Below are 57671 nucleotides of genomic sequence, written 5' to 3'. Positions count from 1 at the left end.
ATGCCGAGCAATCCGCTCAGAGAAGACCAGGTCCGAGCGACCCTCTTCCAGCCGGATCATGCCTTGCGCAGGCGTGTGCCTGTGCGAGGCGCGGAATCACTCGCCAGGGAGTACACGAGGACACGCGACGTCACCCGGGCTCTGCAGGAAGGCATGCGCCTCCTGGCGTTGGGCGTGGACTTCCACCAGTACCAGCGCTTCACCCGACTTACCCCGGAGGTGGTCCGCTACATCAATTCGACGACACCCAGCTTCCGCGCAGAGCCCGGATACGCCCCCAACCAGGAAGAATTCGACTTCTGCCGCCAGTTCGTCATCACCGTGGCACTCCGCATCACCGAGATCAACGCACGTGTTGTCCCGCCGTCTTGGACTTGACAGGGACGGCCGGGAAGGCGCCAATACCCCGCGGCACTGAACCCCCGGTGCTCCCGCTGCTCCGGCCCACCACCCAGCCCCTTGCCAATAGCCACTCCCACCGCGACCGAGGACACCCCCTACACCCCCACAGGCCGCGCCCGACCAGACCAGCAGCGAGCCCTGCCACCCGGCACCCGGCACGCAGTACCCATTCAGCATCTCCGACATCGTCCACGCCACTGCCGTCTCCTCGGGGACGGCTGGAGCGCCGAATCCGGTCCCTGGGGCACCACCGGCGTCGTCTACGGCCCGTACGTCTCGTCGTTCGACTTCTGCACGGACGACGAGGGCGACCTGATCATCCAGTACCAAGCGATACGTCTGCGACGCCTTCCCCGACAAGTCCCACTTGCCCAAGGACATCCGCACCTGCTCCGATGGCGTCTACCTGTTCCTGGCCTGCCCCGCTGACGGCCTCGAGGTCCTGGCAGAGCGCTCCGCAGCGGCGATCCACGCGATCACCGGCCACTGACCGACCCCACCCCCGGCCCCGGCGCCCATCCTCGTGAACGGGCGCCGAGGGGCGCCCCATACCTCCGGCTCCGTTCGGCGGCAGACGGTTGCCAGGCTTGGCCGGCGCCGACGGCCCCCTTCCGCTCAGTAGGTGTTTTTGGTCCCCGGAGAGGTGAAGAAGTCGAACTCGCTGCCGTAGTCCGGGCAGGAAACTCCGTCGAGATCCCCTCGGGGCTCCACGAATATGTACGCATGCTGAGGGTCGAACGGGTGGTTACTGAGGACGACGGTTTGATGTCGTCTCGTGACAGGCGTGCCAGCCGCAGAGAGATCTGTCATCTCAGGGCCGTACCAGTATTCGTGCGACCCCAGCGACCAGCGTCGTGGCCAGCGTCCAGCCACTGATGATCAGCGCATAGGCCAGCATCTGACTGGACCCGCTCGGATTCCACGCGCCCGATTGACCGAGGTTCACTACGGGCACCAGCAGGTCGAGGGTGTAGGCGACGGGGTTGAAGTGCGGGCCGCCCGTGCCCAGCGGTGCGGGGTGGTGGGACGCGAAGTATATCGATCCGGCGGTGAGCAGGCCCAACAACCACAGCCCGGCCAGCCACGGCCGATACCCATATCCGACCGTTGCGTCCTGGAGAAGGCCCCATGCTTTCGCCGGCATGCCCGCCGCCTCACGTCGCCGCCGCTGCTGAGCCAGCAGCACCCGCCGAGACTCGTCGTCGCGCCCCACCGCGCGGCCAGCTGCTCATAAGGCTGGGGCTGAAACGCGTCGCGAGCCAGCCACGGCAGTCGCGCCTCCGCCATCGGTAATGGCATCAGTTCGTCATAGACGAAGCCATCCAAGCGCAGGTTGACGGGCCAGGATGCGGCGTCGTCCTCGAACGTCGCAGTCCGTGCCCGCCGCAGATCCAGGCTGTGCGCGGTGAATCCCTCATTGCAGAACATTGCGCCCTCGACGCGCGCGCCGGAGGCGTCGAGAGTGTCCAGTCGCGCGCCGCTGAGCGTCAACGGGCCGACGACACGGGCCGAGTTGAGCCGGACCGCGCCCGAGGCCGTGACGCCCGACAGGTTGACCCCGCCCTCGACCGAGATGTGGTCTGCGTGCAGCGCCGTTTTGCCGCGGTCGTCCACCAGGTCGGCGTCGGGCAGCATGAACCCTCCCTTGATCGTGGCGCCACTGAGGTCGACACCGCCGATGACGGTGAAGGGGTTCTTCGCTCGGGTGTTGCCACGGCGGGCGAAAATGCCGGTGTCGACGCGCAACCCCTGCGCCAGCAAGGCGGGCGTGGGCGGGCGGTTGGGCTCCTCGTGGGTGATCCGGGCGCCATCCAGATGCAGGTAGCCCCCGATGCGCGCGCCGGGGAGCCGGAACTGTCCGTCGACGACAACGTCGTGGCAGTACATCGCGGTGTCGACGACGAGCAGGTCGCCGTTGATGGCAGTGCGCGGCGGTATCCAGTCGGCGTCGGCATCCGGTGGTTCGGGCGGGGGCGCGGTGATCGTGGTCCCGATGATTTCGATCTCGAAGACGCGTGCCGCGTAGAGGCTGAGCCGGTTGAGGCGGCAGCCCTCCATTTGAAGCTCGCCGCGGATCTCGGCGCGGTTGGCTTCCAAGACAGTGAGGGAGCAGCCACGCAGGCGCACGCTGCGAGTCTCGGCTTCGGTGAGGTCCAGGCCGTCGTCGAAGCAGCAGTGCTCGAAGTCGAGTGCGTAGGGGACTTTTGTGTAGGCGAGCGTGAGTCGGCCGACGACACGGACGCCGGCCAGTTTGATGCCCGCGCCGCCGTTCGCATCGGGCCCGCTGCCGGTCAGCAGCGCGGCGATCACCTCGGCGCGGATGTCGCGGGTGCACGGCCACGACGTCGCTTGGCCGGGGCCGTCGTCGGGTCCGGAGCGCAGGTCGACCAGGGCGCCGGTGGGGTAAGCGTGCCAGAGCCGCTCCTCGGTGGGCGTCAGGGTGCTGATCTGGAAGCCGCTCATGGCGTTCGAGCATCGCTGGGCGAGGTCGGCGGCGCAAGGGGATTGCCAGCTGCGGCGGAAGACCGCGGCTGGCGAGTTTTTGACGACGGCGTTTCGCTACGTCATGGCGGTAGCGGGTGGAAGGTCAGGCCGGTCTCCGCGACGAAGCCGTCGAGGATGGCGGGCCGGTACTGAAGGCGCTTGAGTCGGTTACGGATCAGCGTCTCCAGCACGTCGATACGGTATGCGCGGCCAGGTTGGCCAGGCTGCGTTTGACGTGGGACCACACGTCTTCGACCGGGTTCAGGTCTGGGGCGTAGGCCGGGAGCAGCACGACGGTCAGCCTGGCCCTTTGGGCGATCATCTGTTTCATGGTTGCCGAGACGTGGGTGTTCAGCCGGTCCCAGATCAAGATGATCGGGGCTCTGAGCTGCTGGTGGGCGGCGTCGACCACCCCGATGTAGTCGCGTTCGGACAAGGAACGTCGCTCGTTCTTGCGGCCGCAGTGGATGCGCAGCCGGTAGAGCAGTCTCGTGCGCGCCCCGGGACGGACCGCGATCAGCCCGGCGATCGACGCCCGCCCGGAGCTGCGCCCGGCCACTTTCACGATCGGGGTCTGGCCCCGACGTCCCCAAGTTCGGCCGCGCGGCGGCGTCAGATGCTGGCCTGCCTCGTCCTCGAAACAAACGAAGGCGCCGAGCGCGGCCTGTGTCCTTTTATCGCAGGCCACGTTGTCTCCTTCCAGGCGCCGATCGCGAGCTCGTCGCGCTGGGCGGCCCGTCGCGCTGGCATCTGCGGGGTGAAGCCGAGCTGACGGATCAACCGGGCTGCCGCGTCGGCGCTGTAGGAGATATGGAACTTGCGGCCGATCAGCTTGGCGACCCGAGCCCCGGTCCACACCTGGTCCTCGTCCCAGCCGAACGCCGCCGGGCCCTCATCCAGCATCGCGGCCAGCTTGGCCTGCGACTTCGTACTGAGCTTGCACCGCTGCCCCAGCGGGCCCCGGCTTGCCAACGCCGCCGTCCCGCCGCGCTCGAAATCCGCCCTCCACCGGTACACCGACCGCACCGTCACCCGCAGCCGCTTGGCGATCTCCGAAGGCGTGACGCTCTCGACGAACATCGCGGCAGCCTGCATCCGCAACGCCTCGCGGCGTGCCCGCCCCGCCCCGCGGCGTCCAGCCCGCCGCCTTGCGCATATCTCACATCAACTACATATCGCCGCCAGGGCCGTTCGTCAGCACAGCGAACCTCGGCGAGACGGTATCAAAGCGCCGTCCTCAGTAACGGCCCTGCGGCCGATGGCATGTGTCCACCGTGGAGGAGAGACGACTCATCCACGGTCTGCCTGCAGGATGACCGAACGCCCCACTGCCTGAGACGTCGCGACTTCAACTGCTTGTGTGTCGTACGCATGTATCACACGATCTTCACCAGGGGCTACTGGGTGATGCCGCCGCATGCGCGCACGTCCCCACAGGACAGGTCGGTAATGCCGCACTCTCCGCGAGCGGCCTGCCTCACCGCGCGGGAGCCCCGTTCGACGATGGCGCGCATGCCGCCGGGCGGACTGGCGGCCCATTCGTAGCAGGCGTACACGGCGGCCGATCGGCAACGCCTGGGGGTGCCTCTGGTGCTGGTTGGGTGTCAGGTATGTGGGCGATGTCTGGGGTTGGTGATCTGTTTCCCGAGCTCGCGCTAGTTCAGTCCAGGTCGTTCCACGTCCACGAAGAGGCGGCACTCCCATCAGGCTCGCGTCCGAGTCGGAACCGCTCCCGATTTCCACCGAGCTCGATGAACCGATGGAAGTGTCCTGCGGCAGGAAGCCGCTCGTTCAGTGCGGTGATCTGCTCCTGTGCCTCGGCCTCCCGCAGCTCCTTCAGCAGCTCGGCGAGCTCGGCGACGGCGTCCGGGTCGTCGAGGGTGGCGTGTGCGGCGGGGTCGCGGGTCAGCAGTGCGGTGATCTGCTCGTGCGCCCCCGTCTCCCGCAGCTCCTTCAGTAGCTCGGCGACGGCGTGCGGGTTGTCGAGGGTGGCGTGTGCGGCCGCCCGCTCGGCCAGGGCGGTGATCTGCTCGTGCGCCTCGGCCTCCCGCAGCTCCTTCAGCAGCTCGGCGACGGCGGCCGGGTTGTCGAGGGTGGCGTGTGCGGCCGCCCGCTCGGCCAGGGCGGTGACCTGCTCGTGCGCCCCCGTCTCCCGTAGCTCCTTCAGCAGCTCGGCGACGGCGTGCGGGTTGTCGAGGGTGGCGTGTGCGGCGGGGTCGCGGGCCAGCAGTGCGGTGATCTGCTCGTGCGCCCCCGTCTCCCGCAGCTCCTTCAGTAGCTCGGCGACGGCGTGCGGGTTGTCGAGGGTGGCGTGTGCGGCGGGGTCGCGGGCCAGCAGTGCGGTGATCTGCTCGTGCGCCTCGGCCTTCCGTAGCCCCTTCAGTAGCTCGGCGACGGCGTGCGGGTTGTCGAGGGTGGCGTGTGCGGCCGCCCGCTCGGCCAGGGCGGTGACCTGCTCGTGCGCCTCGGCCTTCCGTAGCCCCTTCAGCAGCTCGGCGACGGCGCCCAGGTCGTCGAGGGCGGCGTGTGCGGCCGCCCGCTCGGCCAGGGCGGTGACCTGCTCGTGCGCCTCGGCCGTCCGCATCACCTGCGACAGCCAGGCGACGGCGCCCAGGTCGTCGAGCGCGGCGTGTGCGGCCGCCCGCTCGGCCAGGGCGGTGACCTGCTCGTGCGCCTCGGCCCTCCGCATCACCTGCGACAGCCAGGCGACGGCGCTCAGGCGGTCGAGGGCGACGTGTGCGGCCGCCCGCTCGGCCAGGGCGGTGACCTGCTCGTGTGCCCCGACCCAACCCAGCACATACAGCAGGAAGGCGACGGCGCCCGGGTTGTCGAGGGGGGCGTGTGCGGCGGGGTCGCGGGCCAGCAGTGCGGTGATCTGCTCGTGCGCCCCCGTCTCCCGCAGCACCCTCAGCAGCTCGGCGACGGCGGCCGGGTTGTCGAGGGGGGCGTGTGCGGCGGGGTCGCGGGCCAGCAATGCGGTGACCTGCTCGTGCGCCCCCGTCTCCCGCAGCTCCTTCAGCAGCTTGGCCACGTCGTGCGGGTTGTCGAGGGCGGCGTGTGCGGCCGCCCGCTCGGCCAGGGCGGTGACCTGCTCGTGTGCCCCGACCTCTCGCAGCTCCCTCAGCAGCCAGACGGCGGCGTCCGGGTTGTCGACGGCGGCGTGCGCAGCGGCCCATTGGGCAGGTTCGTGGTCGGTTGGGTGTAGGGCGTGGAGTAGGTGGATGAGGGCAGCCGCGGCGCGGGAGTTGCCATGGGGGGTCGCGTGTTTGTGAAGTTGGGCGGCGTCGCGGTAGAGGCCGCGGCTCCAGGCGGCGTCGCCGAGTGCGGTCAGGTCGGTGGGGTGGGCGTGGTGGGCGGCCGCGGTCCAGAAGTCGATGGGCGGAATGGTCTCGGCGCGGTGGTGGCGGCCGTGTTGGTCGAGGTAGTCGGCCAGTAGGTAGCGCGGCCCCTGCAAACTAGGGGCGGGTCGGCCGGCGGGGCTGCCGCTCGCGTCGGCTCGACGGCGGGTGCGCTGGTTGCGGGGGCCACTGGGGGGAGCAGGGGTGAGGATGCCGGGGATGCCGTTGCAGGGCGTGGTGACGTAGGCGAGGGCCTTGCTCAGCCAGTCGCTGTCGAGAGGGTATTCGTCGTCGAGGTAGCCGGGGGCGGCGTCGGCGAGCCAGTTCAGCGGGAGGTAAAGGCCGGCGCCCATGCGACGCGCGTCCATCGCGGCGTGGATGAGGGCCAGGGTGGTTCTCCGGGCCGCGTTGTAGCGCTCCATCAGGTAGGGAACGCCGGCCAGGTACTGGGTGACCTGAGCATTCTTTGCGTGCTGGGCGGCCTGCGCGAGCCGGGGGTCGGCATCGTCGGTGGCGTCGAGTGCGGCCAGGTCGGCCGGGGTGAAGGCATCCGGCACGTCGATCTTGTGCCCGCTGAGTAGTTCGCGGGCGCCGACGTGCCGGTCGGGGGTGGTACGGGTGGTCAGGGTGTCCCAGTGTCCGGGCCACAGGGTGCCCAACACCAGTACGGGGGCCCGTGACGGATCGTGCAGCAGCTCCCGCAGGCCCGCTGCGACCTGCTCACCGAGCGGGTCCGGTTCCAGGTAGAACTGGGCCTCGTTCAGCCACACCACCGTCTTCGGAGCGATGTCCGCCAGTGCGTCCAGGGCCGCATCAGGGGCGGTGGGGCTGAGGGGATGCCACAGCCGCCAGCCGTCCGATAGCTCTCTGACCGCCTCCCACAAAGCGCGGGTCTTGCCCGTGGAGGACCCCCCGACGAGCACTGCGATCCCGCTGCGCCCGGCTTTCGCCGCGTCGACCACCGACTTCAGGCGGGCGTCGTGGTCCCTCCGGATATAGGCGGGCAGAGCCCCACACCGGTCGCTAGCGCCGCCGATGTCCAACACCGGGTGCACCCCCAGCCCTCCGTCAAGGACGAGCCGGACGTCGCCGCGGAGTTCCCCGATCGGGCGTCCCGCGCCCCGCGCCATGAAGGACTGCATCCACAGGCCGCGCACCCGCCCCGCCAGATCCAGCACATCCCAGAAGGCACGGCGGGCCAGCACCGTGGCCACGGCCACCACATCGGCCTGCTGCCCGGGCCGTTCGCCGTCGGTGATGATGCGGTGGACCGTGTCCCGGCTCGGCGACCCCACCAGGCCGTCGTCGTCGACGATGTCCTCGGTGATCTCGTCCAGGCTGGGGGCACCCGCTGCCAGGTACACCTCGTACAGCAGCTCCTTGAGCTCGCGCAGCGCCGGCGGCCACCCGACGCGCGCCCGCTTCACCGGCCGCACGGACGGTCCCTCGGGCCCTGCCGGCCGCCCCCGCTGTCGCAACTCATCGCACCATCGTCTCTCACCCCGCCCCCGCTAGGGCCTGAACAGCGGGAATCTACACGCCCGTTGACGGCACGTCGCAACTCAGAGTCGATCTTCCAGCAGGGCTCAGCGTGGAGAGCAAGCCGGCCGGCTGCCCCATCCGCCTACCACGCTTCCTGTGGAGGACTTCATGTCCCGCACGCGTTTGACACACCACGAACGCTTCGCCCTGGCTGAGGCAGCCCTGCGCGGTGCCGTCGCCGGCATCCTCCGCGCCATCATCACCTGGCTCCTGGACCACCTCACCTGAGCCCACACCCCTGCCGGTGGCGCGTCAGGCGGGGCCGTCCTGCCGTCACCGGCCGGGCGGGCCCACCGCGTTGAAGACCCCGGCCCCGCCCGTGCGCGGGGCCGAGGGCCTCCCCGCCGCCGCGCCGCTGCCATCGCTCGCCGCCTGCCTACCCGCATGCCTACCCGCGCGCGCCCTGGAGGGTCGCGCCCGTTGCCCGCCCGCGCTCCAGGTCCGGAGCTCGCGTCGTCCGGGCCGTGCATCGGCGCCGCTTGTCCGTCGACCGCGGCGTCGCCTCCGCGGCCCGGCTGCCTGCCGGTGCCCGGCCGGGGGCCCCGTACGGCTGCTGCCGGGGGTTGGGGGGTCGATCCCGCCTGGGGCAGCGTCGGTGTGGCCGCAGCCGAACCGCACGCCGCACCCCCGCCGGGGTGCAGGTCGAGCCACCGGCCACCGGCCGCCAGCTACCCGCCCCTGGGTGCGCGGGTCCGGCCCCTCGAACCCGCACTCACCCCACACAGAAGGGGACCCCGGCTGTGATGTCTCACCGCCGCAACCGCGCCCAGCGCACCGTCGGGCGCCTCAAGGCCGCCACCGTGCTGGCCGTGCTGATCACCCTGACCAGCCTCGCGCTCACCGTCGCCACTCACACCGCCGCGCTACCGCCCCCGGCAACTTCGACGGCTACCGGCCCCGTCACCCGCTCGCCGAGGTCACCCACCCCGACGGCCGCCCCCTGCGCCTGACCTTCCACGCCAACCCGCGCATCCACACACACGAGGACGCCGCTGACGCCGCGTTCACCGTCGGCAACCACCAGGGGGCCGACGACCGTGGTCAGAGCTGGCCCGCCGATGTCCGCTCCGTCTCCACCGGCGACGTCATCAAGGTCACCGGCCCCGACCACTGGATCATCTACCTCAGCGTCGAACCCGCCGGATTCTCCCCGGTCCCGGAGCCCACCACCCCGGTCGGCCTCGCCGGAACCCGGCCACACCAGCCGCCGCTGACCCGCCTCGCGCCCGACCGCGCATCTGGGCCCCGTCCTGCACCGCACAGGCGGGGCCGTCCCGCTGCCGACACGCCGGCCGGCACCTTCCCGGCCGCCGCGCGGCTGCCCCGCGCGCCGTCCGCGTACCCACCCCAGGGGGCTGCGCGCGTCGTCCGCCCCCTGCCGCGACGCCTGTGATCCGTCGACGGCGGCGTCACCCCCCGGGCCGTTGCTGCGCCGGCGTTGCTGCGGCGCCCGGCCGGGGCGGTACCGCGGGGCTTGCCCGGCTTGGTCGCCCCCGGGCCAACGTGGGGGATATCGAGGACGCGGCTCCCGCCCCCGGCACATCGGCCCGGTGGTGGTCGAGCCCCGACCGGCGCAACGCCGGACCGGACGCGCTCTCGCACTCTTCCGCCACCCTGCACAGGAGTTGCCATGCCCGCGCCCGCCCACTCCAAGGCCGCCACCCCGCACACCACCCCGGCAGCCCCCGCCTACCCGGCCCCCTACCGCGGTCCGCGCATTGCCGCCGCCGACTTCTTCACCCTGGCTCGCCATGGCCGGGCGCTCACCACCCTGCCGCCCTTGCGTGACGGCGACTGCGTGTCCTGCCCGCACGGCACCGAGTGGATGCGCGCTCTCGGCCAGTGGATCACCCCCGGAAAGCCTCACGGCCTGGCCCTTGCGGACCGAGTGATCACCCGGTGGTGGCAGACCCGGGCACTGCCCAGCAGCCAGTTCGCGCTGGTCCACCGGCTCGCCACCGAAGAGATAGCCCTGATCACCGGCGACCGGTACATCAGCAGCACCCGGTGCCTGAGCCTGCGCGAAGGCGCCTTCACCTACGACGAGCCGGTCTCCGGGCCGTGGCTGCGCCAGCTGGCCTGGCAGGCCACCCAGAGCCGCACCGTGAGCGTCCACCTGGAACTGCCCACCGGCATCGTCACCCTCCACTCCCGTCTGGTCGGTGACGTGTTCTTCCACCCCGTCGCCTCGGCAACCCCGGCCCTGTGCGCCTGACAACCGCACCCCGGGCCGCCGCCCCCCGGCCCCTGTTCCGACGCTGCGGACACCGGCCCGGGGGGCGGGATGACCACCGCCCCGCCCCCGGGCCGCCGCGCACCTGTCGCGCACGCCGGGGCCTGGCCCGTCGCCCGCTGCTTTCTCAACGTGCCGCGCCGCTGCCCCCACACCCACACCCGGCCCAGCGGCCAGTGGGCCCGCGCAGGGCAGACCCGCCCCCCGGTGCGGGCCCGGGCCTCCCGCGGTCGCTGTGCCGCCTGCCGACCCGGATACACCGCGCCCCGACACCCCCAGACCCGCTCTTGCGGGGCTTGCCCCCGGCTGGGGGAGTGTCGGTGATACCGGAAGACGCTCCCGCACCACCCCCTCACCGGGTGCGTTCGAGCTCCCGGCCAGCCGGACCGCCCCTTCACCCCCCCCGGGGGGCGATCCGGCACCCGCCAACGGCCCGCTGAAGGGAACCCCCGCTCATGCGCACCTACGCCATCGCCCAGCACACCGGAACCGACCCCGGCCAGTGCGACGCCACCGCCGTCCGCAGCGCCCCGCACGGCGCCCGCGCATACGTTCTCCTGGAAGGCATCGGCCGACGCGAGACAACCCACCGGTGGGCCCTCGGCGCCGCCCGGCAGATCGCCCGAACCGCCGCCCGCCGGGGAGACGCTGAGGCCGGACTGCGGCACGTGTACAACCTGTGCCGGCAAGACGCCATCCGCTACGGATTCAGCGACAAGGCGGCCGCCGTGGTCGCAGTCAAGGCCCCCGGCAAGCCCCTGACGGTCGCCTGGTGCGGCGACTGCCGCGCGTACCTGATGGAGCACGGGATCGCGGTGCGCCTCACCGAGGACCACAACAAGCGCCGCGTCTACCCTCCCACCGCCACCTATCCCTACGGCGGCAACCGCAACCACATCACCTCGTTCCTCGGCTCCCACGCCACCGACGAGGACAGCCAGCGCCGCTACGGCCACCCCGCGATCGAGACCACCACCCGAAAGATCACCGGCCCCTGCCGCCTACTGCTCGCCTCGGACGGCACCTACCAACCCCACGAGGACGCCCGGCACTGCCTGTTCACCGAGTGCGACGGCGACGATCTGATTCCCACCGTCCGGGACCTGGTGAACCTGGCCGTGGACACCGCCGTGAAGACCAGCCGCTCCCTCGACCCGAACCAGGTCTACGCGGACAACGCCACTGCCCTCCTGGCCGACCTGACCCCCTGACCCACCCGGCCGACCCCAGACCGCAAACCCGGCCTGGCCCGCCAGGCCGACACCGCCGAACCGGCCCAGCCCCCCGGCTGACCACCTCTTTCCCACCCCCGCGCCCTTTCTGGGGCCGCCTGCCGTCATTCGGCCGGGCGGACACACCGCCTTCCAGCACCCCGGCCTCGTCCGCCCGCGCCCCGGCGCCTCTGGCCAGTCGACCGCGGCGTCGCCCCTCCGCCCCCGGCTGCCTGCCGCTACCCGGCGGCCGCCCCGTGCGGCTACTGCCCGGGGATTGTGGGGCTTGACCCCGCCCGGGGCAGCGTCAGTGATGCCGCAGCCGAACCGCTCCCACACCCCGCCAGGGTGCAGGTCGAGCCACCGGCCACCGGCCGCCGGCCGGCCCCGCCACCGGGTCCGGCCCCTCGAACCGCACCCCCCAGAAGGGACTCCGGCCGCCGTGATGTCTCACCACCCCAACCGCACCCAGCGCACCGTCCAGCGCCTCACCACCGCCACCGTCCTGGCCGTGCTGACCGCCCTGACCGTCCTCGCGCTCACCGTTTCCACGCACACCGCCCCCCTGCCGCACTGACCCCGACCGAAGCAGAAGGAGACCGTGATGACCGCCCCCGCCCCCACCCCCACTCCCGCCCCCGCTCCCGCCGCCGTGTACGCACGCTCCCACCTGGACGACCTCACCCTGCGCCAGGCCCGCCGCGCCCTGCACACCGCCCGCTACTGGTGGCAGGAAGCCTCCGCACCCCTGACCTACTACCGGCCCCACCAGTGCCGGCAGTGGGCCCGCCAAGCCCTGACCGACGCCGCCCGCCTACGCCGTCAACTCACCGCGCCCCGCGCCCTGCCCGTCCACCACGTCAGCCGCGAGCAGTGGGCGCACATCACCACCCGCGCCGCCGACCCCCACCACCAGACCTGACCCCCACCGTGTCGACCGTGCCCCTCCCGGGGGATCGCCCGGCTTCACCCGCCGCCCGCCATCCTCCGGAACGCCGGAAGGCGCCCTGCACGGACCCCCCTCCCTCATCCCATGCCGAGGGCGACCGGCACCGGCCGGGCCACGCCACGCGGCACCCCCCAACCGCAAGCCCGGCCCGGCCCCCCCTTTGCACTCACCAGCCCCCGCCACCGGCAGCCCGCCGCGCCCGTCCCCCCACACAGACCAGAAAGACCCCTTCGCATGACCAAGCCGCCGACCCCGACGAGGTCCTCGCCTCTCTCAAGACCATGCTGAACGAACGCAACGAGTGGGACGAACTGCCCGAGTGGGGAGTCCTCTACGCCGACTCGGAAGGCCGCGTCCGCAACCGCCCGCTCCCCGTCCCGCCGCAGATGTGGATGCAAGCAGGCGACCCCAAGCGCCCGCTGCACCGGCGTCTTGCGCCGCTAGCCCTCCGCTCCCGCACGGTGAACCCGACGCCACTGACCCGCACGAGGAGATGCACATGCCACAACCCGAACAAGCGCCCGCCACCGACTACGACGCCGCGGCCGGCACCGTCGCGCAGGCCCTCGCCCTCATCGACGACAACCACGACTTCGACACCGCGCGCGACGAAGACGACCGTTGGCCCACCGCAGCGGAACGCACCGCCGTCCTCGCCCTCCGACACCTGCGCGACACCCTCGCCCCAACCTCACGCGACGAGGCCACCACCCTTCACTCCCCACTCCTCGACGTCACCGATCCCGGCACCCGAGCACTGCTCATCTACCTGCTCGAAAACGCGGTCTGGGCCGGTGCGCTGCCCGAGCAACGGCACGAGCGTGCCAAGGAGCTCTTGCGCACCCTGAACGCTCTGGGTGCCTGATGAACGGGTGACCATCGCGTCCGGCGCGGCCCCGCCCTCGTGCAGGCCGGGCGCGCCGCTGCCCGAGCTGGGGAAGCGGCCTTGCGCCGCTCGCACCGCTACCGGACGCAAGGAACCGCATGGACCGTCGCAACGTCACCGACCTCAACGGCCCTCGTCCACGAGGGCTTGTTCAACTCTCACACCGGCTTGGTGATCGACCTCGCGTGTGACGCCAGCCGCTACGCGGTCGTGGAGCCGTACACCCAGTTCGACCCCGCGCTCCTCACAAAGGGCCCGGCGACCTGCACCGGCTGCCGCGCGGTCCTCGCCGGCGCACAAGATGCGCCCCGCGACCCGGCCGACGTCGCCCGCGAGTGCGCGGACGCCGTACTCGCTGCCGAGGGCCGGGCGGTGCACGCGTCTGATGCGCGCGGTATACCGGCGTTCCCATGATGCAGATGCGTCAGGATTCGTCAGTGGACTGGTTGGCAGGTGTCGTTTGTTCCGCTCCGGCCAGCTCGACGAGCGGGTCGAACAGCCGGTGCACGAGTTTGGCCGCGGCATCCAACCCCTGATCAGCACATACGGCCCCGACGACTGCTTCCAGGATGTCGGCGAGGATAGACGCTCTTTCTCTCCCACCAGCTGCTTCCTCTTCCGCGCTGATGCGAACGTAGCGGCCCAGCCCAATGCCTCTGGCGATCCGAGCCAGAGTACGAGTGTTGACCATCCTTGCCCGAAGGGTGGGCAGCTCTCCCGTAGTCAGATCGGGATGATTCCGGTAAATGGTTTCTGTGGCTACTAGGCCTAGCACTGAATCCCCCAGCGCCATCAGAGGCTCGTTGTCCGGCACACCGTGAGCCTCCGCATAGGACTCGTGGGTCAGCGCACGGGCCAAGGTTTCATGGGCGACTGAGACTCCAAGCGTCGCCGCCAAACCTTCAAGGCTACGGTCATCGGAGGGACCGCCATGCGGTTCTACATCCGCACGTTCAGCGGCATCTTCGAACCTGGCTTGGGCGGTCGCGTCGCCATGCTCCATTGCATGCGCGGAAAAAGCAAAGGGCTCATTCGGCGCTTTTTGCCCGCCGCGAAGCCTGTCGTGAACGGCAGGGCCACGGCCAAAGAAGCGGCGGGTATAGCGCTGGCTGAAGCTCAAGGAATCTTGGCCCAGCCGCGTTGAGCCACCGGTCCGTGGTCGCGGCGGTCCGATGCGAGTCAACGCTGCCCAATACCGGAATACGAAACGGTCACCGGTCACTCGCCGCGCTCCCTCCCGTTTCGGCGGGGCGTGCAGGGGGTGTCGTGATTGCCTCGCCGCTGCCGACGTCCCTCGGTACAGTCGTGCCGGAAGCGGTGGTCTCCAACCCGACAGACGTCTGTCCCAGCTGTGCAAGGAGCACCGGAGCACAGGCTCCGACGGCAACCAGACCAGCCACGCCTTCCGCCTGCTTGCCAGCACCGAACGCGGCAGCAGCTACCGCACCGAGCACTGCACGAGTCAGCGCAACAGCGAAGTCGGGGCCGACGTCGAAGTATTCACGGAACCGATGCGAGCCCTCCAATGCCTGCGCCCGCCTCGCCTGTCGCCATGCCGCCACGCGGTTATAGAAGTCGACTAATTCCACCAGCAGCCCACCACCGGCTCCCAGCAGCATCTGCTGCCAGAGGTCCACCCCCGCCTCCCTACACTGACTGATACTCAGACCCACAGCTATGATTCCGCACGCGGACGGCGCTGAGAAAGAGCCTTGGCCGACCACGCGCTGGCTGTGTCGCCTGCGCCGCAGCACCAACCCGAAGCCGGTCGGCGTCGTCTTCGCGTCCTTCCCGGACTGGGCCCACGAGCACCCCCTCACCCGTGACGACCCCGCCCTGGCCGACCTGATCAGCCGAACCGCGATCCTCATCTACGGCCTGGCCGTCACCCCGCACCGCCGCCGGCAGGGCATCGCCCGCACACTGCTCACCGCGGCGGAGAACCAAGCCCGCAGCACCGGCTACCGGCTGGCCACCCTCATCCACCGGCCCGAACTCGCCCCGTTCTACGAGCGGTTGGGTTACACCAGCGCGCACCACGTGACGATTCCCATGCCGCACGCCGCACTGGGAGTGACCCAGCCACCGCCGTTCATGACCGCCGTGAAAGCCCTCCACCCCGGCGTGCGGATCCGTACGGTGCCCGGCGCCCCGGGCCCGGTGGTGACCGGCCTCCTGCCCGGCTGGGACATACCGCCCACCGCCCGCTTCGAAGACGGCGAACTCATCGCCTGACCGGCACCTGCTCGGCATGCCCCCGCGTCCCGCCCCGCCGGCCCCGCACGCACGGCCCCGCCCCCCCTGGGGGGCGGGGCCGTCCGCGTACCGACCGGCGCGCGCGGTCCGGCCCGGCCCGGTGTGCGGGAATGCGGCGGCTGGGGACGCGGGGTTGCGTGGCTTGCCGCCGCTCGGGTCAGAGTCAGGTCAGCCGGAACACCCCCAGCACGGATCCCCCTCCCTCACCCCGTGCCGAGGGTGACCGGCCCAGGCCGGGCCGCGCCAGCGCGGTCCCTCCTCGCCGCAAGGCGCGGCCCGGCTCCACCCGGCCCGGCCCCGCGCGGCCCGGTCACTCGCCCGGCCCAGCCTCGTCCCGGCCCCGGCCGGGCCGCCGCCGCGTCGGGTCGCCGGGCGAGTGGCCCGTCCCTTGCCGGTGCGTGCCCCGGCCCCGCTCCGCCCCCTGTCTTGGAGGACTTTGATGAAGGTGACACCCAGCGGCCACGTCCTGGAATTCCCTCACGTCCTGGACGAGCTACGAGCCACAGCAGCCCAGTGCAAGAACCCCGCCCACCTCGACTTCGTCAACACCGCGATCACCGCGTTCGAACAGGACGGCCCCGACGCCGAACCCCTCCTGAACGGCTGCCCCCAGCACACCGCACAACTGATCTTCGAGGAAGTCACCGAGGCCTACATCACCGCCGAACACGCCACACGCCTCCACGACCACAACACCACCCTGGTCCGCGACTTCCAACTCCCCTACACCCGCCACCGCCGCGCCCAGGCCCGCCGAGCAGAACACGAACGCCGCCTCCGAGACGCCACCGGCCTGGACAGGCTGCGCCTGCACCTGACCATCCCGGTCAACTGACCGCCACGGCCCCGCTCCGCACCCCCAGGGGGTGCGGAGCGTCCGCGTGCCGACCGGCCCGGCCTGACCGGCTGGGAGCGTCCCGGCCCGGTCGGGCCGGGCCGGGCGCGGATCGGGCAGCCGGGGGCGGGGGTTGCGTGGCTTACCCCCGCTCGGGCCACAGTCAGGCCAGCCGGTACGCCCCCCGCACGGACCCCCCTCCCTCCCGCGTGCTGTGGGGTGACCGGCCCAGGCCGGGCCGCGCCAACGCGGACCCCCTCCCGCTGTATGGCGCGGCCCGGCCACCCCCCTCAGTCAGCCGGTACGCCCCCGCACGGAACCCCCTCCCTCACCCCGTGCCGAGGGTGACCGGCCCGGCCGGGCCACGCCAACGCGGACTCCCCTCACCGCAAGGCGCGGTCCGGCCACCCCCCTCCGGCCCAGCCCGTACGGACCGCGCCCGGTCCGCCCGGCCACTCATCCGTCCGGCCCCCCAGTGTGCGAACCAGCCCCGCCCGGCCCGGGGTTGCGCCGCTAGACCCCCCACCGGCCACAGTCAGACCAGCCGGAACCCCGCACGGACCCCCCTCCCGTGCCGAGGGTGACCGGCCCGGCCGGGTCGCGCCAACGCGGACCCCCCACCGCACAGCGCGGCCCGGCCACACCCCCCTCAGTCAGCCGGTACGCCCCCGCACGGAACCCCCTCCCTCACCCCGTGCGCTGATGGGCGACCGGCCCGGTCGGGCCGCGCCAACGCGGACCCCCCTCACCGCACGGCGCGGCCCGGCCACCCCTCACCTACCGGCCCACGCCACCCCCGCACGAACCACGCCCCGGCCGCCCCGGCCGTCCGTCCGTTCACCGATCCCAGGGAGCCCCGCTCATGCCCAACGCCCGCCTCGCCGCCCGCATCCTGCGCGAGATCATCGAACACCCCGAGCACTACAACCAGGCCCACTGGGTCCACGGCGCCGATACCGTCCCACCCCACAACGACCTAGGCGGCGACGGTGATCTCACCTGCGGCACCACCCTGTGCATCGCCGGATACGCCGCCCACCTCACCGGCTACACCCTCACCGGCGAACTCGCCGCCAAGCCCGGCCACCGCAAACGCTTCATCTACGACGTCGCCCGCGCCGAACTCGACCTCACCGAAAACGACGCCACCTGGCTCTTCTGGGGCGGCCGCACCCCCGCCCAAGCCCACGCCGCCCTCACCCAACTCGCCGCCGGCGCGCCCACCATCGACCAAGCCACCATCCACCAGACCCACCCCACCGCCCCCTGACCCACCCCTCACGGCCCCGCACCCCGGCACCCCGGCACCACACGCCGTCCATCCGGCCCGGGGCCGTACCCATGCTCCCGGCCAAGCCTCGTGCCGTGGCACCGGGCGCGGGGCTCTACCCGTGCTCCCGCCCGGACCCTCGGGGTTCGCCGCCGTCCACCGGCGCCCGCGCCGTACCCGCTGCCGCCCCGGCTCGCCGCCACGCACCGGGCACGCGGCGGCCGTGGCCGTGCATCCGCACCCGCCATCCACCCCCGGCACACACACGACACGGGTGCGGGGCCGCCGCACGTGTATCCCGCCTCCAGGCACCCCCGCCCCAACCCGCCTCCCGCCCCCCGGCACCCCCACCACCCCACACCCCCCAACCCCACCCCCGCCCGGCCTACCCTCCCCCCAACCCACCACCAGGCCAGCACACAGAGCGGGGCAGCGCCGTGCAGCACGAGACCACCGTCAACGAACTCGCCCGCGTCCAGGGACTGTTCAGCACCGTCGACCACATCACCGTCCCCGAGACCGACCCCAACACCGGCATCACGAACGAGGTCACCCTCCCCCCGCCCCTGATCCGCCGCACCAAGCGCCGCGACGACACCACCTGGTGGATCCTCACACCCCCCGGCATCCACGAACGCATCATCGTCGCCGACCACGCCCCCGTCACCGTCTACCTCAAAGACGTCGACCCCGGCCGCTTCACCGGCCACCTCCCACCCCAGCAGCCCGCGACCTACCCCGCCCAGCAACAGCCGCCCGCCGCCTGGCAGCAGCAGCCCACGACCCACCCCGCCCCACCACAACCCACCGCCACCGCCCAGCCCGCCGCCGCACCCCACAGGCCCGCCGCCCCCTGGACGCAACACCCCCACGGCTGAACACCCCCACCCGGCCCCGGCCGCCGCACCAACGGCAGCCGGGGCCATCGCATGCCCAGCCCCCGCGCATGCCCAACCCCGCGCCCACGCGGAGAACCCCGGCCACACCCCGCCCCGCCCGCCCCGGCACTGGACCCACCAACCCGCCGGCCACGCCCTACCCGGACCACTCCGCCTCCCTCAGCCCCGGCCACCGGCACCGGACGCCACCGACCCACCGGCCGCGCGCCTCACCCGGACGACTCCGCCCACCCCGGCCGCACCCCACCCGCACCGCCCCCGGTACCGGACGTCACCGGCCCACCGGCCGCGACACCACCCGCAGCAGGACCCCCGGCCGGACCCGCACCACCGCCCGGCACCCCACCCCGCTCCCGGCCCGCCCCGGCAGCCTTCCCCTGCCCGCTCCCCGGCTCCATCCTCCCCACGCCGGCCGCCCGCTCCCCGGCCGGACCGGCCGCGCGCTCCCCGACCGGACCGCTCCCGGCCGCACCCTCTCTGGCCGCGCCCTCCCTGGCCAACGCCTCACGCCCCAACCGCCGCAACTCCTTCACCCGGTCCACCCCCACCCCCAACCGGCGCCCACACCCCGCCACCGTCTCACCGGCCTCCCCCATCGCCACCACCACCCGCGCCGCCGCCACCCGCGCCGCCTCGACCTTCACCCGCCCCCGCTCACGCACCCGACGAACCTCCTCCTCCACCTCAGCCACCACCCTCTCTTCGTCCTCCCGCGCCAACTCGAAATCCGCCACCAACTCATCCAGCTCCGCCTCCCGACGCCGCCGCGCCGCCTCCGCCTCCTCCGCAGCCCGCCGCTCCTCCGCCATCCGCGCCGCCGCCCGCTCCAACGCCGCCCGCCGCCGCGCCAGAACCCCACCCTTGCCCTTGCCCTTGCTCCGGTCAGCCGCCACCGCAGCCACCTCCCAACCACCTACGGCCCACCCAGCGCAGGCCACCGCGCGCCAGTCTCAGCCGCCCCCACCACCCCCACCCCGCCCGAGCCCGCAGCGTCCCAGCCCGTAACACACCCGCCACCGCGCCCGGTCCCGCCCACGGGACAGCAGCGCCGCACACCCGCCGCCACGCCCGGTCCCGCCCACGGGACAGCCGCGCAGCACACCCGCCACCCCGCCCGGCTCCGCCCACGGGGCACGCCCGCCGCCGCGCCCGCCCCCGGCAGCGGGACAGCCGTCGCGCTGACCCGACGTCGCGCACGGCCCCGTCCACGCGACGGCCGCGGGGGCACGCCCGCCGCCGCGCTCGGTCCGGATGGCCGTGGAGGCGTGGAGGGCGGGGGAGGGGAGTGCCCTGGAGGAGGGGGCGGATCGTGGTGAGTTGTGGTCTGGGTGTTGGTGGGTGTGTGGGTGTGGGTGGGTGTCGGTGGTGTGGGTGGTGGTGTGGCGTGGTGGTGGGTGGTGGTCGGTGGGTGGCTGGTGGGTGTGTGGTGGGTTGCCGCGCACCTCTGGCACTTTTGACGCGCCTGGCCGCCGCAGCGGTGGTTTTCCCGTCTGGTGGGACGAGTTGCAAGGTCGTGTCCGAAGCCCTGGGAGGTTCGGGACCCGGTGCCGTCCTGGACCCGCGGGGGCGTTGTGGGCGGTGATCTCCTGGCGTGGTGGGGATGACGGTGAAGGGGATCACGGCGGGGCGTGAGCGCTATTACCGGCGTGATATCGCTGTCGGGGACGGGGTGCGGGGCGGGGAGCCGACGGTGTCCTCGAGCGTGCCGGGGGTGCCGCCCGGGGTGTGGCACGGGCAGGCGGCCAAGGAGCTGGGGCTGTCTGGCATCGTCAGCGATACGCAGATGCGGGCCCTGTTCGGTCTCGGTATGCACCCCGACGCCGAAGCGATCACGGCCCGCGCTCTGGCCGGGGGTGCTTCGCTGAAGCAGGCGATGCGGGCGGCCAGGCTCGGGCCGGCCGTGCCGCAGCTCGCCGAGTCCTCCCCGCTGGATGAGGAGATCGAACGGGTCCGGCAGCACGTCAGCGAGGAGCTGTGCCGGCCGCTGACGAAAGCGGAGATACGGGATCTGCGGATGCGGGTCGCCGCGCACGCCTTCGAGGCCGAGTACCACCGCGCCCCCGCAGACGGCGCAGAACTCGGCCGCTACCTGGCCGCACGCACCGGCCCGCAGCGCAAGGCCGTCACCGGCTACGACCTCACCTTCGCCTCGGAGGAGCTGACGCTGCTGTTCGCGCTGGGCAGCCCCGACGTGCGGCGCATCGTGCTGGAGATTCAGGCCCAGGCCCGCTCGGAGACCCTCGCCTGGCTGGAGCAGAACTCGCTCGCGGTACGCACCGGCCCGGGCGGCATCGCCCAACTACGGGCCGAACCGGGGCTGCTGGCCACCGTCTACCTGCACTACGAATCCCGCGCGGGGGATCCGATGCTGCACGAGCACGCGGTGATCTCCCCCCGGGTGCGGGGGCCGGACGGGCGGTGGCGGAACCTGGACTCACGGCTCCTGCTGCGCGACGTGGTCGCGGCCAGCGAGCTGTTCAACCAGCGCTCCCTGGAACTGGCCTGCGCCCGCCTCCACCTGGCCACGGAGGAAGTCGAGGTCACCCCTGGGCAGCGGCCCGTGATGCGGATCGCCGGGATCGACCCCCGCCTGCGCGCGGTCTTCTCCCGCCGCGGCGGCGCGGTACGCACCATGGCCCAGGCCCTGTTCGACGACTACCGGCGCCGCCACGGCCGCCAGCCGCACGGCAGCTCCCGCTACGCCCTGCTGGAGCAGGCCCGCTCCCAGACCCGCCCGTCCAAGCGCAGGGCCCGCTCGCTGGATGAGCTGCTGGCCGCCTGGCGGCGCCGCGCGATCGCCGCCACCGACCGGGAGACGGTGGACAGTGTGCTGGCCACCGCGCAGGCCGCCGCCCGCCACCGGGCCACCCCGACGGCTGTGGACGTCGCCGTGGCGGCCGATGATGTCCTGGCCGCGGTCGCCGAACGCCGCACCACGTTCCACCGCCGCCACGTCCTGGCCGAAGCCCGCCGCTACCTGATGCGCACCCTGACCGGCACCACCGCCCCACCCGGCGCAGCCGAACAGATCACCGACCAGGTCCTCGCGCACCGGGACTGCCTGGACATCACCCCGCCCGAGATCAACCCTGCCCATCCGGACCTGCAGCGCCCGGACGGCACCAGCATCTACCGGCCCATCGGCTCCCAGACCTACACCACCCACTCCCTCCTGGCTGCCGAGAACCGGCTGCTGGCGGCCGCCCGCACGAACGTCATCCCGCCTGCCGGCCGGGGCACCTTCGCCCGCGTCGCCGCCCTGCACCGCGGCCCGATGGATGCCGGACAGCGCGCCCTGGCCTCCTCCTTCGCGCTGTCGGAGAAGCTGCTGCTGGCCGGTCTCGGCCCCGCCGGTGCGGGAAAGACCACCGCGATGCGGCTGGTGGCCCGCGCCGTGGATGCCGCCGGCGGCCGGCTCATCCCGCTCGCACCGTCCTCGAGGGCCGCCCAAGTCCTCAGCGACGATTTGAACCTGCGCGCCCACACCCTGCACTCCTGGCTCCACCACCGCGCCCGCGCGGCGGAGGGAAAGCAGGCCGGCGAAGACTTCCAGCTACGCCCCGGCGACGTCGTCCTCATTGACGAGGCGGGCATGGCCGGCACCCTCCTGCTCGACAAGATTCTGGCGGATGCGGCCGCCGCGGGTGCGGTGGTGCGGCTGCTGGGCGACCCGCACCAGCTCGCCGCCGTCGAAGCCGGCGGCGCCCTGCGCCTGATCGCCCGGGCGGGCGGCGCGATCGAACTCGACCAGCTGCACCGCTTCCGCACCCCCGGCGAGGCGGAGGCCTCCCTGATCCTGCGCGACGGCGAAGACAAGCACGAGGCGTTCACCTGGTACCGCGGCAAGGGCCGGATCGTCGCGGGAAGCTACGAGGCGATGTGCGACGCGGTGTTCACCGCCTGGGCCCACGACCTCGCCCGGGGCCGCACGTCGCTGATGACGGCCGCAGATACGGAGACGGTCACCGCGCTCAATGTGCGCGCCCAGGCCTGGCACATCGCCTCCGGCACCGTCGACACCCGCCGCAGCACCAGCCTGCGCGGCGGGCAGCACGCGCACACCGGCGACGTGATCGTCACCCGCCTCAACCGCCGCCGCATGCTCGTGCGCGGCGGCCGCGACTTCGTCAAGAACGGCGACACCTGGACCATCACCAAGATCCTGCCCGGCGGGGACGTGGTGGCCCGTCACACCCACCACCGCGGCCGCATCCGCCTGCCCGCCGCCTACCTCGCCACCCACTGCGAGCTCGGCTACGCCTCCACCATCCACCGCGCCCAGGGCATGACCGTCGACACCTCCCACGCCCTCGCCTCGGCCCGCTCCACGAGGGAAGGCGTCTACGTGCAGCTGACCCGCGGGGCGCGCACCAACCGCCTCTACGTCGCCCTCGAGGACGGCGACCACCTCGACGACGTTCTGCTCTCCATCGCCGCCCGCCGCCGCGCCGAGTTGTCGGCGACCGAATCCATCACCGCCCTGCAGCGCGAGATCAGCGCACCGGGCCAGCTGTGCGCGGAGTTCGCCGACGCCGGCGAACGCGCCACCCGCGCCCGGCTGACCGGCCTGCTCCAGCACGCCCTCGGCACCGACCGCGCCGCCTGGTTCATGGCCGCCGACGCCTACCCCGCCCTCATCCGCGCCCTGAACGACGCCGAACGCGCCGGATTCGACCTGCCTCGCCTGCTGGCCCGCACCGTCCCCCGGCGCGGCTTCGCCGACGCCCACGACCCCGCCGCCGTCCTGACCTGGCGGCTGCGCCAGCACCTGGACGACGCCGCCACAGCAGCGCAGACCGACCACCACCACCGTCCCCTGGCCGCGCTGTCCCTGGCCCAGCTGCACACCCTCAAACGGCTCGCCGCCGCCCACCGCGCCGCGGCCCGCGAGGCACTCAAGGCCGCCGACGCCGCCTTCACCCACCTGCCGTCACCCGTCACCACCCGCGCCGGCGACGCTCATCCCGCCTGGGACAAGCGCCCCTTCGGCGACCTCTCCCGCACCCGACTGGCCGCCCAACTCGCCCACGCCCGCGCCCAGATCCGCCACTCCCAGAGCGCGGGAGCACCGCTGTCGGACACAGCCCGGCAGGTCATCGCCGCCCTGACGGCCGAGTCCGAGCTGCGCCGCGCCCTTCACTGGAGGGACGCCGCCCGGGAGGACTACCAACGCGAACGCACCACCCATCACGCCGCCGCCGGCGGCTCCACCTCCCTGGCCGCCATCCGCCGCTCCCTGGAGCAGCGCCGCGCCAGCACCGTGCAGCGCCGGCAGTGGGCGCGCACCCACCTGGCGCGCGCCGATGCCGTCACCGGCAAGATCGACGCCGAACTGCGCTGGCGGGACCGCCTCCCCGACCACCCCCCGCACCAACCGAACCACCGCGCCGAGATCCCCGACTGGGTCGCCGACCGGCACGCCCTGACCCACCCCGACACCCCCGAGCACTGGCGCACGCACCTGGCCGAACGCCACCGCATCCTGGCCCGCTCACTCGCCGACCGCGGCCACACCCTCGCCGCACACCCGCCCGCCTGGGCACGCCCCCTCGGCCCGCCACCCCCCACCAGCTCCCCCCGCCGCCGCGCCGCCTGGGCCACCACAGCCGCCCTGGTGGAACTGTGGCGCACCCGCCACGCCATCACCACCGCCCCCGGACTGGGCGCGCGCCCCGACGATCCCGGCGACGCAGCCGCCTGGGACGCCCTCGATGCCCGCGTACGCGCCCTGACCGGACGACGCCGCCCCCACCACCACACCATGCTGCCGCCCGACGCCCCCGCGTCCGCCGTCATCACCGCGGCCCTCGCCCACCTCGACACACCCCCGCCTTCCGGCCCGCTGCCCGACCACCCCGCCCTGAACGACCCCACCAGCGTCGCCCCGCTCAACCACAGCGCCCGGCACGCCCAGACCGCCCGGCGTGCTCTGGCCGCCGTCCTCGCGGGCGAGGCGTTGCCGGAGGACTGGATGGACCAGATCAGCGCACCCGGAGCAGACGACGAAGCCGAACAGCGCACCTACACCAGGCTGCTGACCGCGATCGGCGACTACCGCCGCCGCCACCACCGCGCCGGCCCCGACCTCCTCGGACCACGCCCCCAAGGACTCGACGGCGACGAGTGGGACCACCTCACCGACGCCATCGACCTCTACACCCACGCCCGCGTCCAACACCGCCTGGAACAACTCCGCACCCGCACCCAGGCCGAACGCGCGGTCCTGCTGCCGCCCACCTCACCACTTCGCCAGCCGCCGCCCGGCCCAGACAGCCCAGGCCGGCGCATCCCCACCCGGTGAGAGACCGAGAAACCCTGCCGCCCCTTTTGAACCGGCCCGTCACGAGCTGTGCTGACGTCGCTCCGCGGCCTGAGCCGGGGTGTCGTAGTAGCCAGGCCGAGCCAGCAGGACCGAGCTGAAGTAATAGCCCTGCTCCTCATCCGGCTCATCGTCGGCTGCGAACGGACGCCAGAAACTCAGCAGCAAGTCAGGGGCGACGAACGAAGCAGCATCGTCGGCATCTTCTACGATCGCGGTGAATTCACCGACGCGCTGGACAACCCCGCGCGCAGCAAGCGCGAACACGTCCACGCCCCGGAACAGCACCCGATCCGTCTGTAGCGACGGCCGTCCCAGCTCGACGGCTTCCAGCTTGTCGCGCACACAGTGGATGCTGATCATCAGCCCGCTCGGACGGAAGACGTGCTGCCCCGGCCGGTCAGACGCCGAGACCGCAGACAGATCGCGCAGCGAGTTAAGCGCCGCGCCGGCGGCCTGCCGCGTCATACCGATCCGCAACGGGCCGACACCGCTCGGCGGGACGAGGTCGAAGTCCATACAGGCATGATCCCAAACAGATCCGGATGCAGCGCAGGCAGCAGATGAGGACGTTGACGTGGGAGCCAGCCGCCTGCAGCCAACTCTCACATCGGCGCGCTACAAGGACTCCGACACCGCCCTTGATCACCGAACCTGCGCGCGGACAGACTGCGCAGCATGGGATCAGCAGACACGACCGCCGGGCGCGCAGATCGGGAACCGGCGATGACTGACCGCCTGCCCGTCTTCCGCTATCACCCAGACCCCTTGGCAAGCGGGGCCATCCGCGCGGCCTGCGAGACGTGCGCCTGCTGCAAGCGCAACACAGCCTGGATCTACACGGCCACCTTCTACACCGCCCAGGACGTCAGCGGACGTATCTGCCCCTGGTGCATCGCAGACGGCAGCGCGGCCGAACGCTTCGCGGGGGAATTCACCGACTCCTACAGGCTCGACGGTGTCAGCGAGGACGTCCTGCACGAGGTCACCCGCCGCACCCCTGGCTTCCACGCCTGGCAGGATCCGCACTGGCTCGTCCACTGTCAGGACGCCGCCGCCTTCGTAGGCGAAGTCGGCTACAGCGAGCTGGCGGCATATCCCGAAGCCCTCGACCAACTCCGGGCCGACATGCGCCTCAACGGCTGGCACGACGACAGCCAGCTTGAGCACTTCCTGACCCACCTGGGCGAGGGAGCCAGCGCCATGCTGTTTTGCTGCACCGTCTGCGGCACCCACCTCGCCTACGCCGACGCATCCTAAAAGCCGTCTGCTGGGACGGGTCTGCGGCAGCAGATGAGGCCGCGACCGCCGTGCGTTGAGACGGCTTGGGACTGTCACCGCCGAATCCGCCTCTGTGGGACCGCTGCCTGTGCCCCAGCAGGGCGGACGTCGTGGGGGAGGCATTCAGCCTCTCGTGAGCGGCAGCTGCGCCCTGAAGTGAGTGTCGCGCTCCGCCTCGGAGAGGATCCGGGGGGCCGCGGCTTTCACCTGAGCCGGTACGTCACCGCGTTCCGCAACGAGCTTGTCGTAGATGGGCGCATCCCCCCAAGCATGCCGGATGCCGTCCTGCTGATTCACCTGCCGTGTCCCTTCCCCGAGTGCACAAACGGCCAGTGAGTCTACGGCTGTTGGACGGGACTGGTTACTTCAGCACCCCTCAGCCGGCCCCTTGGCGGGGCACGTGTGCTCGAGGAACGACGCGCGGCCCGGCGCACACGGCGCCAGCAACCGGGTGTCCCCATGGCCCCGCGGGTAGCAGATAGTGGACCGGCAACGCTTCCCTGAAACGAACGGACAACCCCCGCGTGACGACGGCGCACACCCCCACTTCCACCGAACGCGTGCCCGCACGGGCGTGGACGGTCCGGCTCACCGGACGCAGCGACCGCTCCGCCACGGTCTCCTGCAGCAACACCAACTGCCGGATGCCACCCCCCTCCAAGGACCTGGCAGCCCTGCGCCAATTCGCCGCCCGGCACGCCGCCGCCCACGCCAAAGCCGCCACCATCCATCCCGGCGCTCGCTGCCACTGCGGCGCCCACGGGTGCGCCTCCCACCCCCAGGCCAAGGCGCAGTGCGCGGGCACGGCCACGGTCCTGGTGCTGCGGCACGACGCCACGGTAGGGCAGGTCTGGAACGTTCAGCAGGTCTGCGGGGCCTGCGCCCGGCTGCTGCCGCACGCCACGGTCGTCGCCGGCGCGGCCGGCAGGCCGAACCGCACCGACGTAGCCCCTGCCGCCCAGGGGCCGGTCGCCCGGCCGGAGGTTCCCGGCGGGTTCTCCTCGCCCGCGGCCGGACCCACCGACACCCCGGCTGCTCCCGGCCGCAGGCGCGGCCGCGCCTCGCAGCGGCCACGCCGCCACCGCCCGACCGGCAAGCGCTGACCTACGGGCCCCCGCCTGCGCCCGCCTGCGTTCCGCGGGGCGGGACGCGCCGGGTGAGGGCCGTTCGTGTCGTCCCGCACGACGGACCAGCCCCGGGCGGCCGGCCACCGGCACGTCCCGGCACGGGCATGCTGCCGCCAGCCGCCGCCCGCGAAGTGGCTGCGCGGCGCCCCTACTGCCGAGCCCAAGGGTCCTTGCCGTGAGCGAAGAGCTGGCCGCCCCCGAAGACTTCCGCACCTGGCTGACCGAGCGGGGACCGGACGCCTACGCCCTGGCCTGGGTGGCCGACCGCGACGACACCACCGAAGCGGTGGGCGCCGACAGGCCCACCGTGGGACGCACCGGGATCGCCCGCACCGGCGCCGACCTCACCCGCATCACCGTGCACGAGGTCACCCACAGGCGGTCCGAGACGCTGCGCCGCTGGCTCCAGCTGGACGACGGCCGACGGCAGCTGGCGATCGTCACCGCCGACGCCGACGGATTGCACGAACACACGCCGGGCGAACTCGCCGTGCAGCTGATGCACGACCCGGACACCGACCACGCTCAGCTCACGCAGCACCTCGCCGACTGGCTCTACCGCCGCAACATCGACGCGGACCAGGGGCTCGAACTGGGGTGGATCGCCGCGGCCACCGCCTGGACCTGCCACCTGCGCGACCTTGCCGGCTACCCGCCCGCTTCCGTCCGCGCCCGCAGCCTCGAGCTGGCCGGCGATCTGGAGGAGGACACCGAGGCGCTGCTCGTCAGCGCCGGGCAGCAAACGAGCGAACTCCTAAACCGCATGGAGTACCCCTTTCGCTCCCGCGCCGAGCTCGTCGAGGACTGGCACGCCGCCGAGAACCTGGCCGCCGACGGCCCGGCCCTGCGCGCGGCGGCCGACTGGCTGCTGGACCAGATCGCCCTGCGCGATGCCGGCGCGCAGCAACTGCGGGCCGTCCTCGAACCGGACCTCACCGACTACGAACGCGACCAGCGGGTCGCCGGGCACGAGCCCGGCACCGCGGCTCCCCGGCTGGACGAGGAGCGCACCGCGCACCTGGCCCAGGCCCGTAGCGCGGTGCGCGCCTACACCGCCGCCGTCCACTCCGGCCGCGAGCAGGAGGCCCGGCAGATCCTCGAGGCCTTCCCTGTCCCCGCCCGCTCGCTCGCATCCAGCGGTCCGGCCGCCGCCTGGCGCCAGGAGTCGGCCACCGCCCGCCACGCGGTCGACGCTCTGGCAGAGCAGCGCGCGGCGACCACCGCCGAGGAGGGCGGCGATTATGTCGCCGACCCCGAACTCCTTAACGCCCGCACCCACTATCTGGCCGTGCGCGAAGCCCAACTGCACCTCATGCACGACGCGCTGGGACGCCTCGCCCACCCCGCCGAGATCCCCCGCCACCTGCCCGCCGAGCTCGCCGCGGTCGCAGCCGCCCAGATGCAGCGCCGCCTCATCGAGGCCTTCGGCACCACCGACCGCGCCCGCCAGATGCTGGAGGGACAGATCAACTACCAGCTCCAGCAGCAGCCGCCCCATACCCACCGGCACACCGCCACCCAAGCCGAAGCCGACCTGCTGATGCGAGTGCGCGAGGCGCTTGAAGAAGTCCCCGGCGCCGGCACGCCCCTGGACGCTGAGGACATCCGGGCGCGGGCGGAGCACTTCCGGGCCCGCCTGGAATACGCGATGGCCCGGCAGGCCACGCTCCGCCCGGACGGCACCGGCCGTGCCGTACCCACCGCACACGAACAGGCCCAGGCCCTGGCAGCGGGCAACACCACGCCGGGAGTGCAGCGGTGACCTGGACGCTGTGCACGACGATGGGCCTGCTGCTGCGGCTGACCGTCGCGCATCCAGCGCGCCCCGCGGCAGCTGGCGGCGGCCACCGCGGCCGTCCCGGGCCGTCTCCCCGCACGGGGGACCACGGCCCAGGTTGCGGGCGGCGGCACAGCTCGTTGCTCGGTGGCCGGCACGATGCGAGGACACAGGCTCCAGGGCCGGGAGCAGGCGCCCGGCATCCACAACGGCCGCACAAACTGAACGTCTCTGCATTCGGCTCGATGACTGTCTAGTGCTTCTGGTCCCGAGGGCAGGCGAGCGTGGTCTGCGGTTTTCCGGCGTGTCTGGCAAGTAGTTGAGCCAGGCGGGTGGTCGAGTAGGTGGCCGGCCAGCGCGTGGTGGTCAGGTCAGCAGGGTGGCGAAGGCGGCAGCCACGGTGGCGGCGAGGGTGATGACACCGGCGAAGGTGACGGCGGCGCGGGTGAGAGCGGCAGGGTAGGTGGCGCCGTCCATGCGGGCGAGCTTGCCCGCCCCGGCGGCGGCCATCAGGGCGACGACGATCACCAGTGCGGTGGTGAGGAGGGCGACGGCGACGTTCACGGCAGCTCCCGTCAGGAGGTGGGGTGTTGACGAAACGAAGGTCGCGGAATCCGTGTGCGTCATGGTGCGCCGGGACGAAGATGAACACCGGCGAACACATCACCACCGCGGGGGCGAGGACGTGCACAACGAACGGACCGGTCACACTGCGGATTCGGCGCTGGCCGAACTGCGCAGGATGCTGGGGAGCGGGCTGGCCCGGGCCGGGGTTACGAAGATTCAGCTCGTCGCTCGTACAGGGCTGAGTCGTACGACCGTGCAGCAGGCGTTCCAGGCCGACGGGCCGGTGCCGTCGGCGCATACGGTGACGGCGCTGGCCGGCGCGCTGAGACTGCCGGTGGGGGAGCTGCTGGCGTTGCAGCGGGTCGCGGCCGGTGGCGGGGACAGCGAACGGCCGGGACCGGGCCGGCCGATCGGGCTGTGGGATCCGCACGCGCTGGAGGTCCACCCGGCCGGTACCGCTCAGGGCGGTTCCGGTTTGCCGGTGCAGCGGGAACTGCCCACGTACGTGCCGCGCGAGCATGACCGGATTCTGGCGGAGGCGGTCCGGGAGGCTGGGCAGGGCCATAGCCGGATGCTGGTCCTGGTGGGCGGCTCGTCGACGGGCAAGACGCGGGCGTGTTGGGAGGCCGTGCAGCCGTTGGCCGAGCTGGGGTGGTGGCTGTGGCATCCCTTCGATCCCACCCGGGCGGAGGCCGCGCTGGAGGACCTGCACCGTGTCGGCCCGCGCACGGTGGTATGGCTGAACGAGGCGCACCACTACCTCGGCGACCTGACGGCCGGTGAGCGGATCGCTGCGGCCGTCCACCACCTGCTGACCAGCCCGCAGCGCGGGCCGGTCCTCGTGCTGGGCACACTCTGGCCCCAATACGTCCAGCAGTACACCGCCCTGCCCGCAGTGGGCGAGCCCGATCCGCACAGCCGGGTGCGGGAGCTGCTCGCCGGCCGCACCGTGCGGGTCCCCGACGCCTTCGACGCTCGCGCCCTGGCCGCGGCAACCGCATTGGCCGAGGGCGGTGACCGGTTGCTGGCCGACGCCCTTACCCGCGCCCGCGCCGACGGACGCCTCACGCAGGACCTCGCCGGTGGCCCCGCTCTGCTGGAGCGCTACCGCACGGGCAGCCCGGCCGCCAGAGCACTCCTGGAGGCGGCGATGGACGCCCGCCGCCTCGGCGTCGGCCTGCACCTGCCGCAGGCCTTCCTCACCGATGCCGCCCCCGACTATCTCCACGACAGCGACTGGAACCAGCTCACCGACGACTGGGCAGAGAAGGCCTACGCCGAGCTCGCCGAGCAGGTTCACGGCAAGCAGGCCCCCCTCAGCCGGGTCACCCCCCGACCGCGGCGGCGCCCACCCGGCCCCTCCACCGATGCCGCCGCCTCACCGCGCCCGTCGGGGCCGCTGTTCCGGCTCGCCGACTACCTCGAACAGCACGGCCGCACCGCCCGCCGCCACCTCTGTCCGCCCGCCTCCTTCTGGCACGCCGCCCACACCCACCTCACCGACCCCGACGATCTGTACAACCTCGCCGTGGAGGCCGAAAACCGGCACCGCCTGCAATGGGCCCACCACCTCCGACTCCGCGCCGCCGACCACGGCAGCACGCTCGCCCTGATCCAACTGGCGCTGATGCGGGAGGCGGCCGGGGATCGGGAGGGCGCCGAGAACCTGGCCCGGCAGGCCGCCGACCACGGCGACGCCGGCGCCCTGGTCCAGCTGGCCAACATGCAGGATGAGGCCGGGGACCGGGAGGGAGCCGAGAACCTGGCCCGGCAGGCAGCCGACCACGGCAGCACCGAAGCCCTGTTCCTCATGGCCCTGATGCGGGAGAGGGCCGGGGATCGGGAGGGCGCCGAGAACCTGGCCCGGCAGGCCGCCGACCACGGCAGCCCCGGCGCCCTGGCCCAGCTGGCCCGGATGCGGGAGGCGGCCGGGGATCGGGAGGGGGCCGAGACTCTCTACCGGCAGGCCGCCGACCACGGCAGCACCGCCGCCCTGATCCAACTGGCCCAGATGCGGGAGAGGGCCGGGGATCGGGAGGGCGCCGAGAACCTGGCCCGGCAGGCCGCCGACCACGGCGACGCCAGCGCTCTGGCCCAGCTGGCCTGGATGCGGGAGAGGGGCGGGGATCGGGAGGGGGCCGAGACTCTCTACCGGCAGGCCGCCGACCACGGCAGCACCCGCGCCCTGGTCCAACTGGCCCAGATGCGGAAGGCGGCCGGGGATCGGGAGGGAGCCGAGAACCTGGCCCGGCAGGCAGCCGACCACGGCAGCACCCGCGCCCTGGTCCAACTGGCACTGATGCGGGAGACGGCTGGGGATCGGGAGGGCGCCGAGAACCTGGCCCGGCAGGCCGCCGACCACGGCGACGCCGGCGCCCTGGTCGACCTGGCCCGGATACGGGATGAGGCCGGGGATCGGGAGGAGGCCGAGAACCTGGCCCGGCAGGCCGCCGACCACGGCAGCACCACCGCCCTGATCCTCATGGCCCAGATGCGGGAGGCGGCCGGGGATCGGAAGGGCGCCGAGACTCTCTACCGGCAAGCCACCGACCACGGCAGCACCGGCGACCTGGTCCGCATACCCCTGGCGCGGGAGAGGGCTGGGGATCGGGAGGGCGCCGAGAACCTGGCCGACCACGGCAGCACCGCCGCCCTGGTCGACCTGGCCCGGATACGGGCGGCGGCCGGGGATCGGAAGGGCGCCGAGAACCTGGCCCGGCAGGCCGCCGAGCACGGCAGCGCCCGGCAGGTCTTCCGCTGGTCAGGGTGGATCCTCACAAAGCTGTGGCCGTACGGCCTGGACCCGGACGGTACGCCGACGCCCCGATGGCAATGACCCACGTGGAGGCAGTTCGACGGAACCGAGGCCCCCGACGAGGGCAGCGGCCGCAACAGCCTCGGCCGCGACGTCGCTGTCCAGATAGCCCTGGGCGTCGATGGTGAGGACAAGGGCGCGGCGCACGATGCTCTCCCGCTCCGCCGCAGCGGCCTGATCCAGTCTGTGGGAGAAGTCCGCGGCAGCGTCGTTGTCGAAGTGGCCGGTGTCCCAGGTGCCCATGGTGTCTCCTGATCGCTCGGATAGGCCCGGGCATCGTGTCAAAGGGCACCGACAGCCCTGATCGAGCACTCCGGACTCGTCTTATCCGGCGGCCAAAGGTACGGCGCGGATCAGGCGACGTCCTTGCACGCTGCGTCGGCGAGATCGATGGCGAGCTCGTTGATCGCGGTGTAGGAGAGCGGGCCCATGGCGACGATCCCTGCCCGGGTTCCGGCGTGCGCCAGGCGCCACTTGTCGACGACCCAGGCGGGTGGCCGGTCGAAGGTGACGGCCAGGGAGCCGGGAACACGTTGCGGGCGGGCCCCGGCGCCCTCGAGCCGGTGGACGGCGTGGGCGGCGAGGTCCTGACAGCGGCCGATCATGGCGGCCACTCCGGCCCGCCCCAAGGACCGCAGCCGCGTCCACAGCAGCAGTGCCGGCAGCCCGCCGCCCGCCACCGCCGGGTCGCCCACCGTGATTCCTCCGCCGGCAGCAGATGCGTGCGAACGGCGCACCAGTGAGATCCCCGCGGGTACGGGCAGCCCGAGCAGGCCGTGCCCGGACAGCGTGATGGTGTGGGCGCCGTGCGCGAGCGACCACGGCGGCACCTGGTCGCTGTGCGCGGCCACCAGCCCGCCTGCGGCGGCGTCGACGTGGACGTGCACCCGGCCGGATCCGGCTGCCGCATGGCGCAGCTCGGCCACGTTGTCGATCGCGCCGTGCAGGGGAGTGCCGCAGGTGGCCACCACCACCGCGCCTACGCCGCGCCGCAGCCTTGTCTGCAGCCGCAAGTCCGCTGCATCCGTCGTGCCGTCCGGCCGTGACCGCACCCTCACCCGGTCCAGCCCCAGCAGCTGGCACGCACGCCACACCTCCGCGTGGGCTTGCTCTCCGACGTACACCGGGGCGGCGGGCAGCCGGCTGCGGGCCGTGGCCAGCCCATGCAGCAGCGCCTCGTACGGCGAGGACGCCACATGGCCGTGGACGTCGGCGGCCGGCACACCGGCCACGGCGGCGAAGTACTCGAGGACCGCCTCCTCATACGCCCGGGTGGCGACGTGGACAGCGTCGGGGGAGTAGGGGTCCGCGCGGTGGTCGGTGAACGCCGCGAGCAAGGGGGCGAGTTCGGCCGCCACCAGACGCAGGTGGTCGGGGAAGCCCAGGAACCGCCGCTCGTGATGGCACACGGAGCCGGTCAGCTCCTGCAGTCGAGCGGTGTCGGCCGCGGGCTGCGAGGGCTGGTCCCCGATGGCCAGGCCCTCACCGCAAGGCGGGGCGGAAAGCGGGCTCACGGCAGCGGCTCCCTCCCCGATCGCATCGGCCAGCAGGTGCCATGCCATCTACCCGCACGACCAAGCCCGTGTGGGCCGCCACGGCGTGCAGGGCCTCGCGGGGCGGGAAGAAGCGGCGCACGAGTGCGCCACGCCTCCCGCCGGACGGGAGCGCAGCGCACGGGCCGCTGTTCCTCACCACCCGGCGGAAGCCCTGAGCGTGCCCGGGCCGTATGCCGGTATGCCGGCCGGTGCCGTCGTGGAGTGTCCCGCCCCTTCCCGCCCGGTGGAACAGACGGCCAGGTCGCTGGTTTGGGGCTTGGGAGGCGGCAGCACGCGGCGCCGTGCCGGCGGCGGCCCGGCACGCAGCATCGGCTGACCTCACAAGCGCGGGGCCGGGACCTCGCCCCGCCCCCGCCACTCACCCGTCGAAAGGCTTTCGTGATGAACCGCCGTCTCGCCCTGCGCTCGATCGGCCCCGCCGCACTGGCGATGGCAGCCGCAGCCGCACTGACCGTGACCACCGCACCGGCCGCGCACGCCGTCGGTGAAAACCCCAAGTGCACCGTGAACTGGCCCAACTTCCAGGCCATGGTGAGCCGGAACGGATGGAACCTGCGCACCGGCCCGTCCACCTCCTACACCAGCCGCGGCTACCTCTTCCGCGGCGACAAGCTCACCGTGCTGTGCAGCCGCGGCAGCTGGGACTACGGCCAGCTCTCCCAGCGCTCGAAGTCCGGCATCCCCAAGGGAACCCGGGGCTGGGTGCGGGACGACGGTCTGGCCAGCCTGGGCGGCTGAGAGGCCGCGGGCCGGACGGCCGGACCACCGCTTGGCCCGGGATCGCCGGGCCCTTCGGCACTCGAGGCGGTCAAGCCCGCCTCGAGTGCGGTGCGGGAGCGGACCATCTGCCGCTTCGGCCGGGGCAGTGCCGGCACCACCAGCGCGCCGGTCAGCTGGCAGCTGCTGCGGCGGACCGGCGACGCCAGTGCTCCCGTGGCTTTGCTCATGAGCTTGAGCAGCGTTTATTCGCCAGTTTGGGAGGCACCGAAGCCGCAGCGGAATCGAACGTCGTCCTGCGGCGCATGCTCTGTCAGCCCTGGAAGCCATGCGGCCCCGCCGCTTGGGGGAGCGGCGGGGCCATGAGAAGGCGGTCTCCCTACGGGAGGAATCCTCCTGATCGATGCCGGTCGTCGAGTTCGGCGAGGGCCGGTGACAGGTGCGGGCTTAGGACGCGGCCAATCCCCGCACCAGCCGACGGAGCGCCTCCTCGTCGGCCCCCGTGAATGCGCCCACACGCTGAGCGTCCCGGAAGGCGATGAACGTGGGCATGCTGCCGATGTGGTTCTCGAAGGCCAGCTCGGCGTTGTCGTCGACGTCGATGGACAGGAACGTGACGGTCCCGTGCTGCGTCGAGAGGTACTCGAATTTGGGCTCCATGACCCGGCAAGGTGCGCACCAGTTTGCCGTGAACATTGCGATGACTCTCGGCTCCGAGCGGAGCAGCTCGTAGAACTGCTCGGCGCTGGTCACCTCGATCACCGCCCCCCTGGCACGTGCGGCGGGAGCTTCGGTGCCTGCCTGCTGCGTCGCCCCGGTCGTCGCTTCCTGGATCGCGGGGCGGGATGTGGCCGGTGACGCGCTGGCGTACGGGACGGCGGCGAGGGTCACGCCCAGGACGACGGCGGCGGTCCGGCACAGTCGGCGCCAGCGGGGCGGTGCCGGGCGGGGGGCGGGGGTGTGCGTGTTGGTGTTCACGTGGTCAACGCGTACCGGTTCACCTGGAACGACGTGGGGCGAACCGCGCTGCGCCACTCGGATGGACGGGCCGTGATTCGCCTCGACAGCCCAGAGCAGGGGGTGCGTTCTTGCGGCGCAAGCTGCAGCGTTCAGGACGGCACCTTGAGGAGGCCCCCGACACCGTCCGCGCCTGCCGGACGCCGGCTCGCACACGGAGTCGTACGAGCTGGATGAACAGGTCCATCAGCGAGTCGGTGATCTCCGTCTGTCGCGCATGGCACAGCAGCGGCCAGCAGGGTCAGCCGCCGTAGCGGCCGCCTGGCGGGAGTCTTTCGAGCCCAGGCGCACGACCTGATGCCGATCCCCCGCGCCCCTGTTCGTGGGAGCCTCCCGCAGCTCAGTGTTCGATTACTGAACGCCCTGAACTGCCTCCCGAATTGGTGAACATCTGCTGTTCGTTCTCGGGCTCTGGCCCACTTGTTGTGGCCGCGTACGTTGAGTGACTGTTGATCTTCTCGTGATGGTGGCTGAGGTCGCCTGAAAATCGCCCGGCCGGTGGACAGCGTGGCCGACAGTGCTGCGCCGTGGACGAAGTACGGTCGCAGCTCGCAGAGCTGCTGTTCTCCTCGGTGGAGGACGTGTTGGTGGAGTCGGTAAAGGTGACCGACATGGTCGTCCGGGTTGAGGCCCGGAGTGCGGTCCGGCAGTCGGCCTGCCCGGTGTGCGGGTTTCGGTCAGGGCGAGTACACGGTTCATATCTGCGGTTTCCCCGTGATCTGCCAGCGGCTGGGAAGTTCGTCGTGGTGGCGTTGAGAGTGCGGCGGTTCGTCTGCACGGAAGAGTCCTGTCCGCGCAGGACCTTCGTCGAGCAGGTGCCGGGGCTCACCCGCCGGTTCGGCCGGCGAACGGAACGGCTGCGATCGACACTCATCTCGGTCGGTCTCGCGCTCGCGGGCCGGGCTGGGGCCCAAATCGCGGACGCCTTCGGAACACCGGTCAGCCGCAACACCCTGCTGAGACTGATCACTTCGCTCCCGGAACCACCCGCCGTCACGCCTCGCGTGGTCGGTGTGGACGAGTACGCCCAGCGCAAAGGCCGAATCTACGGAACCGTGCTCGTCGACGTCGAAACACGCCGACCCATCGACCTCTTGCCGGACCGGGAGGCGGACACGCTCGCGGCCTGGCTGGCCGAGCGACCCGGCATCGAGATCATTTGCCGCGACCGGGCATCCTTCTTCGCGGACGGGGCCACCCGTGGTGCCCCGCAAGCACTCCAAGTGGCCGACCGGTGGCACCTCTGGCACAACCTGGGCGAAGCCGCCGAGAAGTGCGTCTACCGGCACCGCGGCTGCCTGCGCCCCATGCCTGCACCGCCGGACGAACCGCAGGAGAAAGCGGAGACGACGACGTCGTCGCCCTGGCCGACGGGCCACCGGTTCGCCGAACGAACCCGTGCCAAGCACGCGACCGTCCACGCGCTCCTGGCCGCCGGACACAGCAAGCGGTCCGTGGCCCGACAGCTCGGTATGGGCCTCAACACCATCATGCGTTTCTCCCGCGCCGCCACCCCGGAGGAACTGTTCACCGGCCAGTGGCAGAACCGCGCGACCAGGCTCGATGCCTTCAAGCCCTACCTCGACCAACGCTGGCAGGACGGTTGCACCAACGCCTGGAAGCTCTGGGAGGAGATCAGCGAGCAGGGCTACCCGGACGGCTACAGCAGCGTCCGCGACTACGTCAGGAGGACCCTGCGGGGCAGGCCCCAGCCCATCGGGCCCCGACCACCGTCAGCCCGCGCCGTCGCCCGGTGGATCCTCACCCATCCCGACGCCCTGGCCGAACACGACCGGCTACAGCTCAAGGTCGTCCTGGCCCACTGCCCTGACCTCACGACACTCGCCGAGCACGTGCGCTCCTTCGCCTGCATGGTCACTGAGCTGGAGGGCGACCGGCTGCCACAGTGGATCCAGTCCGCCCGAGCGACCACCGACCTGCCCAGCCTCAGTCGGTTCGCCCAGCACCTCGAACGCGACCTCGACGCGGTCATCGCCGGCCTCACGCAACCGTGGAACTCGGGGGTCGTCGAAGGCCATGTCAACCGGATCAAGATGCTCAAACGTCAGATGTTCGGCCGCGCAGGATTCGAACTCCTACGCAAGCGGGTCCTGTTGGCGTGACTGAGCGTTACGGCACCACAACAAGTGGGACAGAGCCCGTTCTCGTGAACAAAGCCACTCCCGGCGTCGCGGTGTTCCCCCTTGCTGGTCCGCCTGACACCGGGGCCGTGAGGCGGACCAGCAAGGGGGAAGGCCGCACCAGAGGCTGCATCCGGGGCTGCGGCGCCGACCGCTGCCGGGGAAGCGGCGTTGAGGCGTTGCTGGGCGGCCTGTTGGGCTGTGCCGTCAGCGGCCCTACCCCCTTGTGCCGCTACCACCACCGCCCGCACGGCGTGCATCCCCTTGACGAGACCGCCGTGCGGGCGGCCCACTCGCGCACCCCCCGACCGACCCCCCTCCCCCTTTTTGCAGAGGCAGGCAGGCGATGGCCCATGCCCCAGTCCGCGACGTTGCCCGCACCACCTGCGCGCCGGGCTCCGCACCCCGGCCGCCCACACACCCCCTTCCGGCCCGCCCCGCCCGGGTGCAGAACACTGCGCCCGGCTTCCGCGCGGTGCTGCGCCAGCGCTCCTGCAGCCGCCTGCTGATCGCGTCGGTGACCGGGCGGATGGCTTTGGGCATGGTGCCGGTCGCGCTGATCCTCACCGCGCAAAGGGATGGCCACAACCTGGCCACCGCCAGCGCGCTGGCCGCGCTGTACGGCCTGTGCCCGGCCGTCGGTCTGCCCCTGCTCGGAAGGCTCGCCGACCTGCGCGGCCTGCCCCTGCCCTGTTATGCGGGTGCGGCCCTGGTCACCACGGCGCTCGGCACGCTCGCTCTCGCGGGCACCTCGCACCTGCCGCTGGCCGTCGTGTGTGTGGTGCTGGCCGGAGCCGGGTGCCCGCCGCTGGAAGGCGCACTGCGATCGCTGTGGCCGACGGTGCTGCCCGATGACGCGTACGTGCGCACCGCCTACACCCTGGACTCCTCCACGCAGGAGATCGTCTACGTCGCCGGGCCCGCCCTCGCCATCGCCACCGCCACCACCCTGTCCCCGGCGGCGGCCCTCGCCCTGGCCGCCGCCCTCACCCTGGCAGGATCCCTCGCCTTCGCCACCGCCCGCCCCGCCCGCACCTGGCGCGCCGCGCCCCGCCAGCGGGACCGGCTGGGCGTGCTGCGCCCGCCCGCGATGCGCCCGCTGCTGATCGCGCTGGTCTTTCTCGGCAGCACGGTCGGTGCCCTCGACGTCGCCGCGATCGCGGTGGCGACACGACAAGGCGCCTCCTGGCTGGCGGGCGCACTGCCCGCCGCGTTCTCCGCGGCCGGGCTGATCGGCGGCGTGCTCTTCGCCCGCTTGAAGCCCACCACCGCCCCCGTGCGGCAGCATCTACTGCGGCTGGCGGCGGTGTTCACGGCCGGATGGCTCCCGCTGCTCGTCCCGCTCCCGGCCCCGGCCGTCCTCGCCCTGGCACTGCTGCCGGGCGCGATGTTCGTCCCCCTGCTGACCGTGGCCAGCCTGACCGTGACGAGGCTCGCCCCGCCGGGCACCTCCACTGAGGCGGTTGGCTGGATGTCCAGCGCGATGCGCCTGGGCGTGGCCGGCGGCACCGCCCTGGCCGGCCCGCTCGGCGGGCGCTTCACCCTGCCCCTGACGGCCGCCGCCGTGTGCACCCTGCTGCTGGCGCCCCGCACCGCACCCGCCTCCACCCCGGCCGCCGCGTGAAACAGGAGCGGGAGCGCAGGGCACATGACTGCCTGCTCCCATCTCCCGGGACGGCCCCTGTGATCACCGTGCCGGGCCGTGGCACACCTCGGCGGCATGACGTCCACGGGACCGGTGCGGCTTTCAGGCTCCCTGTCGGCATCACCACCGAAGCAGGGAGATTGCAGTGACACTCGCATCCGGACTGAGCCGACCCTTCACCGGGCGACGCCTGCGCGGCGCCGCCGTCGCCACCGCGGTCGTCGCCTCGTCCGTCCTCGGACTCACGGTCGCGGGCGCCGCGCCCGCGTCGGCGGTCACCTCCTCGGCTTGCACCCACCAGGTCCGGCTCGACACCCGGGTCACCGCCACCGTCAACTTTCGCACCGGCCCGGGCACCGGCTACACCAGCACGGGACTGCTCATGAAGGGCCAGGGCGTCTACTGGGCCTGCTACCGGGGCAACTGGGGCTACGTGAAGCCCTACTACGGCGCGCACAAGGGCCAGTACGGCTGGGTCAGCCGCGACTACATCGCCGTGCCGATGCAGACCGACTAACGACCAGCGTCGTCCGCCCCGCGAAGGCCCGCTCCTCGGCCTGCAGCCCGTATGCCGAGGCGCGGGCCCGTTGCGCTCTCAACAGCGCCCCGTCGGCGCCGACGGCTGTTCGGCATCTCCTGCCGGCCCGCTTGAACACCGCCAGAGCCGTCGCAGCCGCCTCTGTCGGCCACGTCGCATACAGCGGCGCACGGCTGTCCGCAGGGGTAGGGACACGGCAGGGCAGTGTCCATGGCTCCTGGGGGGCTGGAGGGGACTACCGCTTCAATCGCGCCTCGGCCTTGGCGCGGTACTTCTCGAACTTCTCCGGCCGGTAGCGCTGATGCCACAGCACGTTCAGCACCGACAGGCCCAGCAGGAGCAGGACACCGAGGGCCCAAGCAGCCGTCACCTGCCAACTGCGGTGCGCGACCACGTTCGACAGCACCGTGAAAGCAAGGAGACCGGCCGACATCCACGCTTGCCGTATCCACCATCTTCGAGACATGACCGCACCCTAAGCGGCCCCGCGGCGGCCAGCGATCAAGGAGACGCAAACCCTCACCCGCGCTGCAGGACACCAAGGCCCCAAGCAGCCGTCATGTCGAGTTCCCAGAGCGGCTCGCCGAGAAACGGCGTTGTCAGTGGGTTCTGCCAGGGTGTTCTGCGTGGATGAACTGGTGGAGCGTGTCGACTGTCGGGATCGTGTCCTGGGGGTGGTCACCCGTCGGCAGGCCGTCCGGGAGGGTTGGCTGCATCGAATCGCCTCGACGGTGTGTCGTGATGAGCGTGGCCGGATCCTCGTCCATCGGCGCTCGGAGCAGCTGTCGCGCTTCCCCGGGCTCTATGAGGTCATGGTCGGTGGCGCCGTGGATGTCGGCGAATCCTACGAGCAGGCCGCCGCGCGGGAGCTGGCCGAAGAGCTGGGCATCCGTGGCCTGCCGCGCTTGCTGTTCACGTTCATCAATCGCAGCGGCTTGAGCCCTCACTGGCTCGGCGTACATGAGAGCGTGGTTCCGGACGCTGTGATCCCCGATCCCGATGAGGTCGCCTGGCATGGCTGGCTGACCGAGCCGGAGCTTCACTCGGCCCTGTTGGAGTGGCGCTTCACGCCCGACAGCCACGAAGCCTTCAGCCGGTATCTCGTGTTCCGGGCTGCGCAGTCCTGATCTACGACGGATGGCTGCGCATCTTCGGCCGCCCGACCGCAGCCGCCCGCGGCGCCGTCATCCGGCAACAACTCCTCGAACTGCCCGCCCCGTCGTCGCGGACGCGCTCGGCTACCACGACAAGACCACCAGCCGTCTCCTCAGGGAGAGCGGCGGAACGTGGAGTCGGTACGCCGCAGACGACCCCCTACGGTCACCGTCCGGCTGGGCTCCCCAATGAGTCACCGACGGCTGAAGCTCATATCTCGTCTCGGGCCGGCTGCGGGTAGCCGATCTCGGCGAGATCCTCGGCCAGGTCTGCGAGGGTGACCTCGGCGTTCAGCGATGACACGAGCTTCTGGCTCAGCGGTCGCAAGGCATACACCTCGCGCACCGCTTCCAGGTCCACGGGAACCTCGTAGTAGTCCTCGGCGAAGCGCTGGAACGCCTCCGGCGAGCGGTCGACCAGGAGCCCGAACAGGCCCGTTGCCCCGTCGGGGTCGGACCACTCGGCGGGGAAGTCGATCACGCCGTGCCGCCACCGACCATCCGCCGCCTCCCGCCACAGGCAGGCCGTCACGACGGGGACGCCGTCTTCGTCGGTGAACGCCGGCTCTTCCACGAAGGGCTTGAAGACCTCCGGAACCTCGTCGATCACTCCCGGCCAGGGCTCGCCATCGTTGCCATACGGGCTCATCGGTGCTTCGTGGCCGAATCCACGGACGTAGGCCCCGGCCGCCGAGAACACGATGGAATATTCGTCCCCCGACCCGTTGCGCATCGACGCCATCTCCTCGCCGTCGGCCCAGCCGGCATTGAAGGAGTGATACCGGCCTTCCCAGTCCGGGCTCAAGATCGCGTCGAGCATCGCCAGTGAGCGGCACAGGTTCCGCAGGCCAGCGATGGAAGGGAGCCGACGAGCTACGTCATAGACAGTCACGTGCCCATCCAACCGGATGCCCCTGACAACCAGAGGCATCGGTGCTCGCCCCGGAAGCGACGACCCTGCCCTCTGCTGGACGGTTCGCTCGGCGGACCGGGCCGACGGCGTGGACGCGGATTTCTCCCGCATCCCAGACCGCTGCGCCAACTCGCCTCCCACCCCAAGGGATACGAGCATTTCGACCGTCTTTGTCCCTGGCCACCGGGGGTGGCTGCCTGCTGAGATCACCCCTGTCCGACCGATGCCCGACCCTTCCTTCGAGGAGCCTTCGATGAACCAGCGCCCGTCCGCCTCCCGCCCGGTCTGCGCCCTCCGCCCGTTCGCCGCCGCCCGGCCGTGCGCCCGCCCCGACGAGGACCTCGCCGCCCGCCCGTTCGCCTCCGCCGCGGCGCGTCCGTAGCGCCGACACCCTCTCCCGCCCATGCGCCCGCCCGGGGCCCCTCATCCCATCCCGGGCGGGCGCAGCCATGTCCACGACCCCCCACGGCGCCGCCCGACCCAGGGCGCTCAGACCTCTTCATGCACCAGGCCCCACCTCGCCGTCGCGGCACCTCGTCACCGCAACGGAGGGCACGCCCGGCCCCGGTGACCAACCACCGCACAAGACACACCCCCCGCGTGCCGTTCGCCTCCCGCCCGGCTGCGTGCCGCAAGGCCCGCCGCACGGGGACCGCCCTGCGGGCCGCCGGGGGCGGTGGTGTGTCCCGTGCTCCCGCCGGGCGGGAGCGGCCGCAGGCCACAGCCCCCGCGTGGCGGTGTGCCCGGCAGCCTGAACCCGTCAGCCACGTCCAACGGCAGATGCCGCCGGGATCAGGGAGTTGCCGCGTGCCCGACACCGACCGCCTCTACGCCCTGTCCAGCACCTACAACCATCCCTGGCTGTCCGATGTGGACGGGCCCGGGCTGCTGATCCACGACGCGGTCGTGGCCATGCGCTGGTACCTGACCCACGAGCGGGAGGAGAACCTCGCCGTTGCGGGGCAGGTCAGCGACGACGGCGGCGCCACCTGGCAGGCCCTCACCCCCGGCGAGCTGTACGCGGACGCCGAACGCGCCCTCACCGAGCAGGCACAGGCATCGGGGCAGGAGGGCCGGCGGGCCGCGGCGGTGCTGCGTGAGGCGATGGCGGCGGAGGCAGCCGACTGGCTGGACCATCGCATCCGCTACGTGCAGCCCGACGACCCGGTCCAGTACCGGCCCGCAACGCCCGGCCTGGCCGCCTGGCGGCGCGGCGGTGAGATATGGGCTCTGGCGCTGGACAGCGTTCCCGGGGAGCGGGTCCTCACCCACCTCGCCGGCCAGTACGCCGCTGCGCAGCCCGAAGGCCCCGAACGGCTGCGCACCGGCGCCCGGGACACCCTGCACGCCCTCGCTCTGGCCGACGACCCGGCCGACGCGGACGTGACGGCACTCCTTGGCGCCCTGCGCCTCTTCAACCGGCTCACCTTCGGCTTCGAGACCGGCCAGCTCAAGGCCCGGGCCGAGCAGGCACAGCACAAGATCCTCAGCCAGCTGATCACCCGCCACCCGAGGACCGCCGCGGTGGCCCGGACCCATCCCGACCCCCGGCACCCCGCGCAGCGGGCGGCCCGCGCCTACCTGCACCGTCTGTCCCTTCTCGGCCCGGAGGCAGAAGAGCGCCTGCTGGTGGACGCGGCCCACGACTTCACCGAGGCGCTCCAGGCCGCCGAAGCCGCCGACGTCGCCCGGCCACCGGCCACCGCAGCCGCGGATTCCGCAGTCCCGGATGCCGGCAGCGCCGAACCGGCGCCCGAGCCGATTCCCGGCTACCCCCGGCTACTGGAAGGGGATCTGCAGGCGGCCGCTGCGTGGCGTGTCATCTCTCCTGCGGCCCGGCGCGATGCCGACCGCGCGATGGCCCACGTGGTCAGCGCCGCCACCGCCCTGGCCGAGGCAAGTGCCGCAGCCGACCCCGAGCGGCCCGCCGGGCTCGAGGAGAGCCGGGCGATGCGCCTGCACACCGACCGGCACCAGGAGCTGGAGGAACTGACCGCCCAGCACGCGCTGCTGATGCACGCCCATGTCATGGCCGATGCCGAGACCGCCGCGGTGGCGGCCCGCCACGACGCCATCGTCGCCGCCGCACAAGCCAGCGAACAGATGCCGGCCCCGCGGACCAGCGCCGAGATCGTGGCCGGCCACGAGGCGTTCATGGCTAGTGTCAACGCCGCCGAGGACCGCATCGCCCACACCCTCGGTACCCAGCGACAGATCACCCGCGACGCCCTGCACCGGCTCTTCCCCCAGCACACCGGCCACAGCGGCGTGCACCACCTGCGCACCCAGCTGATCGACCGGGCCGGACTCGGCTTCGCCGCCTACAACGCCGCCTGGAACGCGATCGGCGACACCGCACGCACCCTGGAAAGCCTGGAAGCTGCCTACCGCAGCAACACGGTCGAATTCGGCCGCCCGCCCGTGACCGCCGAGCAGGTCGAACAGGCCCGCACCGCGGCCGAGGACGCCAGACCCTACTTCGGCGACCTCAAACGCAGCCGCGCGCTGACCCTGCGCGCGGTCAAGGCCCTGGACGGTGCGGCGGGCCTGGAGCCGTCCCCGTCCGACTCCATCGCCCAGCGCGCCGCCCGGATCACACAGCAATCCCTCAAGCGCGCACAGCAGCCCGAGACGGCGGCACACGGCCTACCGCCTGTCGACCGGCACCAGCAGGCCCACAGCCCCCAGACACAGCCCACGCCCGGGATCCGCCTGCCCTGATTGATCACAGGAGCGGGGGCGGGTAGGCGCCGCAGAGGCCCGCTGGGCGGAGCGCCCGGCACGGTTTCCTCCCGCCGTGGGGGAACTTCCGCGCCGCCCCGGCCACCGCGGGCCGAACCACCGGCAGGGTGAACTGCCGCGTCCGTTAAGGCCGTTGGCTCCTGGGAGGGAGGGGGTGCGCGTGTTAGGCAGTGACCGCCTGTTCATCCTGTCCGCCGCCGTCACTTCCTCGGAAAGCGGCGAGCCGGGTCCTTCGCTGCTGATCAACGACCCGGTCGTGGCGATGCGCTGGTACCTGACCCACGAGCAGGACGACGCCGTGGTATCCGTGCGCCGCAGCCGGGACGGCGGCAGGACATGGCAGCCGCTGCCCGTGCGGGAACTCCTCACCGAAGCGGAAGCCGAAGCCGAACTGGCCGCCTCCGGCGGGAGGGACGACACCGCACTGCTGTGGGACGCGCTGGCCGCCGAGGCGGCCACCTGGCTCGACCACCACCTCAGGCACCACGCGGGCGGCGAGACTGCCTGGCAGTTGGCGGGCCAGATCTGGGCTCTGGCCATGGGCACCGTGCCGCACGACGACGTCCTGACCCACCTCCAGGCCCACTCACCCACCGCCCGGCCCGGCGAGGAGGAGTTGAATGCGCTGCGGGCCGGAGCCGCCCAGATCGTCGACGCCCTCACCGTCGCAGAGGCACCCGACAGCGCTCAGATGCCCGAGCTGCTCAAGGCCGCGGCCCTGCTGTACGGGCTGGCTTCCCGGGTGCGGACCAGCCGCCTCGGTGCCCGGCTCCACCAGACGCAGGAGCAGCTGCTGCACCACCTCGACCAGCGCGTGCGGTCCATCCCGGGCGAGGAGAGCACCCCACAGGCGGAGCAGACGGAACCCACCGCCCATCCGCCCGGCGGCCCCGGCCGTCTAGAGGAAAGCCAGGCGGCAGAGCCGCAGGCTGCGGTCGGCGGTTTTCTGCCCGGCGTCGTGATGCGCGACTTTCCGCTCCGCTTCGGCGACATGGAAGCCGCCGCCGCATGGCGGGTGCTCTGCCCGGTTGCCGGCCGGGAAGCCGAGCGGGCCATGGAGGAGCTGGTGCGGGCCGAAGCCCGCCTCCTCCAAGCCCGGACTGCCGCCCAGCCCGGGCACGGTCCCGTTCCGGCAGGAGCAGAACCCGGCGATGCTTTGAGCCGGGTCCGGCAGATACGGCACCGCAGACGCGCCCAAGGCCTCGAGGCCGATGCCCGAGGCGCACGCGAGTACGCCCGCCACCGGCTGGAAGACCTCGATGCCCGGCATGCGGTGCTCTGGCACGGGCTAGCCCTGGTCGACGCCCAGCACGCCGCCCAACGCGCCCGCCACGTCGGCGCGGTGGCCGCCGCGCAGGCCACACTGTCACCCGCCGACCAGCTCCCCACCACCACGGAGGGGGTGCTGGCCGAACACGACGCCTTCGAGGCCTTCGACACACAGCTGCAGGCCGTGAGGGAGCGCATCGACCACGTCCTGGCCGAGCAGCGCCAGTCGACCCGCGATGCCCTGCACCGCCTCCTGCCCCGCACCGTGGGACGCCGGGCCATGACCCGGCTGCGCACCCAGCTCGTCGACAACTCCGGCCTCAGTCGCAACGCCGAACTCAAGGTCATCCGGGCCCTGTTCGCCGCCAAAGCCGAGTTCGAGAACCTTCAGGCACGGTTCACGAACGGCACACCGCAGCACGGCCGGCCGCCCCTGGCAGAGGAGGAGGTCCTCAAGGCGCAGAGGCGGCTGAAGCAGGCCGAGCGGGAACTCGCACAGCTGCGCTCCAGCCGCCTGGACACCCTGCGCGCTCTGGACGCCCTGGACAGCGTGGCCGATCTGACCCCGACCCCGGCCACCGGGAGCGCGGCACGCGCCATCCACATCACCGCCGCATCCCGCGCACGGACCCGCCTGCACACCACCGCGGCCGGCCGACCACGCCACGACGACCGCACCGCCGAAGAACACCGCCTGCCGCACGGACAGGCACCCCAGCGCGGCACCGGGCTGCCCTGAGCAGCCCCAGGAGGAAACACCGCGTACGGACAGGGCCAACCGCCCGGCACCGCGCCGGACCCTAGACCTGCGCCGCAGCCTTCTCGGCCTGCGCTGGCACCGCAGCCTGCCCGGCCTCGCCGCCTGCCGCCGAAGAGGCGTCCGCCTCGGCGAGCGCGGTGTACATCACCGAGCCCTGCTGCTGCGACTTCTCGGCGCGGTTGTTCTTGACGAGCAGCTCCAGGTTGTTGCGCACCACCTGCACGGACGTCGCCCGCTCGGGGTGCTTGGCCTTGAACGCGTCGAACACCTCGCGCGCCGTCTGCGGGTGGCCCTGCGCCGTGGTCAGAAGGGGCAGGATGAGCTCCTGCAGCGTCGGCCCGTCCGCCTTCCTGCCCGCGGCCTTCTTCGCGGGAGCCTCCTTGTCCGCGGCCTTCTTGGCCGGGGCGTCCTTGCCCGCGGCGGCCTTCGTGGCCGGAGCTTCCTCGGCCGTGGCTGCCTGCGCCGGCACCCTCTTGGCGGTGGTCTTGGCTGGCGTCGCCTTCTTCGCCGTGGTCTTCTTCGCGGTGGTCTTGCTTGCCGCCGCCTTCTTCGCCGGGACCTCCTTGCCCGCAGCCTTCTGCGCGGTCTTCCTGCCCTTGGCGGCCGTCTTCTTGGCGGCCCCCTTGCCCTGGTTGTCCTGCCGCGGCTGAGGAACGGTCCCCGGCTCAGCCGTGACCGCCCCGGCGGATGCCGGGTCCGCGTCTGGCGCCTTGCGCGGCGCCTCTGCTGCCGGCGATGCCTCGCCGGTCGCAGCGCCGGTCGACCCGGTCAAGGTGCCCTGCAGTTTCAGCAACAGGCCTTCCTCCACCTTGAGTCGTTCAAGGCGCTCCTGGAGGGCGGTGATCTGCGTGGCGATGTCGCTCTGCTCTTGGCGGTTGGCCGCGAGGTCGCTGGCGAATTGCTGGGCGTACACGTTGGTGATGGGGGTCTTCTCGGGCTCGTCGGCCACGGCAGCAGCTCCTTTTACCTGGATGTGTCTGCCGGATGCTACTCACACGAACGGGGCGAAAGTCATGGTCCTGCACGATCGCCACTCTCCCGGGCACCGTGTCCGTGCAGATCACCGGCGGATATCAGGCAGCCATGTCACCAGGAAGCCGCGAGCATGTCGGGTCAATACAGGGGCCTTTCGGCTGCCCGAGCGTCATGTGTCGCGCTGCCCATCCCGCACGGTGCGTCGGGCAGGGAGTTGAAGGCTGCCATGCGCCCCACCAGGCGGAACGACCGCTGGGAGAGTGTGATGCACCCGCACGCATGAAGCACCGTGGGTGGGTACTGGCGGTGCAGGAGACGACCACACCACCGCCTGCACCGCAGCGCTCATGACCTGCACCATAAGCTCAGTTGTGTCGCGACGGGGAGGAAAGACATGACGATGGCGGAGCCTCACTGGAGTGAGGCTGCGGCCTGCCGGGTGGCCGACCCGGAGGAGATGTTCGCCGACAGCGCCCGGCAGAAGCGGGCCAAGGCGGTCTGCTCGGGATGCCCGGTGCGCACCGAGTGCCTGGTCGACGCCCTCGACAGACGCGAGGAATGGGGCGTGTGGGGCGGTATGACGGAGCGCGAACGCAGAGCGCTGCTGCGCCGCAGACCCCACGTCACCTCCTGGCGGCAGGTACTTCAACCGACAGGTGGGTCAGTGCCCCGCGCCAGCTGAGACACGGGCAGGCACCCTGCCAGAGGGCGGCTCAAGGCGCCGGTACGCGACCGGTGGCGTCCGCCAGGGGGCTGTGACTGTGGTGGTCGTGTCCGCGGTGCGGAACGCCGCGGACACTGGTGCGGCCCCGGCTCCCGCCGCCTGGGACGTCCGGGCCCACCGGTGCCCACGTGCTGCCCTCACGGGCTGTGCTGTCCTGCATGAGGCCACAACACTCGGGCAGACCCACGGCCGCCGGGCGCCTTCACGCGCGTGAGTACAGCGGGCAGCCGGCGATGGACTTCCTCGCGCGCATGTGGCCTGCCCTGGCCGACGCGGACGCTGCCGCCACCGCCTACCAGGATCCCGCTTGGTTGCTGGCGTGGGCCCGGCACCTGCCCGCCCACTGCGAGCCGTTGATCCTCGCCGCCGTGGACGGCGACCGGCCTGTCGCCGCCCTGGCCCTGGTCCGCGAACTCGTCCGCGACGGCCGCACCCGCATCACCGCGCTGTCCAGCCCCGCCTCCGAGCAGATCCGGCCCGTGGGCGAGAACGCCGAGGCGGTGAGCGTCCTCCTCGATCACCTGCCGTGCCTCGGGGACGAAGTGCTCCTTGCCGACCTGCCGGAGGACTCCCTCCTGGCCCGCCAGGCACACAGCCAGTGGGGTGAGCCCACCGCCCAGACCCTCTACGCCACCGTCGCTCTGCCCGTCGATCTGGCGGCCCTGTCCCGCTCGACACGACGCGAGCACACACGCCGCCGCCGCACCGTGCAGGCCCTGGGCGAGCGGGTGGGATACCACCGCACCCGCACCCGCGCGGACCTCCTCGCCGCCTTCGACACCCTGGAAGAGCTGCACCACCGGCGCAACGCCCTGCGGCCTCCCGACGCCCACGCGCCGGACCTTCACCTGCCCTGGCGCGAAGTGCTCACCGAGTGCGCCGACATTGCGTTCATCGCCACGCTGACCCTGGACGGCCGGACGGTGGCCGCGCAGCTGTGCCTGCACCACCGGGGCCGCGCCTACTCGCTGATCACCGCGATGGATCCCGCCCACCGCGACCTGTCCCCGGGGCACGCCCTGCTGCACGTGCTGTGCGAGGACCTCACGCACCAGGGGTACGCGGCACTCGACCTGGGCCGCACGACCGCGCAGGACGGCCAGCGCGCCTACAAGGCCGCCCACGGCGCCACCTGGACGACCACCCGCACCTACACCGCCCCGACCGGCACCCGTCCGCCGGTGAGACGGCCCGCCGACCTGGCGGACGCGGGCAGCAGGCGGTGATCCTCCCCGGCCTTCGCCGCACTGGGCGAACCTGCCCCGCTGCCGCAGACCTCCGCGCGCGCCCGGCATCCGCACACCGGCCACGCGTATGACGGCAGCCGACGCGACGGGCGACGTCGCCACAGCCGATGTCGCGGCCATGCGGCGCGCAGGAGTCCTGCCCGCGTTCCTGCGCTCCCGGATCACCCGCCCCCGCCCGCGCCCCGCGGGGCGGCCGTGGGACGGCGGCCGCGCACGGGGACACCGTCCCGGCGCCTGGCCCGCCCCGGCCGCCGCGCACCACGCCCCGCCGGTCGTGTGTGCCTGCCCCTTGTGCCGGGCGCTCGCCGAGCACACGGAGACCGCACGGTGCCGGTGTGCGCTCTGCCGCCGTGACGAGGTCGCGGTGGCCTGTCCCGCGGACCGCTAGTCCTGCTGAAGGTAGCGTCGCGCACCGTTGATCATTGAAGGGAGAAACCGCGGTCACGCACCGAGGTGCGTGCGGATGATGATCCGGTTTTGTACGGTTTTGGTGCCCGGCTCTGACAGGACGACCGGGCTCGGCGGTCCCGCGCTCCGATCGCACGCCGCGCGGGACCGCCCTCAACGCCCTCCCAGCGTGGGGCCGTAGGCTGAACACGCCGATGCGCCAGGCGTCATGCCTGGCCCTGTGGGGCCCGGCCCGGTCCGGGCCCCACACCACTTCTTCAGCTCGCAGCTTCGCGCGGTCCTGCCGCGCCAGATCGTCTGCGGATCGGCGGCGGCCGGCCCGCCACGGACCCCGCACAGGCATTGTCAGTGCCGGCGGCGATGATGAGCGCATGACGACGATGCAGAACTACGGCCTGACCTGGACAGACACCGACGGACGGGCGCAGGCTTCCGCGGTGGCCTACGACAAGGTCAGCGGCGAGCGGCGCAAGGCAGAACTCGAGGCCGGTGGTAACACTCACGTGCGCCTGGTTCCGGTCGAGCCCGGCGTGCTTCCCCAGCCGCAGAGCTGACACGCCGGCTCCGAGCTGGTCGACGGCGCGCACCGGATCCGCGACCGCTGACATGCAGCGTCCCGGTGGTACGGAGGGGGCCACCGGGACGGCACGGTCCAGCCTAGGCGGCAGAAGTGCACTTCCCGGGCGGTCAGGGGCGGTGCGTCGCGGGAAGTGTCCGGATGCGGTCGGTCGCTGGCTGCCGCCCAGGTCACCTGGACGCATGATCGAATGACCGAGCCCTGGCCGGGGTAGGAGGGATGCCGGGTGTCTTCCCGCAAGGGGCAGTCGCCCGCTACTCACCCCGGCCGGTACCCCCCCGGCAAGATCGAGAAGGACGCAGTATGGCCAGCGGCACCGTGAAGTGGTTCAACTCCGAGAAGGGCTTCGGCTTCATCGCCCAGGACGGCGGCGGGCCGGACGTCTTCGCCCACTACTCGAACATCGCCGGCAACGGCTACCGCGAGCTGGTCGAGGGTGAGAAGGTCACGTTCGACATCACCCAGGGCCAGAAGGGTCCCCAGGCCGAGAACATCGTCCGCGGCTGACGTCCCCCGCCGGCCTCTGGAGGCTTGTGTAGAGTGGCACCACCGACGCGGGGTGGAGCAGCTCGGTAGCTCGCTGGGCTCATAACCCAGAGGTCGCAGGTTCAAATCCTGTCCCCGCTACGAAAGTGGGGCCCGGCGTCCGTGACGCCGGGCCCCATACTGTTTTTCCACCAGGTCATGCCTTTCACGGCGCGCGGCAATCCCGCCGTGGGGGGAACGGCATGACGCCGACGCAGCCGGCGGGACAAGCCCAGCAGCAGACGGGCACCAAGCTCACCTTCCTGGCTCGCAGTTCGCTCACGTCCCTGGGTGGTGTGGCGTCCACAGGTTCTCGCCCCGCTGCCCGGGAGGACCGCCGACCCGGTCGATGGCGAGCGCCATGCGCCGGTACGCCGGGGCTTCAGCGGGCCCGTGCAGGCATCCCATCGCTCGCCGCGCGGCGGCGAACTGCACGCCTTCGGCGCCCGCCGGGCCGGTCAGAGTGTGGCGTCCCGCGACACGGGACGCCGGGCAAGGCCGCCGCCCACCCGTCGGGAAGAGGCTCCCCACGCCGCGGGCGGCGGCATACCCGCACGGCAGGCTGACGGGCACAGCGGCCACCACCGCCGCCTGGAGCCCACCGTCCCCGCCCCGTGGAAGAGCCCCCATGTCGCGCCTGTTCGACCGGCAACTGCTCCACCCGCAGCCGCCCTCGCTGTATGACTTCCTGCAGACCGCCCTGCACTCGGGCGAGGACAGGCCGAACGTGGTCCGGGTGCGCCGCCTGCTCAGCAACCCCGACGCGGCACGGCTGGCGCGCCAGGTCCGCCCCGGTGGCACCGGCTGGTCGGTCGAGGCGATCCAGCACGCGCGCGTCGTCGCCGCGGAGGCGGTCCACCACGGCGTGCTGCACACGCCCGCCCCGGTGCTGTTCGCGCGGCTGCGCCACCACAGCGTGCTGCCCCGGCAGGAGGCGGTGTTCATCGAGGCGCAGAAGCTCCGCTCGATGGGACCCTTGTCCGCCTTCGGCTGGTTCGTGACCTGCGAGAGCAGCGGGGACGGGTATGCCCTGAAGGCGGCCCTGGCCACGGAGTGGGGCAGAGGCAAGCTGTTCTCGCCCCTCGCCGTCCTGCACCTGGCATTGGACGGCCAGGGACGCTACGAGCGCGAACACGGCACGGACGGGCCGGCGATACAGATCGCGCTGCCCGAGGACCCTCACCACCCGGGCGTACTGGCCGACAGCCTCGAGCCGGTCCTCACGGGGCTGATGGCCACCGTCGGCACCCTCCTGGCCACCCTGGCCCTGCTCAACACGGACCCTTCTGTCACCGTGACCGTCCCCGACCAGGGGCAGTGCGCCGCACACGCACGCCGGTACGGCCGCAGCCTGGTCCCCTACGTCAAGATCCCCGCCAGCCTCCCCGCCCTGTCCGAACTCGTCAACGCCCGCGACTGCCCATGAACGAGGCGGTCGCGCAGTACGTGGCTGGTGTCACCGGCCGGGCCCGTGCTGCGGCCGGGGCGGCGGGGGAGGCGTCTGCTGCTGCGCGCCGCCCGGTTTCGGTGCCGGTGTCGGTGGGGGCTTGGCGGTGGGTGTGCGCAGGGCCAGTTGGTGCAGCAGCCGGTCGGCCATGGCGCTGATCTCCGCGGCCCGGTCGGCGTAGGGCGGCTCGCGCGCGGCCGGTGACGGGTGGGGTGTGCGCAGGAAGCCTGCCTCGTCGTAGCGGGATCGGTAGGCGGTGCTGGCATGCCGCCAGGAGTAGGGGGCGATGGCGGCCTGGAGGGCGGGGGAGAAGCCGGCGGTGTGGGTCAGGTGCGGCTGGTGGGCCTGGCGCCAGGACAGTCCGGTGATCTCGACCGCGAGGTCGCCGGTGCCCGTGAAGTCCACGCTGGTGGCGAGCGCGTCGTAGGCGGGCAGCGCGGTGCCGGCCTGCGGGCGCACGGTGAACACCACATGGGTGGCGGGCCGGGCGGGCGGCGTGTCCTGGAAGAGTTCTTCGTGGTGGGCGTCCTCGAACGCCGCCGTGGTGGTGGTGTTCCAGTAGGCGGCGCGGGGCAGGTTGCCGTGTCCGAGGTGGTCCAGCAGCGCGGTGGCCCGGCCGAGGGCGTCCTGGGACTGGTCGTGGACGTAGGCGTGCAGGCCGGGTGGCAGGAACAGCCGCGTGGCTCCGTGCAGGGGCTGCGCCGCCGGGTCCAGACGCACGGCCCGGGCTTCCTGGTAGAGCGCGCTGTAGTGGTCCGCCTCCTGATCGACGCGCTCGTCGTAGCGGTAGACGGCGTCCCGGTGGCCGTGCAGGCCGTAGAACCGGTTCAGGTGCGCGATCTGGGCTTTCTCCGAGGCGACTTCCACGGCGTCGAAGTAGGCGGCCCACTCGGCCGGCGGCCTGTTGTGCACGTTGCGGTGCGGGGCCGGGTCGCGGTAGCTGTTCCACCACCGGGCCCCATCCGGGCTGCGGGCCCCGTGGTTGATCCACGCGGCCGGGTAGGCGGCATACAGGGCGTCCATGAGAACGCCGGCCAGGCCCCGGCGTTGGAACTCGGGGTGGATGTTGAGCATCCACACCTTCACCGCGCCTGCCCGTCGGGGTGGACATGGAAGTCCAGGTGACCGGCGGCGGACCGCCCGACGCAGGCGATCAGGCGGCGTCCGGCCCAGGACATCCCGACAGAGATCTTCCAGTCGGTCAGCCACAGCGACAGCCCTTCCTCGGGCAGGCTGTCCTTGCCGCCGGGGGGCACGGCTAGCGGGCGGTGGCGGAAGGCCAGGTGACGGCGACGAGCCGGGCCCGGGCGGCGTCGACGCCGTCCAGCGCCGTCACAGCGGCGGCCACGGACGTTTCCAGACGCTGGGCGCCCGCCGCCTGACCCAGGCCGGGCCAGCGGGCGGCATCGACGCTCAGCCTGCTTTGGACGACGACGTCCGCCGCCCCTGACACCTGCGCCGGCTGCTGCTGGGTGGCCAGGGTGGCCACACGGGCCGTGCACGTAACGTCGCCCCGGGCGTCGGGCGCGGACCGGTGGTCGAAGATGACCTCCCCCGCCTCGCCGAGCGCGGCCATGAGACGTGCGATCGCCTCGGGCGGGCCGCTCAGCTCGACCTTGGTGTACTGCGGTGCCTGCTCGGGCATGCTCACGGCTGCTCTCCCACTGCCTGCGGACGGTCTTTACGGCGCAACTCCTCGCGGCATCCGCCGAGTTCCCGGGCTCACCGCAGGAGGCGAACCAGATGCTGACCTCGGGAAGGCGCCTTGCCGATCAGCCGGGCCGCAGCCGGCAGCGCCCCCGTCCCGTCAGCTGCCCACCGGCCCGATGCTCACAGGCCACAGTGCCCGGTACGGCCGCGGCACAGCCCGGGATGCGCACAAAGTCCCGCCTGCCGGGATCAGTGGCCCGCCGACGCTGACGTGCGTCCCACACGGCGGGGCCGTCGCCCACGCAGCACTCGGCGCCCGCTCAGCTTGCGAACGCGGTGCTCTTCGCGCCGGGCAAGCGGGTGGGGCGGATCATCACCGTCAGCAGCGGGGAGGTGGCTGAGGGCTGGCTGTGCCCGATGTCTTCATATCCCCACGACCGGTACAGTGCGTGGACTTTGCCGTCGCCGGCCGCCCGGTTGACCATGAGCGTCACGTACGGCTCGTCGCGGGTGGCGAGCAGGGCGTCGTGGATGCGCCGCGCGGTGCCGGTCTTGCGCCACGCCGGTACTACCCCGATCTCCTTGACGGCCAGGGCCGGGCGCGCGGTGTACTCCTGCGCCGGGGGCGGGGTGGTGCGCTGCCAGTACCGGTCGCCGTGCTCGATGCGATTGCCGTAGGCGTAGCCGACCGGCTGGTGGTCCGCGTAGGCGAGGACCGCGGTGAAGCCCGGCTCGATGCCGTGCCGGTCCAGGCGTTCACCGAAGGCGGTGACGGCGTAGTTCGGCAGGTGCAGCAGCGGGGCGCGCACTTCGGCGTACACGTCGATCAGATCCCCGCGGACAGGATCGAGCGTGGTGAAGGTACGCAGGTCGGTGGCAGGCGCCGGGATCATACGGCGGTCCTCCAGGTGGCCGTGTGCTCGCTCCAGGCCTGCACGGTAGAACTGCCCGGCGCGGTGGCGCGCAGCGCGGCCCCGAACTCCCGCAGCATCCGCGAGACCCGGGCGTGCTGGGTGGCGGCGTCGGCCGGGACCCGCATCGCGGTCGCCGTGGCCGCGTCGGCCTCGCCCTGGGCGAGCTGGGCGTGGGCGAGGCGGCTGGTGGTGATCGCCCGGGAGCGGTGCATGTGCGGGCGCAAGAAGGCCAGGCACCGGTGCCCGTGGTACTCGGCGCTCACATGGTCGCCGAGCGCCAGGTAGGCCGACAGCGCGAGCGAATGCAGTTCCGCCCGGTCGTAGAAGGCGGTCAGCCACAGCGGCCGGCAGGCGTCCGGATCGGCGCGTTCCATGGCGTCCTGCGCCTGGTCGAACGTGCGGCGCAGGCCGCTGCGGTCCTGGGCCGCGCCGTGGATGGCCATCTGCCGGGCCAGCCCGAGGGAGGCGAAGAGGGGGTCGCGGCGGGTGATGTGCAAGCTGCGGGCGACGTCATTGGCGGCGAAGGCGTCGGCCGGGCGGCCCATGTGCCGGTACAGAGTGCCGGCGTGCGACCAGATACGGAACTTGATCCTCTGGTCGCCGGAGAGCTCCGCGAGGGCCTGCGCCTCACGCATGTGCGCGAGGGCGTCGTGGTAGCGGCGGCCGTCGATGGCGGCCCACATCGCCGAGGACCGGAAGGCGGCCGCGCACGCGTACAGGTGGCTGCGGACCCGCTGGGTGGCGCTGCCGGCGCTCTGCAGGTTCAGCGCCTCATCGGCGAGGGCGGCCGCTTGCTGCTCGATGCCGAGCCGGCCGCCGTGGCGGTGGTCGCTGGCGATGATCTCGGTGAACCGCGCCTGCAGGCGTTCGACGTCGCTCATGCCGATCCGGCGGGGCCCGGCGGCGCCGGGCGCGGCCGCTGCGGCAGCGGCCGCCGTGATGCCGAGCAGAGTACGGCGCTTCATGTCGGAATCCTCCTGCTGCGCTGTGGTCGGGGCAGACGGAGTCCGGCCCCGCGGCACGAACCCTAAAGCGGGAGCTTCCAGCCCGGTCACCCGCTTGAAAGCGGCGCGGGTCGCCGCGTTGGGCCACTGGACCCGCCCGGCGCGCCAGTCACGCACCGCTTTGCCGTCGAACCGCCCCGGTCGCCCGGTGATCTCCTCCAGGGCCGCATTGAGCTCGCGGGACAGGCTGTTGGCACTGTGGCCGTGGTCTTGCATCCACCGCACCAGCGCCTCGTTTCGCGTGGTGGCCATCCACGCACCGTAGCGCCGTGATCTTCGACCGTCAGGTAAAGGAGCGACCAACTTCCCCTAGGGGGTTCACCGTGCTGCCCCGCACGGTCCCCTAACCCCCGTGCCGCCGGCGGCGGTTAGGTGGGTGAACGGCCCCGGCTGCAGCCGCTTCCCCCGTCGGAGGCAGCCGGGGCGCCGAGAACGACAGCGAGCGCGAGGCAAGCTTTCAGATGACGACGCGCGGCACACCCTCGCATCCCATGCCAGGACTCGTGGACGCCCCGGTGATCCACCGCGACCGGCTAACGGAGCGGCAGAAGAGCGGTGCCTCGTGCGCCTGGTGCGCGGGGACCGCATCCCCCCGCTTCCCGGTCGGTGACCTGCGGGCCTGCGAGTGCTGCGCGGGCCTGTACGGCGTCCCGCAGGAGCCGGCGTGACGGCAGACGAGGCGTCGTTCCCCGGCGCGGTCGACGCCTGGACCGACGCCGACTGGGCCGACTACCGGGCCCGTATCGAGGACGGCGAGGGCAGCGCGGCGGCGATCGACGCCGTCAACCGGTGCCGCAGGAAGCGGCAGCCCGGGGAGCCGGCCGGCCCGCCCACCGAAGCGTCCCAGGCCTTGCGGTGACACGCGCGTCCCGGCAGCCGCCTCGCCCGGCTGCCCGCGCCTGGCGTCACTTCCTAAGACGCAGCTCGAGATCAGCCCGCACGACGAGGGCATGAGCAGCATGCCCACCGCCATCTTCTACGGTGAAGTCAAGTAGCCCCCCGCAGGGGAATATGTCCGAACAGGACGCGGCAGCCTACGCGGAGCTGGCCGACCTGATCCGGAAGACGGATCCCGACCAACTGCGAGCCCGCATCGAAGAGATGCGCGAGCGGCACAGGCAGCGGAGCGCCGACTACCCGGCCCCCGCGCCCGGTTCCGGCCGCCTGGCTGCCCACGACCGTGCTCAGCAGCAGACCGCCGTGCACGAGCAGCAGCGCCCTCAGGGCCTCGGCCGCGCGTAGAAACTGCGGCCTCTGCCGCCGTGGCCCCGGCCGTCCGTGCGCGGCGACCGGGGAGAAGGCGGGTGCGTGTCGGTGGCGCTGCCGTTCCGCTGCAGGCCGCAGGCGTGGCTGCCGGCAAGGGAGCGTCCCGGTGGCACGGGGGAGACCACCGGGACGGCAACGTGCAGCCTACCCAGCCTCCTTCACCCCACGTGCGCGGATGACGGGAAGTGGCCGGTTGCGGCCGGTCTCGGTGTCCGTTCAGCACAAGGCGCGGCGGGTGAAGGTGTGTCCGCCGCCGGGCGTTGCGGGTTCCGGGGGCTGGGCGGTGATGCG

At 72.5% G+C, this 57671-nt stretch carries 55 protein-coding genes and 1 tRNA gene (2 of these 56 running past the window's edge); 35 read left to right on the top strand and 21 right to left on the bottom strand.

The features are described 5' to 3' along the window. On the top strand, positions 1-378 hold the 3' portion of the coding sequence (locus ACGFZN_RS36185) for a hypothetical protein (protein ID WP_393862710.1). The gene continues 579 nt to the left of window position 1, outside the view; only the last 378 of its 957 coding nucleotides appear in the window; its start codon lies off the left edge, out of view; its stop codon occupies positions 376-378. A gap of 391 nt (positions 379-769) precedes the next feature. Further along, a complete protein-coding gene (locus tag ACGFZN_RS36180; protein ID WP_393862709.1) occupies positions 770-892 on the top strand; it encodes a hypothetical protein in 123 nt (40 codons plus the stop codon). 455 nt (positions 893-1347) lie between these two features. Here ACGFZN_RS36180 and ACGFZN_RS36175 read toward each other — a convergent pair whose 3' ends face one another. From ACGFZN_RS36175 to ACGFZN_RS36160, 4 genes are all read right to left on the bottom strand, one after another. Beyond that, positions 1348-2865: a hypothetical protein gene (locus ACGFZN_RS36175; RefSeq protein WP_393862708.1), complete on the bottom strand. Its 1518-nt coding sequence runs from the start codon at positions 2863-2865 to the stop codon at positions 1348-1350. A 196-nt stretch (positions 2866-3061) separates the two neighbouring features. Beyond that, positions 3062-3574 carry a transposase gene (locus ACGFZN_RS36170; protein ID WP_393862707.1) on the bottom strand — a complete coding sequence of 171 codons (513 nt, stop codon included), beginning with the start codon at positions 3572-3574 and terminating at the stop codon, positions 3062-3064. After that, positions 3499-3966 carry a winged helix-turn-helix domain-containing protein gene (locus tag ACGFZN_RS36165; RefSeq protein WP_393862706.1) on the bottom strand — a complete coding sequence of 156 codons (468 nt, stop codon included), beginning with the start codon at positions 3964-3966 and terminating at the stop codon, positions 3499-3501. Before ACGFZN_RS36165 ends, ACGFZN_RS36170 begins: the two co-directional genes overlap by 76 nt. A gap of 580 nt (positions 3967-4546) precedes the next feature. After that, the gene (locus tag ACGFZN_RS36160; protein ID WP_393862705.1) at positions 4547-7660 is read right to left on the bottom strand and encodes a hypothetical protein; all 3114 of its coding nucleotides are present in this window, start codon (positions 7658-7660) and stop codon (positions 4547-4549) included. Between the two features lie 849 nt (positions 7661-8509). Between ACGFZN_RS36160 and ACGFZN_RS36155 the strand changes: the two genes are divergently transcribed. The 7 genes from ACGFZN_RS36155 to ACGFZN_RS36125 all read left to right on the top strand — a co-directional run bounded on the left by ACGFZN_RS36155 (position 8510) and on the right by ACGFZN_RS36125 (position 13459). Further along, the gene (locus ACGFZN_RS36155) at positions 8510-8716 is read left to right on the top strand and encodes a hypothetical protein (RefSeq protein ID WP_393862704.1); all 207 of its coding nucleotides are present in this window, start codon (positions 8510-8512) and stop codon (positions 8714-8716) included. Positions 8717-9396: 680 nt separating this feature from the next. Then, on the top strand, positions 9397-9981 hold the full coding sequence (locus tag ACGFZN_RS36150) for a hypothetical protein (RefSeq protein WP_393862703.1): 585 nt from the start codon (positions 9397-9399) through the stop codon (positions 9979-9981). 473 nt (positions 9982-10454) lie between these two features. Next, positions 10455-11210: a mucin-2 gene (locus tag ACGFZN_RS36145; RefSeq protein WP_393862702.1), complete on the top strand. Its 756-nt coding sequence runs from the start codon at positions 10455-10457 to the stop codon at positions 11208-11210. Between the two features lie 442 nt (positions 11211-11652). Further along, positions 11653-11787, top strand: coding sequence for a hypothetical protein (locus ACGFZN_RS36140; protein WP_393862701.1), 135 nt, complete (start codon positions 11653-11655; stop codon positions 11785-11787). A 27-nt stretch (positions 11788-11814) separates the two neighbouring features. Next, positions 11815-12132 (top strand): hypothetical protein, encoded by a 318-nt coding sequence (locus tag ACGFZN_RS36135; protein ID WP_393862700.1) that lies wholly within the window; start codon positions 11815-11817, stop codon positions 12130-12132. 526 nt (positions 12133-12658) lie between these two features. Next, positions 12659-13024, top strand: a complete 366-nt coding sequence (locus tag ACGFZN_RS36130) for a hypothetical protein (RefSeq protein ID WP_393862699.1) — start codon at positions 12659-12661, stop codon at positions 13022-13024. A 192-nt stretch (positions 13025-13216) separates the two neighbouring features. Further along, positions 13217-13459: a hypothetical protein gene (locus ACGFZN_RS36125; RefSeq protein ID WP_393862698.1), complete on the top strand. Its 243-nt coding sequence runs from the start codon at positions 13217-13219 to the stop codon at positions 13457-13459. A gap of 10 nt (positions 13460-13469) precedes the next feature. On the opposite strand, the gene ACGFZN_RS36120 is transcribed toward ACGFZN_RS36125, so the two are convergent. Together ACGFZN_RS36120 and ACGFZN_RS36115 are read right to left on the bottom strand one after the other, a co-directional pair. After that, positions 13470-14267, bottom strand: coding sequence for a ribonuclease III family protein (locus tag ACGFZN_RS36120; RefSeq protein ID WP_393862697.1), 798 nt, complete (start codon positions 14265-14267; stop codon positions 13470-13472). Further along, a complete protein-coding gene (locus ACGFZN_RS36115; protein ID WP_393862696.1) occupies positions 14257-14682 on the bottom strand; it encodes a hypothetical protein in 426 nt (141 codons plus the stop codon). The genes ACGFZN_RS36120 and ACGFZN_RS36115 overlap by 11 nt, the downstream gene beginning before the upstream one ends. A 40-nt stretch (positions 14683-14722) precedes the next feature. Between ACGFZN_RS36115 and ACGFZN_RS36110 the strand changes: the two genes are divergently transcribed. The 4 genes from ACGFZN_RS36110 (at position 14723) to ACGFZN_RS36095 (ending at position 18284) form a co-directional block, all read left to right on the top strand. Next, on the top strand, positions 14723-15280 hold the full coding sequence (locus ACGFZN_RS36110; RefSeq protein ID WP_393862695.1) for a GNAT family N-acetyltransferase: 558 nt from the start codon (positions 14723-14725) through the stop codon (positions 15278-15280). A 460-nt stretch (positions 15281-15740) separates the two neighbouring features. Beyond that, on the top strand, positions 15741-16136 hold the full coding sequence (locus tag ACGFZN_RS36105; protein ID WP_393862694.1) for a hypothetical protein: 396 nt from the start codon (positions 15741-15743) through the stop codon (positions 16134-16136). 862 nt (positions 16137-16998) lie between these two features. Continuing rightward, positions 16999-17406 (top strand): hypothetical protein, encoded by a 408-nt coding sequence (locus ACGFZN_RS36100; protein WP_393862693.1) that lies wholly within the window; start codon positions 16999-17001, stop codon positions 17404-17406. A 437-nt stretch (positions 17407-17843) separates the two neighbouring features. Then, a complete protein-coding gene (locus ACGFZN_RS36095; protein ID WP_393862692.1) occupies positions 17844-18284 on the top strand; it encodes a hypothetical protein in 441 nt (146 codons plus the stop codon). A gap of 230 nt (positions 18285-18514) precedes the next feature. Here ACGFZN_RS36095 and ACGFZN_RS36090 read toward each other — a convergent pair whose 3' ends face one another. Further along, positions 18515-19198, bottom strand: coding sequence for a hypothetical protein (locus tag ACGFZN_RS36090; RefSeq protein ID WP_393862691.1), 684 nt, complete (start codon positions 19196-19198; stop codon positions 18515-18517). A 707-nt stretch (positions 19199-19905) separates the two neighbouring features. On the opposite strand from ACGFZN_RS36090, the gene mobF reads away from it, so the two are divergent. Continuing rightward, positions 19906-24606 (top strand): MobF family relaxase, encoded by a 4701-nt coding sequence (gene mobF / locus ACGFZN_RS36085; protein WP_393862690.1) that lies wholly within the window; start codon positions 19906-19908, stop codon positions 24604-24606. A gap of 39 nt (positions 24607-24645) precedes the next feature. Here the strand turns inward: mobF and ACGFZN_RS36080 are convergent, their stop codons facing one another. After that, complete coding sequence (locus tag ACGFZN_RS36080; RefSeq protein ID WP_393862689.1) at positions 24646-25143, bottom strand: hypothetical protein; 498 nt, start codon at positions 25141-25143, stop codon at positions 24646-24648. Positions 25144-25302: 159 nt separating this feature from the next. On the opposite strand from ACGFZN_RS36080, the gene ACGFZN_RS36075 reads away from it, so the two are divergent. The 3 genes from ACGFZN_RS36075 (at position 25303) to ACGFZN_RS36065 (ending at position 28794) form a co-directional block, all read left to right on the top strand. Continuing rightward, the gene (locus tag ACGFZN_RS36075) at positions 25303-25884 is read left to right on the top strand and encodes a CbrC family protein (RefSeq protein ID WP_393862688.1); all 582 of its coding nucleotides are present in this window, start codon (positions 25303-25305) and stop codon (positions 25882-25884) included. Between the two features lie 545 nt (positions 25885-26429). After that, entirely contained in the window at positions 26430-27008 is a 579-nt protein-coding gene (locus tag ACGFZN_RS36070; RefSeq protein WP_393862687.1) for a hypothetical protein, read from the top strand. Positions 27009-27207: 199 nt separating this feature from the next. Further along, positions 27208-28794: a hypothetical protein gene (locus ACGFZN_RS36065; RefSeq protein WP_393862686.1), complete on the top strand. Its 1587-nt coding sequence runs from the start codon at positions 27208-27210 to the stop codon at positions 28792-28794. A 381-nt stretch (positions 28795-29175) separates the two neighbouring features. Here the strand turns inward: ACGFZN_RS36065 and ACGFZN_RS36060 are convergent, their stop codons facing one another. Beyond that, the gene (locus tag ACGFZN_RS36060; RefSeq protein ID WP_393862685.1) at positions 29176-29373 is read right to left on the bottom strand and encodes a hypothetical protein; all 198 of its coding nucleotides are present in this window, start codon (positions 29371-29373) and stop codon (positions 29176-29178) included. Positions 29374-29629: 256 nt separating this feature from the next. Between ACGFZN_RS36060 and ACGFZN_RS36055 the strand changes: the two genes are divergently transcribed. Continuing rightward, complete coding sequence (locus tag ACGFZN_RS36055; protein ID WP_393862684.1) at positions 29630-32212, top strand: hypothetical protein; 2583 nt, start codon at positions 29630-29632, stop codon at positions 32210-32212. Here ACGFZN_RS36055 and ACGFZN_RS36050 read toward each other — a convergent pair. Both ACGFZN_RS36050 and ACGFZN_RS36045 read right to left on the bottom strand, forming a co-directional pair. Beyond that, on the bottom strand, positions 32138-32434 hold the full coding sequence (locus ACGFZN_RS36050) for a DUF4259 domain-containing protein (RefSeq protein WP_393862683.1): 297 nt from the start codon (positions 32432-32434) through the stop codon (positions 32138-32140). The genes ACGFZN_RS36055 and ACGFZN_RS36050 overlap by 75 nt on opposite strands. 110 nt (positions 32435-32544) lie before the next feature. Further along, positions 32545-33705, bottom strand: coding sequence for a pyridoxal-dependent decarboxylase (locus tag ACGFZN_RS36045; protein WP_393862682.1), 1161 nt, complete (start codon positions 33703-33705; stop codon positions 32545-32547). A 423-nt stretch (positions 33706-34128) separates the two neighbouring features. On the opposite strand from ACGFZN_RS36045, the gene ACGFZN_RS36040 reads away from it, so the two are divergent. Next, the gene (locus ACGFZN_RS36040; protein WP_393862681.1) at positions 34129-34485 is read left to right on the top strand and encodes an SH3 domain-containing protein; all 357 of its coding nucleotides are present in this window, start codon (positions 34129-34131) and stop codon (positions 34483-34485) included. 426 nt (positions 34486-34911) lie between these two features. Here ACGFZN_RS36040 and ACGFZN_RS36035 read toward each other — a convergent pair whose 3' ends face one another. Next, the gene (locus ACGFZN_RS36035; protein ID WP_393862680.1) at positions 34912-35355 is read right to left on the bottom strand and encodes a thioredoxin family protein; all 444 of its coding nucleotides are present in this window, start codon (positions 35353-35355) and stop codon (positions 34912-34914) included. A gap of 653 nt (positions 35356-36008) precedes the next feature. Here ACGFZN_RS36035 and ACGFZN_RS36030 point away from each other — a divergent pair. The 3 genes from ACGFZN_RS36030 to ACGFZN_RS36020 all read left to right on the top strand — a co-directional run bounded on the left by ACGFZN_RS36030 (position 36009) and on the right by ACGFZN_RS36020 (position 39784). Next, on the top strand, positions 36009-37604 hold the full coding sequence (locus ACGFZN_RS36030; protein ID WP_393862679.1) for an ISL3 family transposase: 1596 nt from the start codon (positions 36009-36011) through the stop codon (positions 37602-37604). A gap of 463 nt (positions 37605-38067) precedes the next feature. Next, on the top strand, positions 38068-39246 hold the full coding sequence (locus ACGFZN_RS36025) for an MFS transporter (RefSeq protein WP_393862678.1): 1179 nt from the start codon (positions 38068-38070) through the stop codon (positions 39244-39246). Positions 39247-39412: 166 nt separating this feature from the next. Further along, positions 39413-39784, top strand: a complete 372-nt coding sequence (locus tag ACGFZN_RS36020; protein WP_393862677.1) for an SH3 domain-containing protein — start codon at positions 39413-39415, stop codon at positions 39782-39784. A gap of 256 nt (positions 39785-40040) precedes the next feature. Here the strand turns inward: ACGFZN_RS36020 and ACGFZN_RS36015 are convergent, their stop codons facing one another. Continuing rightward, the gene (locus ACGFZN_RS36015; protein ID WP_393862676.1) at positions 40041-40271 is read right to left on the bottom strand and encodes a hypothetical protein; all 231 of its coding nucleotides are present in this window, start codon (positions 40269-40271) and stop codon (positions 40041-40043) included. A 160-nt stretch (positions 40272-40431) separates the two neighbouring features. Between ACGFZN_RS36015 and ACGFZN_RS36010 the strand changes: the two genes are divergently transcribed. Further along, positions 40432-40932: an NUDIX hydrolase gene (locus ACGFZN_RS36010; protein ID WP_393862675.1), complete on the top strand. Its 501-nt coding sequence runs from the start codon at positions 40432-40434 to the stop codon at positions 40930-40932. A 238-nt stretch (positions 40933-41170) separates the two neighbouring features. Here ACGFZN_RS36010 and ACGFZN_RS36005 read toward each other — a convergent pair whose 3' ends face one another. Then, positions 41171-41851: a hypothetical protein gene (locus ACGFZN_RS36005; protein WP_393862674.1), complete on the bottom strand. Its 681-nt coding sequence runs from the start codon at positions 41849-41851 to the stop codon at positions 41171-41173. A 274-nt stretch (positions 41852-42125) separates the two neighbouring features. On the opposite strand from ACGFZN_RS36005, the gene ACGFZN_RS36000 reads away from it, so the two are divergent. The 3 genes from ACGFZN_RS36000 to ACGFZN_RS35990 all read left to right on the top strand — a co-directional run bounded on the left by ACGFZN_RS36000 (position 42126) and on the right by ACGFZN_RS35990 (position 46622). Continuing rightward, positions 42126-42254, top strand: coding sequence for a hypothetical protein (locus ACGFZN_RS36000; RefSeq protein WP_393862673.1), 129 nt, complete (start codon positions 42126-42128; stop codon positions 42252-42254). Between the two features lie 425 nt (positions 42255-42679). Beyond that, positions 42680-44593, top strand: coding sequence for a hypothetical protein (locus ACGFZN_RS35995; protein WP_393862672.1), 1914 nt, complete (start codon positions 42680-42682; stop codon positions 44591-44593). 181 nt (positions 44594-44774) lie between these two features. Then, entirely contained in the window at positions 44775-46622 is a 1848-nt protein-coding gene (locus tag ACGFZN_RS35990; protein WP_393862671.1) for a hypothetical protein, read from the top strand. Positions 46623-46683: 61 nt separating this feature from the next. On the opposite strand, the gene ACGFZN_RS35985 is transcribed toward ACGFZN_RS35990, so the two are convergent. Next, positions 46684-47592, bottom strand: coding sequence for a hypothetical protein (locus ACGFZN_RS35985; protein ID WP_393862670.1), 909 nt, complete (start codon positions 47590-47592; stop codon positions 46684-46686). A 426-nt stretch (positions 47593-48018) separates the two neighbouring features. Here ACGFZN_RS35985 and ACGFZN_RS35980 point away from each other — a divergent pair, with 426 nt between their 5' ends. The 6 genes from ACGFZN_RS35980 to ACGFZN_RS35955 all read left to right on the top strand — a co-directional run bounded on the left by ACGFZN_RS35980 (position 48019) and on the right by ACGFZN_RS35955 (position 52525). Further along, positions 48019-48300, top strand: coding sequence for a WhiB family transcriptional regulator (locus ACGFZN_RS35980; RefSeq protein WP_393862730.1), 282 nt, complete (start codon positions 48019-48021; stop codon positions 48298-48300). Between the two features lie 275 nt (positions 48301-48575). After that, positions 48576-49568, top strand: coding sequence for a GNAT family N-acetyltransferase (locus ACGFZN_RS35975; RefSeq protein ID WP_393862669.1), 993 nt, complete (start codon positions 48576-48578; stop codon positions 49566-49568). An 800-nt stretch (positions 49569-50368) separates the two neighbouring features. Beyond that, positions 50369-50551, top strand: coding sequence for a hypothetical protein (locus tag ACGFZN_RS35970; protein ID WP_393862668.1), 183 nt, complete (start codon positions 50369-50371; stop codon positions 50549-50551). A 326-nt stretch (positions 50552-50877) separates the two neighbouring features. Beyond that, positions 50878-51081, top strand: coding sequence for a cold-shock protein (locus ACGFZN_RS35965; RefSeq protein ID WP_393862667.1), 204 nt, complete (start codon positions 50878-50880; stop codon positions 51079-51081). Positions 51082-51127: 46 nt separating this feature from the next. Beyond that, positions 51128-51201: transfer RNA gene (locus ACGFZN_RS35960), tRNA-Met, on the top strand. 526 nt (positions 51202-51727) lie between these two features. Next, positions 51728-52525: a hypothetical protein gene (locus ACGFZN_RS35955; RefSeq protein WP_393862666.1), complete on the top strand. Its 798-nt coding sequence runs from the start codon at positions 51728-51730 to the stop codon at positions 52523-52525. A gap of 30 nt (positions 52526-52555) precedes the next feature. Here ACGFZN_RS35955 and ACGFZN_RS35950 read toward each other — a convergent pair whose 3' ends face one another. The 5 genes from ACGFZN_RS35950 to ACGFZN_RS35930 form a co-directional block, all read right to left on the bottom strand. Next, on the bottom strand, positions 52556-53620 hold the full coding sequence (locus ACGFZN_RS35950) for a hypothetical protein (protein WP_393862665.1): 1065 nt from the start codon (positions 53618-53620) through the stop codon (positions 52556-52558). Between the two features lie 8 nt (positions 53621-53628). Continuing rightward, complete coding sequence (locus ACGFZN_RS35945; RefSeq protein WP_393862664.1) at positions 53629-53802, bottom strand: hypothetical protein; 174 nt, start codon at positions 53800-53802, stop codon at positions 53629-53631. Between the two features lie 2 nt (positions 53803-53804). Beyond that, entirely contained in the window at positions 53805-54197 is a 393-nt protein-coding gene (locus tag ACGFZN_RS35940; protein WP_393862663.1) for a hypothetical protein, read from the bottom strand. A 319-nt stretch (positions 54198-54516) separates the two neighbouring features. Continuing rightward, positions 54517-55089 (bottom strand): GNAT family N-acetyltransferase, encoded by a 573-nt coding sequence (locus tag ACGFZN_RS35935; protein WP_393862662.1) that lies wholly within the window; start codon positions 55087-55089, stop codon positions 54517-54519. Beyond that, positions 55086-56366, bottom strand: coding sequence for an XRE family transcriptional regulator (locus tag ACGFZN_RS35930; protein WP_393862661.1), 1281 nt, complete (start codon positions 56364-56366; stop codon positions 55086-55088). The genes ACGFZN_RS35935 and ACGFZN_RS35930 overlap by 4 nt, the downstream gene beginning before the upstream one ends. 239 nt (positions 56367-56605) lie before the next feature. Here ACGFZN_RS35930 and ACGFZN_RS35925 point away from each other — a divergent pair, with 239 nt between their 5' ends. The 3 genes from ACGFZN_RS35925 (at position 56606) to ACGFZN_RS35915 (ending at position 57356) form a co-directional block, all read left to right on the top strand. After that, entirely contained in the window at positions 56606-56782 is a 177-nt protein-coding gene (locus ACGFZN_RS35925) for a hypothetical protein (protein WP_393862660.1), read from the top strand. Then, the gene (locus ACGFZN_RS35920) at positions 56779-56973 is read left to right on the top strand and encodes a hypothetical protein (protein WP_393862659.1); all 195 of its coding nucleotides are present in this window, start codon (positions 56779-56781) and stop codon (positions 56971-56973) included. Before ACGFZN_RS35925 ends, ACGFZN_RS35920 begins: the two co-directional genes overlap by 4 nt. Before the next feature lie 152 nt (positions 56974-57125). Next, entirely contained in the window at positions 57126-57356 is a 231-nt protein-coding gene (locus ACGFZN_RS35915; protein ID WP_393862658.1) for a hypothetical protein, read from the top strand. 240 nt (positions 57357-57596) lie between these two features. Here ACGFZN_RS35915 and ACGFZN_RS35910 read toward each other — a convergent pair whose 3' ends face one another. Next, positions 57597-57671: the 3' end of a hypothetical protein gene (locus ACGFZN_RS35910; RefSeq protein WP_393862731.1), read on the bottom strand. 663 nt of this gene lie beyond the right edge of the window; only the last 75 of its 738 coding nucleotides appear in the window; its start codon lies off the right edge, out of view; its stop codon occupies positions 57597-57599.

It is taken from the genome of Streptomyces sp. NPDC048192 (assembly GCF_043202415.1).
Classification (GTDB): Bacteria; Actinomycetota; Actinomycetes; order Streptomycetales; family Streptomycetaceae; genus Streptomyces.
The sequence above is the reverse complement of the archived record's forward strand: the minus strand, read 5'-3'. Positions and strand labels throughout refer to the sequence as shown.

Coding starts and splice junctions, on each gene's coding strand:
- ACGFZN_RS36175 (WP_393862708.1), bottom strand. CDS start 2,865: ATGAGCGGCTTCCAGATCAGCACCCTGACGCCCACCGAGGAGCGGCTC.
- ACGFZN_RS36165 (WP_393862706.1), bottom strand. CDS start 3,966: ATGTTCGTCGAGAGCGTCACGCCTTCGGAGATCGCCAAGCGGCTGCGG.
- ACGFZN_RS36155 (WP_393862704.1), top strand. CDS start 8,510: ATGTCTCACCGCCGCAACCGCGCCCAGCGCACCGTCGGGCGCCTCAAG.
- ACGFZN_RS36150 (WP_393862703.1), top strand. CDS start 9,397: ATGCCCGCGCCCGCCCACTCCAAGGCCGCCACCCCGCACACCACCCCG.
- ACGFZN_RS36145 (WP_393862702.1), top strand. CDS start 10,455: ATGCGCACCTACGCCATCGCCCAGCACACCGGAACCGACCCCGGCCAG.
- ACGFZN_RS36135 (WP_393862700.1), top strand. CDS start 11,815: ATGACCGCCCCCGCCCCCACCCCCACTCCCGCCCCCGCTCCCGCCGCC.
- ACGFZN_RS36130 (WP_393862699.1), top strand. CDS start 12,659: ATGCCACAACCCGAACAAGCGCCCGCCACCGACTACGACGCCGCGGCC.
- ACGFZN_RS36110 (WP_393862695.1), top strand. CDS start 14,723: ATGATTCCGCACGCGGACGGCGCTGAGAAAGAGCCTTGGCCGACCACG.
- ACGFZN_RS36105 (WP_393862694.1), top strand. CDS start 15,741: ATGAAGGTGACACCCAGCGGCCACGTCCTGGAATTCCCTCACGTCCTG.
- ACGFZN_RS36100 (WP_393862693.1), top strand. CDS start 16,999: ATGCCCAACGCCCGCCTCGCCGCCCGCATCCTGCGCGAGATCATCGAA.
- mobF (WP_393862690.1), top strand. CDS start 19,906: ATGACGGTGAAGGGGATCACGGCGGGGCGTGAGCGCTATTACCGGCGT.
- ACGFZN_RS36080 (WP_393862689.1), bottom strand. CDS start 25,143: ATGGACTTCGACCTCGTCCCGCCGAGCGGTGTCGGCCCGTTGCGGATC.
- ACGFZN_RS36075 (WP_393862688.1), top strand. CDS start 25,303: ATGGGATCAGCAGACACGACCGCCGGGCGCGCAGATCGGGAACCGGCG.
- ACGFZN_RS36050 (WP_393862683.1), bottom strand. CDS start 32,434: ATGGGCACCTGGGACACCGGCCACTTCGACAACGACGCTGCCGCGGAC.
- ACGFZN_RS36040 (WP_393862681.1), top strand. CDS start 34,129: ATGAACCGCCGTCTCGCCCTGCGCTCGATCGGCCCCGCCGCACTGGCG.
- ACGFZN_RS36015 (WP_393862676.1), bottom strand. CDS start 40,271: ATGTCTCGAAGATGGTGGATACGGCAAGCGTGGATGTCGGCCGGTCTC.
- ACGFZN_RS36000 (WP_393862673.1), top strand. CDS start 42,126: ATGAACCAGCGCCCGTCCGCCTCCCGCCCGGTCTGCGCCCTCCGCCCG.
- ACGFZN_RS35980 (WP_393862730.1), top strand. CDS start 48,019: ATGGCGGAGCCTCACTGGAGTGAGGCTGCGGCCTGCCGGGTGGCCGAC.
- ACGFZN_RS35975 (WP_393862669.1), top strand. CDS start 48,576: ATGGACTTCCTCGCGCGCATGTGGCCTGCCCTGGCCGACGCGGACGCT.
- ACGFZN_RS35970 (WP_393862668.1), top strand. CDS start 50,369: ATGACGACGATGCAGAACTACGGCCTGACCTGGACAGACACCGACGGA.
- ACGFZN_RS35965 (WP_393862667.1), top strand. CDS start 50,878: ATGGCCAGCGGCACCGTGAAGTGGTTCAACTCCGAGAAGGGCTTCGGC.
- ACGFZN_RS35955 (WP_393862666.1), top strand. CDS start 51,728: ATGTCGCGCCTGTTCGACCGGCAACTGCTCCACCCGCAGCCGCCCTCG.
- ACGFZN_RS35950 (WP_393862665.1), bottom strand. CDS start 53,620: ATGCTCAACATCCACCCCGAGTTCCAACGCCGGGGCCTGGCCGGCGTT.
- ACGFZN_RS35935 (WP_393862662.1), bottom strand. CDS start 55,089: ATGATCCCGGCGCCTGCCACCGACCTGCGTACCTTCACCACGCTCGAT.
- ACGFZN_RS35930 (WP_393862661.1), bottom strand. CDS start 56,366: ATGGCCACCACGCGAAACGAGGCGCTGGTGCGGTGGATGCAAGACCAC.
- ACGFZN_RS35925 (WP_393862660.1), top strand. CDS start 56,606: ATGCCAGGACTCGTGGACGCCCCGGTGATCCACCGCGACCGGCTAACG.
- ACGFZN_RS35915 (WP_393862658.1), top strand. CDS start 57,126: ATGTCCGAACAGGACGCGGCAGCCTACGCGGAGCTGGCCGACCTGATC.